The following is a 55857-nucleotide window of genomic DNA, read 5'->3' as shown; positions in this document are numbered from 1 at the left end:
GGATACTGCCCTACATTGCAGATCACTTTCATATCAGTGTGTCAAAAGCCGCGTGGCTGGTGAGTCTCTTTGCACTTACTGTATCAATATCCGGTCCAACTATGCCGTTACTATTTTCGGGAATCAACCGTAAGAAAGCGATGTTGCTTGTGCTTGGTATTTTCGTTTTAGGTAACATTATCTCTATCTTTACGTCTAACTTTGCTGTTGCCATAATTGCGCGTGTGATTCCAGCTATCTTTCATCCAATTTATTTTTCAGCAGCTTTTACAATGGCTGCGAACTCAGTCAGCAAGGAAGACGCTCCAAAAGCTGTTTCCAAAGTCTTTATTGGCGTATCTGCAGGTATGGTGCTTGGTGTACCAATTGCAAATTTTCTTGCAAGCACAGTTTCGTTTCAACTATCAATGGCATTTTTTGCTGTTATTAACGCTATAGTATTTATTGCTACGTGGGCACTTTTCCCTTCTATGCCTGTTAAAGAAAGACTTTCCTACGGAGCGCAGCTCAGCATATTAAAAAACCCCGTTACTTGGCTTTCTATTATGGCCGTCCTTTTACTGAATTCAGCAGTATTTGGGGTTTACAGCTATCTTGCTGAGTATCTTAAAAGCGTTACGAACATCTCTGGAAAATTAATTAGCTTCATGTTGATTCTATTCGGTGTGGCAAACATTATTGGAAACATTATCGCAGGGAAGTTACTTACGAAAAATGCGCTTAAAACTGTAGTCGTCTTCCCTTTCGCATTGGGAGTTGTTTACATCATTTTATTCTTCACCGGACAGTTCACTTGGCCGATGGCTATCATGACTTTAGTTTGGGGAATATTCGCTGGTATAGGAACGAATATTAATCAATATTGGATTTCATCAGCAGCTCCAGAAGCTCCTGATTTTGCAAACGGACTATTTTTATCATCCGTTAACTTAGGAACAACGATTGGTACAGCTGTAGGTGGACTATTTATAACAGGAATGGGTACACAATACGTCGTACTGGTGGGGATCTTTTCATTAGTATTGAGCGCAGTATTTATTTTACCAAGAAGTTACATGGAGCGTCCCATAAGTCAGCTTTCAAAATAAGACATCAAGGCAACTTTCTTTCGGGATCCCTAGTAGGATCCCTTTGTTTTCTTTTCTTACATCTATGAAAAGCAGAAATCTATTATAGTCAATGATTATAGATTAATAAATAAAAATGGAGGATCTGAAATGAAAAAGCACACTAAAGTTGCACTTGTTACCGGAGGAAATCGAGGTATTGGCTATGAACTAGTGAGACAATTGGCGATGGATGGTTTTAAAGTCATTTTGACAAGCCGAAATTCAGAAAGCGGACATAAAGCCGTGCAAAAACTTAAAGACTCTCATCTTGATGTTTCATTTTTGACAATGGATATAAATAATCAAACGAGTATCCGCCAAGCTGCAGCTACAGTAAATGAACAATATGGACGATTAGATGTGTTAATTAATAACGCGGGCATATATTTAGATAAAAATCAAACATTAGTGAATATGGACCCTTCTGTTCTAGAAAAAACGCTGACAACGAATTTCTTCGGTGCTTACCACGTAATCCGTTCATTTATGCCCCTTATGGAACAGCAAGCCTACGGAAGAATTATTAATGTTTCCTCTGAATATGGAGCCATGAGTGAAATGTCTTCTCCACGGGTAGGCGCTTATAAGTTATCTAAGTTTATTTTAAATGGCTTAACACAATTGATGGCTGCTGAAAGCAATAATGATATCAAAATAAACGCGGTCGATCCAGGATGGGTAAGCTCAGATATGGGTGGACCATCAGCTCCAAGAACTCCAGAGCAAGCTGCTCGTTCTATCCTTTGGTTAGCAACGATTGGACCTGAAGGACCTTCTGGAGGCTTTTTTAAAGATGGAAAACAAATAGATTGGTGAACTTTTATAGCGTTAAGGCTATTTCTTATAACATCTTGAATTTATAATAAAAACCCTGCGGATTATTAGGAATAATCCGCAGGGTTTTTGCTTCTAAAATACATACAATCTATTAGTTTATTTTGTTATATTCCTCATCTGTTACTGGTTCCAACCATTCCGGGGTACCTGCAGTGATGGCAATGTGTTCAAACCAGCTGTCTTTTGCAGCACCATGCCAATGTTTTACACCATCATGCGTAACAACAACATCTCCAGCTTTTAAGAATTGTGCAGGTTTTCCTTCTTCTTGGTACCACCCGTTACTAATAGAAGCTGAAATCCACCACGATGAATATGCCAGTTGTTGCGGCATTCAGGTTCAAAGGTTACATTCCCAACTCCAACGTTCACTTTAGGGTCTGCGATTAAGGTTTTAAGATAGCTTTGTCCAACAAAAAATTGTGCATACGCTTCATTTTTTTCACCTGCTGGGAAAATGACGCCATTTTTTACTTCTTCATGTTTTGCCATTTTGATTCCTCCAATAATATCATTCATAGTTGTATCTCTCGGCTCATTCATTGCTATAAAAATTCCTCATTCTTTAGCCGTTTATTTTAATTTCCCGCCAAATACCGGGAAGTAGCTGTGCTCACCATAATCCTGAATAGGTTCTACATTTTTCAAAATTTCCATATCTGCATCGCTGATCACAAAATCAAGCTCTGCATTGTTTTTCATATGATTTGGTTTTGGAGTCTTAGGAATAACTGCAAGGCCAAGCTGGATATCATAGCGCAGGCAAAGCTGAGCAACAGACACTCCGTATTTATCAGCTATTACCTTCACTTCTTCATTACCAAGAACTGCACCGTGCGCAATTGGTGAATATGCTTCTACTAGGATGCCATTCTTCTGACAGAACTCAATTAACTCCAAAGGTGTATTGCTCACATGTGCCAATATTTGATTGACCATAGGCTTGATTTCACAGCCAGAAAAAATATTCTCTATATCATCCTGAAGGAAGTTAGAAAGACCGATTGCCTTTACCTTCCCTGCTTTATAAGCATCCTCCATTGCTTTCCATGCCTCTTTGTTTTCTTCAAAGTAGCGTTTCTCTTCTCTAAACTCCGTCCAAGGCTGCGGACTGTGGATAATGAGAAGATCAATGTAATCTAGCCCCATCTTTGTTAAAGACTCATCAATGGACTCCGTAACTTCCTCATAAGTCTTTGCTTCTGCTGCAACCTTTGTTGTAATGAACAGTTCTTCTCTTGCAACACCGCATGAACGGATTCCTTCGCCTATACCAGTTTCATTCATATAAGCTTGAGCCGTATCAATATGGCGATACCCGCTAGATACCGCATCACGCACTGCCTGCGCTGCCTGTTCGTCATCAAGCAGCCAAGTACCAAGGCCTAATAGCGGAACTTCTACACCGTTTGATAACTTATACGTTTCGTTAAACATGTTTTTTATCTCCTTTGAATTGTTTATTTTTCTATACTTTAAAAGCATCTATCTGCCTGTTAAAAATAAATCAATATTGATTGATTAATCAACATCTGTCTATAATTATAAAAACAAATAAGATCCTTTCAATCGTTAATTGAAGGCGATTCGTTGATTACTCAACAAATCAAGAGCTATTGTTGAATATCTTTTAAAAAAAGTGAGGTTTTTAAAGTGGCGAAAGTGGATAGAAGAATACTCAAAAGCCAAGAAGCTATAAAAAACGCAGTGACTGAGTTAATGACCCAAAAACGCTTTGATGACATTACCATTCAGGACATTGCTGACAAAGCAAACGTTAACCGTGGAACTATTTATCTTCACTATATGGATAAATATGATTTATTAGATAAAATGATTGAAGAGCATATGAACAACCTCGAAAATCTGTGTCATTCGGCTGCTGATATGACGTTTCAAGAAGGAAATTACGTTTGGTTTGAGTATTTCGAACGTCACCACCTATTCTTTTCAACCATGTTAGAAAGTAAAGGCGCTCATTATTTTCGAAGTCGCTTTCTCGAGTTAGTCATCCAAGAGTATGGTCCTGAAGTTGATACAACTCAAGGAGAAAATGAAGGGTTGCGTAAAGAGGTGGTTATTCAATTCTTTGCCTCAGCTGTTGTAGGGACAGTAGAATGGTGGTTCAAAAACGGCATGCACGTTCCCACCGATGTAATAGCTGAGCAAACCGGCATATTGTTAGATCGGAATTTAGAATAATTTAATCCGTTTTACACGTACGCATAAATGAAAATTCCCGCGAAGTGTAAAAGTAGTAGAAGCTTTCTTATTATAAGGTCATGTTAGTAAGCTGAGTTAGAGACGGTATGACTTGCAGTCAGATAAAGGGATCATCTCCACATAAAAGAACAGCACTAAACCTGCTGAGTATCCATAGGTTTAGTGCTGCTCAAATCTTTTGTTTTTTGAAACGGATATTGACTTTTACAGAAGGAATCATTTCTATTGGGAACAACTTTGTATTTTCTAGTTACTTTATAAACAATGTTTAGCTAATAAAAACTAATCCAACTTTTTTATAATTTTTGCCGGGTTCCCTCCCACTGCTACATTATCTGGAACATCTTTTATTACAACAGATCCGGAAGCGATTACAGCATTATGTCCAATTGTAACTCCTGGATTGATGACGGCTCGTCCTCCAATCCATACATTATCTCCAATTGTGACGGGCTTGGTATATTCAACTTCTGTAATTCGCTGTTCTGCATTCACAGGATGAGTATTCGTATAAATATGTACACCCGGTGCCATCATGCAATTCTTCCCTATCGTAATCCGTCCCCCATCTAAAAGTGTGCAGTCAAAGTTCGCATAAAAATTTTCTCCTACGTGGATATTGTAACCGTAGTCGCATCGAAAGTTAGATTCAAGGTAGAGAAGTTCTCCTGTTGAGCCAAATAGTTGTTTTAGTAGCTCCGTACGCTTTTCATAATCCGTCTCATCTGTACCGTTAAATGAACGAACAAGCCGTCTTGCATCTTCCCTGTCTTTTACTAATTCTTGGTCTGCTGGAAAATACAGCTCGCCATCCACCATTTTTTCTTTTTCAGTTTTCATTGATTCATTCTCCATTCTTGTTATCAAATTCCCTACTAAGTTGAATTCGTTTACATTTTATCATGATAGTAAATATAAAAATAAGACGTTTATAGATTGGGGTCAATAGCTCGAACACAAGAAAGCTAAGAAACCACGCTGCTTTTTTACCACGGGGACAGCTACTAAATTACTTTGTATATGTTTCCTTAATAATCGAAACAGACACTGCTCCCGTAACAAGTAAAATACCTGAGATTAAAATCATGCCTGGCATAGAAGATCCGATTATTGGGAACAAAGCAAAACTCAAGCAAGAAGCTATAATTTGCGGTAAACAAATACTTCCATTAAATAATCCTAGATATGTTCCCATATTCTTTCCTGACAGGGCGTTGGTAAGCATCGTGAACGGAAACGTCATCATAGCAGCCCAAGCGATGCCAATTAAAATAAATGAAGCAATCAGCGCCCACTGATTATGAATAAAGAAGACAGATCCAAAACCGATACCACCTAGCAGTAAACTAAAAGCATACGCTGGCTTACGTTTGTTGTTGGCTACGCGTGACAAAACTAGTGACCAAATGACTGCGGCAACCGACTGTACAGCTGATAAAATACCGAACCAGTTGCCAGCTGCTTGATAGCCTGAGCTAGACGGCTGATTCGTATACCAAACGTTCTCAGCGACTGCACCCGTGCCGTACGTCCATAAATATTGAAAGCCCATCCAGCAGAAAAATTGAACAAGCGTGACCGTCCAAAAAACCTTTGGAGCGTTACGAAGGAGTTTAAAAACGTTTACATTTTCTTTTGTAGCTTCGTCTGCAATACCGTGGTATGCTGCAAATTCTGCAGGTGAATATTCTTTTACCTTAAGTATTGTAAATAAACTACAAATAATTAACACAACGGCCCCAACATAAAATGAAATAACCACTGATTGCGGTACTACTCCTTTTGGTGCACTATTTGACACACCTAATACCGTTAATACAAAAGGGAAAATACAGGCTAGCACAGCACCGCTGTTTGATAGAAAACTTTGAATAGAATAGGCAAAACCTTTTTGCTCTTCATTGACCATGTCTCCAACCATCATCTTAAATGGCTGCATAGCTACATTTGATGATACGTCCATAAACAAAATAGTGATAGCTCCAAAAGTCATGGCAGCCACCGCACTAAAACCAAAACTGCCGGCATTTGGCAGCAAACACATAACAATTACGGCTACAATTGCGCCAATCAGTAGATAGGGTATACGACGACCAAGCCTTGGCATCCAGGTACGATCTGAAAAATAACCAACTAAGGGCTGAACTACTAAACCAGCCAATGGCGGTAAAATAAAGAAAAAGCCTAATGTAGTTGGATCAGCACCGATTGTTTGAAATATGCGTCCCATATTTGAACTCTGTAATGAGAATGCCATTTGTACACCTAAAAATCCAAAACTAATTAACCATATGGTACTGATTCGTAGATAAGGTAAGTTTGGCTGAACCCTTTTTTCACTGATTTCAACGATTTTTTCTTCTAACATAACTGCCTCCTATGATTTAATTAACAGTCGCACAAAGATAGAGTTCTGATGTAAAGTGCTACAACATATGTTGTGAACGTTTTCAAAACAATGATGAATACTGTAAATGCTAGTGTCTTTGGCTGGCTGTTTCCTATTTTGCTAGATTACCTCAGGAATACGGCATAATAGTCCTGGTCTAAAAATGCTGTTTGAGTATGTAAAAATTCCACTATCTGCTCACCCGTAAGCTGCTGACTATCGCTTATACCTTCTTAAAAGATTTATAAAATCTAATCATTAAAAACATGAGAATACTTTTATTTGAACATTATATAATAAACTAATAATTTAATGCAATCGTTTGCACAAATATTTTCAGGTATTTAAAGGCGATTAAATCTTGTAACACTATGCGTATATGCTCATTACTGTCGTTTTAATATTTCTAAGTGAAAGAAGGTTTTAATCTTGAAACCTTATAAAAAACCCAAAGAATATACGTATTCCTTGGGCTTGACTGTCCGTAATTTACTTAATGTTCTTTCTCAGCAATCTAATGAGAGTGCTTACTAATCTGCCTATAAATTAAAGCGATTAATTGCACTGTAAAAATTATTAGTTATTATAAAGTTATAAATACGATTAAGGACTTCTTAATAGGTATCTGGTTCCTAATTAGCAGTATTTTATTCTTCTATGATTCCTCAAAAAATATAGGGGTTTAGTTATTTATTCTCGAGAGCGTGCAGCTGCTCATTCGTCCAACGGTTAAATTAGTGCATGATTTTCACTTAAGCAAATATTTAAAGGCAGGTTATCGTAATAAATAATCTTCTATATAAAAATTTTCCTATGAATTCTATATATTAAATATATTACTCTAGGTCTAACCCTTTTTCATTCAATTTATGAGAAGTCACAGCAATTACAAACTTTCCATCATCCAAATCTTTTTTATGTGAAGTTAGCTCCTCTGTGGGAATACCTAAATTTGTTGCACGGTCTTCTTCATTTGAGTAGTTTTGGACCACAAAAAATTTCTTTAATTTATCTAAAAAAGAATCCGGCTGGGCCCCTCCAGTCATATCTTCATGAGTAACTTCATCTTGGTTAACAGCAGATAGCTTATCCACGTTTACATTCGTTCTATAAGCTAGATTGCCCGCTGCGGTCTCTTGATTAGTTAGAACTGTAATTTCATTATCCTCATAACCTATCATTCTTAATTTCTCAATTCTAGTTAATGTTTCTTCCGGCGACTCGTATACACCTATAATACTTTTACTCATAGAGCTTTCCTCCTTCATTAAGATCTTTTCTCCTTACTTTTTATGTACCCGCTATTCTACCCTTCTTAACAATAGATCCATAGTTAATTTATTTAATCCCATATCCTAGGTCGATCAACCTCCTTGATTCTTAAATACTGTAAGAGTTGTCCAGCGTGTACGGATTCATGATAGCCTATCCACATCAACATATCTCATAAAGAACGAATATAACCAACATCTGAACGGTCTATCTGAATATTAGTTAAATCTTCTTCAGAAAAAGTAGTAATCATGTCTAAAAATTGTTGGTGGTATGATGCTGCAAACTTCAATTCATCCTTTATAGATTGTAAGGGTCTTTTTTCAAAAGGAGAATCAAATTCCCTTAAGCTGCCCAAATTTTTGATAGCTAGATGATAATAGTATTCTGACTCCAAGACATGGCGAACCATTTCTATGCATGTCATAGCTTTTTTATCTGGCTTCCAATCAAATTTATTACCAGGAATTGCTCGTCAAACCTTTATACTTCTTCTTCTAATCTCTTTTATATTTAATACTATTGTGTCTGTTCCATTCATTTCCATACCTCCTCTTATCATCATTTTACATGATTTTCCCAAAACAAAGAGGTGAATTTTCAACTAAACTTATTTCAAATATTCATGATTCTTATGCTGAGTATAATAAATTCCATACTTTAGGATTCGTATCTTCAATTATTTTATGTAAAAAATCCCATAAACGCTTAGTAACAAGCTGTAAACCATTGGTTAACACGAGAGATATAAGGCATAATCACTGGACATGTACAAATTCAACAAAGAAAAAAAGCTAGCATAAAGCTAACTTTTTTAAGTTAGAGATAAAGGCAGGCTAATAATTAGCAACCGCCGAATCCTCCCCAACAAGCACAGCCGATAATGATTAATAAGATAAACAGCACGATAATTAAAGCAAAACCACTGCCGCCGCCGTAACCGCAGCCGCCGCCGTAACCATAGCCACAACCTCCGCCATAACCGCCAAAGAACATAAACTTCACCTCCTTCTCGTTCATACATTTAGCATATGATGAAAAACGAAATTTGCTCCACGAAGTGGATAGACTACGTTTTATATCACTGTAAATAAAAAAATAATAACCTTTTAGTTTCTTTTACATACAATGAAGCATCCTCAGATCCCATATATGAGTTTTACTCCCTATGCAATAGATTGTTTGAATTCCGCCCATTCAGTTCTATTGCGTATAAAAGCACCCCCTGCACAACCTAGAATAAAAAAGTCTTTCTCCAATTAGAGAAAGACTTTTTTTATTGTTATTAATAGCCAAATCCGCGGCCGTAACAGCTGCATCCAATAATGACAAGAAGAATAAACAGAACAACTAATAAAGCAAAACCAGAACCAGCTCCACCATAACTAGACATACAAACACCTCTTTTCGTGGTATTTAACTAAAGGAAAAAACTTTAAATATACATGGGTTAAGGTATTATATGTAGACATAGCTCATATCGATTGTATTTTGCTCTAAAATAGGCTACTTTGTTTAACGATAGCTAGATATCATCAATTTCACATAGTAAAAACCCTTCATTGTTAACATGAAGGGGCTTTTTTGGCTATCAGCACCAAGGACGAGGTCTAGGAGGACAGCTTGGAGCACAAAAATGTTGATGCGTTTCCTGACATACAACGGATTCTGTATGCGGGAATGAGTGCATATACTTATAATTTTTTTGATAAACATTTGTAGTATGACTCGGATGCACCACTGGTACAAACACATCTTGACCAGTAAAAGATGTATTTTGTTTAACTGGGTCATACTGAGCAGGCATGGCTTGAGGAGGCAATTGACCACAAGGTTTAGCTTGAGAATAACCGCAGTTACCTTGCTGATGATACATAGCCCCTTGATAACCACCGTAATTAGAGTGCTGATAAGGATAGTTGTTTCTCATATTAAAAACCTTCTCCTTTCTGTTAGTAGACTCCTATTACTGTATGTAAAACAACCATGAAATGGTTGGACAAATACCTAAAAAAAGACCCTAATTGTTAAGGGTCTTCTTTGCTAAGAGAAAAAGAAATGTGTATCCTTAGTAACATAGCTATGATACTAAGAAATAGAAGGTTTTTTTCATGTCCATTATTCCTCAAGATTAACATCCATCGCTGCGTTATCAATATTATTTAAAATGGTTTTGTTTTTATCGTCTAATTCATTACGTAAAAGTGAATTACGCGTCGCTTCGTATAAATCGTAGCTTCTTTCATCAACTGGAGAATTATGATCTTCACATATCATTTTTTCTGGTTTCTTGGATTGATCTTCCATATTAGTCACCTCCTCTGTATATTATGATTAGAAAAAACATAAGAACTTTATCTGACTACTGTTGAGTAAGGTTTAATCAACGGTTAGCTGTTCTTGTATACTGTGTTTACATATGAGCTAATATTAGGTAGATACAACCGTTTCTTGAGCGTGCTTTTGGATGATTTCTGGAACTTCCAGCAGTGAATGAACGGTTATCAATTTACCTTTTGGCGCAATATCAATTTTAACTTGGTTATAGCTCCACTCCAGTTCAGAAGGCACGTGAATCGCATGTATTCCAGCTTCTACTGCCGGTCTTATATCGGTTTTTAATGAATTTCCAATCATCCAAGTCTTTTTGGGGTCGTACTTAATTTGGTTTAGGATTTCTTTTAACGCAGGTGTATCTTTATGTTCAGAAATGAACACCCTTTTTTCAAAGTATTTAGCTAGCTCTAGCTGCACAATTTTTCTCCCTTGATTTTCCTCGTCTCCACCTGTGTGCAAGTAGAGGTTATGACCTTGTTCTTTAAGCTTATCTAATACTTCATACATATTTGGCAAAGGCTCTATCGGTACTTCAAATACACTTTGACCAATTTTTTTGACTCTTTCGACTCTATCTTCATGGATATCTTGATGATTTTGTTCACTAAAAAATAAATAAGTAGCTACTAATGATTCTGGAAAACGAGAAGAATGAAGTCCGTACTTTTCGATGCTTTTTAAATCTATCTCTAACTGCTTTTGTTTTATTTCTTCCTTAGTCAGATTCTCAAACCATTCCTGCAATTGAGCCACAAAAGCATTTATAGTGTCTCTAAAATATTTATTACAGTGGACAAGCGTATCGTCTAAATTAAAAAGTAAGGTTTGCTTCTGCATTTCGTTAAATCCTTTCTACAATGGATATACAGACAGTATATATGAAAAAACACTAACCACTTTTATTACCTATCCGCACCTAAAACCAAGGTGAATTTTCCAATACGTTAGGCACAAGCAATTGATTACTATACTGAAATGAGAATATTTAGTGGAAAGACCCTTCTAGCGTATAAACTAGAAAGATCTTTTATAAGGTAAAACGCTGCAGTATATTCCTGCTAATAAATATAACGCTCAAAATGTTCCCTATTCATATTTGTTTTGAACGTAGAGGTACTCAGTCCTGAACGATTTATTAGTGGTTGGCTGCCTTCGTCTTCTTTAGGTATATTCATTTCAAGACCTTGTATAGTGAAAGGATCATACATATACGTTGTTCGTTCAGTTTCTGTATGCGACATTAACTTCACCTCTATTAATAGTCCTCATTTTTTAAATCATGTTAACTTGTTTAAAGCAGGTTCTCTAATAAAAACATCTGCGTTTCATAGGTCTTTTCGCTAAAAAAGATACGCCGTTTTTGACTTTTTTTATTAAGTTGTAATTTCTTGTGGCTCTTCGCCTTCAAGGTCAGTAAAGAAATTTTCTAAGGTTTCCCTCGGGTCAAGAGCACGCCCATCTTCTTCGACAATACGGTTAAGCGTAGGATCATTATTGCTATCTTTATTTTTATAGTTGTTATAATCAACTCTTTCTGCAATTCCTGAATTATCAACGCCTTTAAAGTCTTTCTTTGGCATAAAAACACCTCCTAGCCCTATTGTTTGAAAATTTGAAGATAAAATAAGTGGAAGGTTAAGTTATATTTTTATTTCCCGAGAATTAAATAGATACTTGTTGCTAAGAGACATGTACAACATGCTTAATTGTTTTACGAAATGGAGAAACTAAAACGTCAAAGCTTAATTTACAGAGGAGGAATACAAGTGGAAGGAAATCGAAGCACAAGACAGTTTCAGGATGATTTAAAGCAGTATCAAATGCCAGATTCAGTAAAGCAACAAAAATCTGGACCTTATCGAGTCGGATTTGAATCAAACACTGGAATTGAAAAAATACAGAATCAGCAAGAAGGAAGAGAAAATAAATAAGCTTGATCACTTTATACTTTTACATGACGAGGAGGGCATCCCATGGATCAACAAAAAATGTTAGCAAATGAATTAAGTAACATGCTTACAGAAAATAAGCTGCCGATTACAATTGAAGAAGATATCCATGAAATTTGCAGAGGTTTACAATCAGGTGAAATCAGCGTGAATGATTTGAAGGAAAAAGATCCTTTTGTTGTACATGCAGTTCAAGAAGCAATGGATAGAATAACTAAACACAGTTCTTAAAATAGCTATAAAAAGCAATCATTTTTATTAAGCAAAAGACTAACTCTTTAAAGGGTTAGTCTTTTGTTATTCAACTGGTATACACATGAATATGAAAAAAGAATGACAAACGAGTTGTCATTCTCTCTCCTACACATGGCAAGCGTTTAGTTTTTAGTCACAAGGAAATGAAACATCTAATTCCACTTTTTACAGTGTCGGTTGTTTCTAAAAATTAGTATGTCATCCTAATAAGGAAATATACATCCATTATTTACCACGAATACATTTCTTCCACAATAGGAAACTTAAGAAAAACAAGGAGGTGACACAACATGGCAAACAACAACAGCAGCAACAACAATGAATTATTAGTATACGGTGCTGAACAAGCAATCGATCAAATGAAATATGAAATCGCTAGCGAATTTGGTGTAAACCTTGGTGCTGATACAACTGCACGTGCAAACGGATCAGTAGGTGGCGAAATCACAAAACGTCTTGTACAAATGGCTGAACAACAACTTGGCGGCGGACGTTTCTAATACAATTTTATAATTGATGGCTGAAGGAAGAATGGATCTCCATTCTTCCTTTTTGTACGAATAAAAAGGAAGGAGAGATTATATGCAGCAAAATCAATCAGCTAAAGAAAAGGCGGATTTCACTGAGAAACCAGCAGCTTCTGCCACAAATGCACAAAAAGTAAAACAAGAAATCCACAAAGACGTAAGTGAAGGACAAGGTGCCATGACTTCTCGAGAAGCAGGCGCAATGCGCGATTAAAAATCAACTTGAGCGATTTTTAATCATCGATTCTTTGTATAAAACCCTAAAAAAGTACCTCGATTAACTGAGGTACTTTTAGCACTCTACTCTATTTCGGCGCGGGAGCTGCTTTGACTCCAGGTGTTTTTCATGGGGTACATGCTCTTGAAAAACAAAGACAAACAGTGCAATTCCCAATATATAAAAGTCGAGCCTGTCTTGTCCAACTTAAAAATAATTAGTTTGTGTTTTGTCCCCCGCCATTCAGCCCTTCTTTTATGTACGCGTTAACCTGACTATTTGAAAGCAATCCAATATGTCCAATGCCATAAAGTTGAATATTTCTTGCTCCTTGCAGCCTAGAGAGACTATTAGCAACAATTTGATCATTTATGCTGTAGATCGACGTATAAAGAATTTTTTGATTGAGATCTGTACCTGGGAGTGCTGTTGAAGAAACCAAGCCATTCGCTCCTCCTAACGTCACAACATTTTCAATCTTATTCCCTCCTCCTAGATATTTAACATAGTACAGCGTGTTTGCTCCGCCCATACTATGAGCAACAATATCTACCTTTTTAGCTCCCGTCTCTTTCAACACTTGATCAATGTATCGAGCAAGCTGAGGTCCATTATTCAAATTGTTGCCTGTCTTATCTATAAAATCAATAGCATAAAGATCATTGCGATCCCACCCTTGAGCGATTAAATAGTTTTTGATAGCAATAAAGTTATAGGACGCACCGCTGATTCCATGAACAAGAACAACCGGATTGTGATTTGCTTCAGCTTTAGCATTCGAAGGCTGAATTTCTAATGCAGATACAACCAGGGATAAAGCAAGAATTAATGCGACAAACTTTTTCTTCATTTCTTTTCTCCTCCTCAAAATATGTAAGTAACAACATCTATAGATTATATATAAAAATCCTTATATGGTAAACTTATACTTATAAGGGATTTAAAGTTATATTCATTTGTTATCTATGAGTATTTTTATGACAAAAATCATCACCTAAGCTTTTCTGTAAAAAATAAGGAGGCGAAGAAAGTTGTATTGGATTTATCTATGTTTGGCTATTCTTTTTGAAGTTGCTGGAACTACGACCATGAAATTATCAGAAGGTTTTACTAAAGTTATGCCAAGTGTATTGCTTATACTTTTTTACATTTGTAGTTTATACTTTTTGACATTAACGTTAAAAAGTATAGAAGTTTCAATTGCTTACGCTATTTGGTCAGGTATGGGGATTATAATTATTACGCTAATTGGATTTATGTACTTCAATGAAAGTGTAAGTCTGCTAAAGATCGTCGCTATAGCTCTCATCATTATCGGTGTAGTGACATTAAATATGACCGGAGAAAAAGAAGCTAATGCCAGTAAATCCACTTTGGAAGAACACATTAAATAAAAAGATAAAATATTTAAAACCTTTTTCTCAGGACTACAAGCCATTGCGTATTGGGCATTTATTAAGGATTTCGATTTAACATGGTGGACTTTTAATTTATACTTGATGATTTACCCTCTATTCTTTATAAAACTATTTATAAAAGATAGCAGTAATCAAAAAAAGCACTTTTCCATGTAATAAAGATATTAATGTACATATAAAAAGAACAGATCCCCTTAAGGGGATCTGTTCTTCAAGTTAATCTAGTTGCATAAGTTATTGTAATTTCTCTCTTGTACGTTGCTTGGCTACTATCTTTATCCAATTCTTATTAGCCTTTAAAAATCAGTGGGGAAACGCCCTTTCTTAAGTTCCATTTATTTAAGGTACTCAATTCAATTTCTTGATTTGCAAAAAAACAAATACCTGTTGCATTGTCTCCAGGATAGATTCTGCTCGTCATCACTTTCTCGCCTTCATTAACAAAAACTTCAATGGACGATTTATCAACAAACAGATGAAGATGTAAGTGATTATTATTTAATCGAACAGGTGCTTTTCTGATTCCCCCATCTCCTTCACCTGATTTATCACGATTAAAAATAAACAAACTTTCCAGCCTATCATAAGTTAAAAGAGTTTCTTGGTGAGTGTCATGATCTGTTCTCAATTTTATTCCGAACTGTGAAGCAGCTTTTGCGTTAATTTTTACTTCAAGTTCGTAACAATCACCTGAAATACCTGCAAGTTCTTGTTCTCCGTTAACTGTAATATTTTCATACTGTACGTGATGTTGACGAAGCTGTTTAAGCTCCTGAATTGGTTTACTAATTATATTCCCTCGTTTAGTAGAAAGCTCACGCGGAATAGTCATTGCTCCCGCCCAATTATGTTTTTGTTCAGGCATGCTGCTTTCCCACATAGCCATCCACGCTACCATAATGCGTCTGCCATGTTCATCTTCTGTTGTTTGAGGAGCATAAAAATCAAACCCGTAGTCCAAAAGCTGAAAGTCTTCGTGTTGAAGCAGCCCTGTTTTATAGTCCAATTTCCCTTTTACATATCCAGCTTGATGTAAGTTATGGTAGAGATCCCCTTCTGATTTCATTCCTTGAGGTGACATGACAAGCACGTCTTGTCCATCAAGACTAAAAAGATCTGGACACTCCCACATAAAACCAAGATTTCCTTGGCTTTTGGCCATTACATTCATAAACTCCCAATTCAACAGATCTCTTGAACAATACAAAAGAACTTGCCCTTCATGATCCTTTGTACGTGATCCAAGAACACAATAATAATAGTCGTCCTTCTTCCATACTTTTGGGTCTCTAAAATGATGAGGATGAATATCTCCTTCAGGCACTGAATTAATCACTGGGTTTTGAGGCACTTTATTAAAATGAACGCCGTCTTCGCTCACAACAAGACATTGAACCTGTCTTAAGTCCGTATCATAGTTATCTCCTGTCCACACATTCCCTGTGTACATTGCATAAAGCTTTCCGTCTTTTTCAACTGCACTTCCTGAAAAACATCCATCTTGATCATATTCCTCACTTGGAGCAAGAGCGATAGGTAGGTGTTCCCAGTAAGTAAGATCCTTACTTTTTATATGCCCCCAATACATTGGCCCCCACTCGGGAGAGTAAGGATGATGTTGATAAAACAAATGATACTCACCTTTATAAAAGCTGAATCCGTTTGGGTCATTCATCCAGAATGCTGGTGTAGACACATGGTATTGCAGTCGCCAATGATTCTGATCAACAGACTCCTGCTCGTTTACCACAGATTTTATTGCCTTTGAGATTTTTGCTTGATGTTGATTTCTTAATGTTTTCAAAAATTTCACCCTGCCTTTCTACACGTAAATGAGTTAATTGTGATAAAAAGAGATTAAAATGATGAATCGATTTCACAAACAATGGACTCATAAGGTCGCAATTTTATTTGATTTAGGTGTAATTCTAAATGATCATAGTTCGATAAAATAACATTGTTTATATTAAAATCTAAGCTTAGAGTTAACTCTTTATTATCAAAGTTAGCAATCACCGCTATTTTTTTATCGTTCCACTCTCTCGTGTAGGCCATGATTTGCAGGCTATCTTTAAACATGTCTTCGTATTTACCAAAAGCAATCACATCTGAATATGGACTGCTTTTTCTTAAACTAATTAACTTTTTATAGAAATAAAATAAAGAATTACGATCTTTTAAAGCATTCTCGACGTTAATAGAAGAGTAATTAGAATTTATCTCTAGCCACGGTGTACCTTGGCTAAATCCTGCATATTCAGAATGATTCCACTGCATAGGCGTTCGAGAATTATCACGACTGCGTCTCCAAATCGCTGCTAATGCTTCCTCTTTTGAAAATCCTTCTTTTAGCGCAGAGTGATATTGATCAATTGAAGCTAAGTCATTGTAATGCTCGATTGATGGATACTCTACATTTGTCATTCCAATTTCTTGCCCTTGATAGATAAATGGCGTCCCTTTTAATAAAAAATAGACGGTAGCTAACATTTTAGCTGAAATAGGTCCTATATCTTCTGGTTTAATAAATTTGTTTAAAGAACGAGGCTGGTCATGGTTTTCTAAATAAAGCGCTCCCCACCCTGTGTTGTTATAGAACGTTTGACTATCAGAAATGGCTTTTTTGAAATCAAGTAGATTCCAATTATACGGTTCATACCATTTCCCTTCTTTTCCTACGTCTAAATCCACATGATCAAATTCAAAAAGCATACTAAAATGTCCGTCTTCTCCTGCATAAATAGGCAGTTCTTTGTGTGATACCCCAGGTGCTTCTGCCACCGTTAAGATATCGTGTGAAGTAAAAGCTTCTTTACTTAGTTCACTTAAAAATTCATGGATGCCTTGTTGATTGGTTTCAATTACATTCATTCCATCATGCGAATCAGCGAAGTCCTGTCGTTTTTTTATAAACGTAATGGCGTCTACTCTAAAGCCGCTAATTCCTTTATCTAACCACCATGTGACCATTTTATAAACGGCATGTCGAAGATCAGGATTTTCCCAATTAAGATCAGGCTGTTTTTTAGAAAATGCATGAAGATAATACTGTCCAGTTTGCTCATCATACTCCCAGCACGAACCGCCAAAAATAGATTTCCAATTGTTAGGAGGAGTCCCGTCTTCTTTTCCATTTCTCCAAATATACCAATCTCTTTTAGGATGATTTACATCACTTTTTGATTCTAGGAACCATTGATGCTCATCCGAAGTATGGTTAACGACTAAGTCCATGATAATCTTTATCTCTCTTTTTTTAGCTTCATGGATTAGTAGATCCATATCTTCCATAGAGCCAAATTCCTCTGCAATGGCTTGATAATCAGAGATATCATATCCGTTATCATCCATTGGTGATTGATAAACTGGACTTAGCCAAATAACGTCGATACCTAACTCTTTTAAGTAATCTAATTTTTGAATAACTCCTTTTAAGTCACCAATTCCATCTCCATTCGAATCATAAAAACTTTTCGGATAAATTTGATATACAACTGCTTCTTTCCACCACTGTCCCTTCGTTATTGTAGCGCTTTCTTCATTCTTTCTTTCACTTAGTTGAACCATTTCTTATCAGCTCCTATATATTTATATTAAAATTATGTACTTATTCTTCGTTTTATATGGTATCGATACCATATAAAATTAAAAAAATATATACTCTTAAAAATCTGATTTAACCTTTCTCCTTTAAGATGAATTCATTGTATTACATCATGGGAACGGTTTCAATAACTTTTCTGAAAATTTCTCAAAAAAGGTGAGAACGAATAACTTCAGCTCTCACCTTCATTTGCGATTTCCTATTACGTTGAGCTTCGAACCACCAGCTCGATTGGGAGTTCAAACGTTTCCACCTTTACTTCAGAATCATTCAACATATCAATAAGAGTTTCCATTGCTTTAATCCCCATCTGATCAATAGGTTGTCGTATAGTTGTTAGCTTCGGATCTAACATTTGTGCAAGAGGTTGATCATCAAAGCCAATAATCGCCAAATCATTAGGTATTTTTAGACCACACTCTTTGGCTTCAATCATCATTCCCCCGGCAATTTCATCACTTCCTGTAAATATAGCCGTTGGGCGATCCTCCATTGACAGGATTTTTTTAACTACTTGTTTTCCGTCTTCAATACTATGCTGGTTAACAAAAATCCACTTTGGATCTGGCTCGATTCCTGCCTCTTGAAGTGCTTTTTGATACCCTTGATTACGGTCCTTGTCCTTACCTTCCTCAGCGAACAATCCACCTGTACAGTACCCGATTTTCCGGTGGCCTTTTTCAAGTAAATGCTTTACCCCTATATATGCACCCTTGTATTGATCTAATCGAACAATTGGAACACTTGCGTTGTTCACATATTCATTACATAACAAAATAGGACCGTATTCAGTAAACGATTCTATGATACTCCAGTCATTTTCAATAGAGGTCATAATAATTCCGTCAACCTGCTTTGTTTTTAATAAATTTAAAAAGGCCAATTCTTTCTCTTTATCTTCATTACTTTGAAAAATTAATACATGATAGCCATTTTTATAAGCAACTTGTTCAATTGAATCGACTAAATAAGAGAAAAATGGATTTACGATTCTTGGTACAATGACACCAATTGTAGTCGTTACCTGCCCTCTTAATTTTCTTGCTGAAGGGTTCGGGGTATAGTTAAGCTCTTTCATTGCTTTTAGCACCAGATTTTTTTTCTCTTCTGAAACATATGAATGATTGTTTATAACACGGGAAACGGTTGTTTTTGATAACCCCGATAATTTTGCTACGTCATATATGGTAGGCATTTATTTATCACTCCATCACTAACTGAAATCAGTTTCATACTTATTTTAATTTTACGTTAAAAAAGAGCCAAAATGCAATGAATGAATTCGTTTTCATCTCTATATCATCTGTTCAATAAGAATACGAGCAAAATCGCTTTGACTCTTTAAAACAGGACCTTTTTATATAGATTAATAAACCGGCACATTTAAAAGTGTTTATCTCATAAGAGAGAAACCAGTACCACACTAAAAAAACACATTATATTTAAAATACCCTTTATTTAAAGGGTATTTTTTTAATTATTTTCTTATTGACATATGAAATCGGTACCATATATAATACAATCAAATCGAAAACGCTTTCTAAATAAAAGTTAGATACATAAACAGCAAAGGGGATTTAAATATGCAAAACAATAAACTTTACTGGAAGCTAAGCAGTTTCTTTTTCTTGTTCTTCTTATCTATTGCCTCTATTTTCACTTTTTTTGCTATCTGGTTAGGACAAAGCCTTGACCTTTCCGGAGCACAAACAGGTATTGTTTTTTCTGTAAACGCTATCTTTACTATGCTTTTTCAACCTCTTTATGGCTATATCTCTGATAAATTGGGCTTACGAAAGAATTTATTGTATTTCATTTCAATTTTAGTTATTTTATCTGGACCGTTTCTAATTTTCATCTATCAACCACTTTTAAACTGGAACTTTTGGATAGGAGCCCTGACAGGCGGATCTTATCTTGCCATCACTTTTTTAGCTGGTATCTCAGCCATCGAGTCATATATCGAAAAAGTTGGCAGAAAGTATGAGTTTGAATTCGGTCGTGCAAGACTTTGGGGCTCAATAGGTGCTGCCGTTGCAGCCGCTATTGGAGGGCGAATGCTTAATATTAACCCTGATATCAACTTTTGGATTGCATCGGGATCGGGCGTTCTCTTATTACTTGTTATTTTCCTTACAAAAGTAGAAGTATCCACCATTGAAGAAAAAAAGGCAAAGTCCCTTTCCATTCAAGATTTGGGCAGTTTATTTAAACGAAAAGATTTCTGGATTTTTATGATTTTCATGCTCGGAACGGGCTGTATTTATAATGTGTTTGACCAGCAGTTTCCTGTATACTACGCCTCTTTATTCCCAACAGAACAATTAGGCAACCAAATATTTGGTTACTTAAATGCAGGTCAGGTCTTTTTAGAATCCGGTATGCTGTTAGTTGCTCCGTTGATTGTCCGTAAAGTCGGTCCTAAAGGAGGTTTAATTTTAGCTGGAATCATTATGATTTTGCGCGTGGTAGGTTCAGGGCTAGTATCCGATCCATACAGCATTTCATTTATCAAGCTTCTTAACGCACCGGAGTTTGCCATTATCATCGTTTCTGTATTTAAATATCTGGCTACACATTTTGATACAAAATTCTCTTCCATCTTATATTTAGTTGGATATCAATTCGCAATGCAGCTAGGAGCGGTTATACTCTCCCCTATTGTAGGAAACCTATACGATTCCATCGGCTTTCGTCACACATACTTAATCATGGGGGTTATCGTGACTGTCTTTACTCTATTTGGTGCATTTCTTTTAAGAAACAAGAATCAAACATCTAAAGGTAGTAACGATTCAAAACTTACTGCTTAGAATCAGGAAAAATATAATAATTAGTCTTAAAACTTCAAAAATATCTTTTAAGCTGTTCCTATTACTGTTCCTATTAATTGTAATTCTCATAATTTTGAAAGCCTTTGTTAATTATAGCAAAGGCTTCTTTTTGGTGAGTTTCTTCTAGTTAACGTTATATATTGTTAACTAGAAGTATATAGTAGATATATCCTAAAAAACTACCGCTCCTGAACAGTAGCTCTTTCTCTTTATACGTAAATATTTTAAAACACCTTCAGTAGCATGCTCGGAGGATAAAACATTAATTTATTAAGAACGTTTTTCTAATCATCTAACCTTTTACGGTCGTCTGCTTGGGGAGGCTGTTCCATCCACTGATTATCAATCATATCTTTCCCAATACGGCTATAAATCCACAGGCTATCCAAGGCCGCCTTTTCACAGTGTGCTGAAATATCGGCTCTCATACTTGCAATAAGAGCTGCGTTATAATAAGTGACTGCTACACCAAAAAAGAAACCCGTTTGAAGAAGCATAAGCCGATCTGAAAAAGGAGAAATATTGGAATTTGTAACCTCTGTTTCGCATGATTTAGGCAGATGAAGATTGTCTTTGGTTAATAAGGATGAAAACACATCAATGTGTTTGTTTTTTACTTGCAGGCTTTTTTCTAATAATGCTCGTACGTTTTGATTTTTTGAAACTTGTGAAAAACCAAGGATCATCGCTTTGGCAATAAATGTTTTGTTTAAATTAAAATAAGCATGTCCACTTTCTATTGTATTTATCGGTCTTTGTTTACCGAACACATCCGTTACATAGTGGTAATGTTCAATCATTTCCACCTTGTTCGATGTTATGTAAGTAGGTGGTTGCTGATAAAGTTTTTTTGAAATAAGAAGATCCTTAGATTTTTTATAAATCTCCATTGCATCAAGGTTGCACTGATAATAAAAATCTACAATGTCTGGGCGTATGGAAGTCGTAAAAGATAGGCTCATTTCATTATGTCCATGTGTGCTCATCATATAAAGGGATTTAAGACACAAAACGTCCGTAAATAGAGGAGGAGCTTCTAAATTTACGTCTTTTTCTGTAAATCCGTTAGGAATAGGAAACTTCTCTTTTTTAAATAATGCTTTTAACGTATCTATATGATTAAGCGAATATTGAAGAGCTTCCTGAAAAAGATTATGTATTTCTGAATCTTGGATTGTATGAAGCATATATTTATTTACACATACAGATAATGTTTCACGGATATAGTGTGCCCATAAATTTGCAATTTCAGGAGATGTTAATCGATTCTTTTTTTGCAATTTTCTGTTCCTCCGGATCAAAGGCATTTTTTCTTAGCTTCCCCTCCTTTTAAGCTTTCATACTAGTTAGCTTTCCTCCTAATATTTCCGCTAAAAAAGAAAAAGCTACTCAAATGAGCAGCCTTTAAAAACACATACTTAAGGAAAAATATTGAATAAATCAAGATTAATTATTGTTTTGTTTATATTCTGCATCAAATGAGTTTTCACCGGCATGAACAGACAGCAAGGTATCAGCATAGCCAACCAGCCTGTTGACCAGCTCATCTGCAATTGCATAAACCAGAGGATGGATTTCTGCTCTAAATAGTGCTGGATCATCTAAAATGACTGTAGTGTTAATAAACACATCTCTATTTCCATAAAGGTTATAATGAATCATTGCCTTTCCTGCAGCTCCACCTGTTCTTGGATCTTCATAACCTGGAAGAAACACGTACCATTCTTCTGCTGTAGCAGACCGGAAATTTTTCGTAAAGGTCATTCCGTTGATCACTTTTTCAATCTGCATTTTTTGTTCCAAATGAGCTGCATCTACAATTTTCTTCTTCATAACGCACTCCTCATCACATTAGCGGAATTATTCGTCAGTAGGCGTAGCCTCTACAGCGATTTGATAAGCATCTAAAATGGGGTCACGTTCCTCAGGATCGGTCAATCCAACAAGATATTGTTCACCCTTTTCATCTTCAATGGTTATAAGATCTCTTTCCCTACTCCTCACTTCTCGTTCACCTCCACTAAAAATCTTCCCGGTTACTTTATCCGTTCTTCTCTGCTTCTATAATTGTATAAAATGAAATTCAATAGCCACGGCTAATATGGAGTTTCGTTATGGATATAAGTTATTTATTCGTCTATTGGAGAGTGAAACTTTAAGAAATGATTAAAAAAATGTTTTTACGATATCGTGTTGTGAATGACATTCATGGCAATAACAATTAATTTCTAAAGCATCTTCTGTGAGAGTATGTATAGTTTCTTTTCTGCACTTGTTACAGTATTCTTTTTTCTGACGTGTCTTTGACAATATAACCTCTTCCTCTCTTGCATTTTTAATTTTATGTTTAGTATAAAAATAACTATTGATACGGTATTTAAAGAGGATTGCAATAGCGATTGCAATCCTCTTCTCACATGGCAACTTTTAGATAACAAGGAAATGAAACATCTAATCCCACTTTTTACAGTGTCAATTGTTTCTAAAAATTAGTATGTCACCCTGATAAGGAAATAAACACCCATAATTTACCATGTATATACTTCTTGGCCCCTAGGAAACTTAAGAAAAACAAGGAGGTGACACAACATGGCAAACAACAAAAGCAGCAACAACAACGAATTATTAGTATATGGTGCTGAACAAGCAATCGATCAAATGAAATATGAAATCGCTAGCGAATTTGGTGTAAACCTTGGTGCTGATACAACTGCACGTGCAAACGGATCAGTAGGTGGCGAAATCACAAAACGTCTTGTACAAATGGCTGAGCAACAACTTGGCGGCGGACGTTTCTAAGACAACTTTATAAAGTGATGGCTGAAGGAAGAGTGGATACCCACTCTTCTTTTTATTATGGACATTTTCTATTTATCATCACAAGTAGAAAGCCACATAAAGCATGACAAAACAAAAAAACTGCCAAAGAAGGCAGCTCTCTGTATAACAAGGGTATTGTGACTGATGCCCTTATAGGTATCTTGAATAGTATACGTAAAATAGTGGATTGTATTCACTGATAAAATTCCTTTTTATATCTAGAAGAATAATAAAACATCATATGGAAACGTTAAGTATGTGCATAGTAAGAAAGGTGGCACATTATTATGAGTATGTTAAGGAGGATAACAATGGGTATTTTAAGTGGAAATCCTACAGATGAACCGATGCATTACGGTGAAGTGTTTGGAACATGGTCGTTTCTTTCTGCTTCAAAAGGATTAGTAGCGGGTTATCAAACGTTTCTAAATCATGTAGGCGACAAGGATCTACATAAGTTGGTACAAGAAACGATTGAACAATGTCAGCAGGAAATGAAAGGTGTAGAAAAGCTATTAAAAGAAAATGGAGTGGCTTTACCTCCAACTCCGCCTGAACGTCCAGAAGCTTGTTTAGATGATATTCCAGTAGGTGCACGTGTTCAAGACCCCGAAGTTGCTGCGGCTATTTCACTGGATATAGCTGCTGGTCTAGTTGCTTGCAGTCAACTGATTGGTCAATCTATTCGTGAAGATATTGCAGCAATGTTCGGTCAAATTCACATGCAAAAAGTAGCCCTTGGTGGAAAGTTTTTGCGACTTAACAAAGAAAAAGGCTGGTTAGTTCCACCACCTCTTCACAAGTCAAAAAACACGGATTGTTAATCATAAAATTCGTATAAAACGTGAAGATTTCACATTAAGTAAATCATACAATATGCTATGAGAAGGAACTACTGATTCATTCCACACTAGTAGTTCTTTCTCATAATGAATAAAGAGCAACAATGAGCGCAAACTACTCAAGATGCAGTAGAGCATTAGCAATATAATAACATCTATATTTCAACGACTAGGAAAACTACTGCATAGGAGCAGTAGTTTTTTTCCTTTTTATTGTGTTGTATAGAATATAGAAAGGCAGTGGACATATGTACGTTTATAAGCAGGACCAAATTAATTCTGGAATACATGATAGTCTTTTAAGAGAAACTACTAACAATATACAAAAAGATACTTCGAGTATGATTAAGGAGATAAAACCAATTGAATAATAAATTTGAAAAACGCTTTTTGAGGGTTTTATTTATTTTAACTCTATTAGGTTTACCTTTTTTATTTAGAAAGCCTCCCGTGAAAGACTCAATATTGACTTTTCTTCTTAATGGGTACACCAACGGGATAGTTGACAGATTTGTTGTTACTCATAAGCTGATTAAATATCCTGTACGCTATTTTCGAAAAGAGTTTAAGATACATGTTTTATTTGACTTTTTGCTATATCCAACTGTCTCCGTTATCATCAACAAACTAACAAAAAACGATAAACCCTTAGTTATCATATATAAAATTATTTTATTCATCTTTCCAATATTTTTGATCGAACTTTGGGCAGAAAGAAACACAAATTTAATTAGATGGAGAAGACCTTGGAAATGGTATCATACTTTACTTAGTCTTACAGTCAAATCAGTATTAAACAGGTTAATGATTGGAGCTATAAGAGTATTAGATGAAAAAGTAGAAAAGAGTTCTTGATTAATGAAATAAAAAGTATCTTTTTTCCGAATCCATAGGAGATCGTAAATGAATAATTATAAAAATGACAATACTGCAAGACGCTACATTGCTCATGTCAGTATATTTGGAACGACTCAAATCCATTTAAGAAACCCCTATATTATCGCTTGGTGGTCAGCAGCTTTTCCAGGGTTTGGGCACCTACTACTGTCTAAATACCTTCGGGGCTTTGTGTTATTTGTATGGGAAGTGGTCATAAATATTAAATCTCATGTAAATTTAGCTATGATTTATTCTTTTCAAGGAAACATTGATATGGCCAAAGAAGTGCTTAATACAAGATGGCTTCTTATTTATATTCCCGTTTATATTTTTTCTATATGGGATAGTTACCGAACAACAGTTGATTTAAATAAAATATACGTGTTAGCTGAACGAGAAAACCATCGGTTCAACACCTTTAGTATGGGTGCCATGGAAATAAACTATTTAGATAAGCGGAATCCCATCTTATCCGTTGTTTGGTCCTTGCTGATGCCAGGCCTAGGACAACTCTATATTCATCGCATTATTGGTGCTTTCTTTGTTATCATCTGGGCAGTCGTTTTCTTTTATTATTCTCACCTGCTTGAAGGGGTTTCTCTTCTATTTTTAGGAGAAATAAAACAGGCTACTTCCGTTTTAAATAAAGAATGGCTATTATTTTTCCCTTCCCTATATGGTTTTGCTACCTTCGACTCCTATATAAATACGGTTGAGAATAATAAACTTGCTGAAAGAGTTCAGAAAAACTTCTTTGAGAAAACGTATCAACATCCAAGCTTTTGTATTGCGAAAGGAAAAAAGGTGGAGTGAAAACATGCAGGTCTTTTCTACATTTGAATACTCCAGTTACATAGAATTAGCTGTTTCAGAGCTAGAAAAAAAAGGGATAAAGAAAGAAGATATATTTATTGTCCCCCTTAATAATCGAACGGAAGATCGCCGGATTTTTGACAGCCTTCATCGAGCCGATGGAGTTTCTCTTATTGATTTAGGAATGGCTCTAGCCACAGCTTTTTCAGTCATCGGCGCAAGCATTGGGTTTAAACTAAGCTGGGGGCCCATCTACTGGGGACTAATTGGTGCTTTTATTGGATTTACCTTAGGACTAGGAATTAAACTATTTATGTTTAAAGTGATCAGGAAAAATCAACGGCTTTTACGCGGCAAACATTCGGAAGTCATACTCATTGTGGATTGTCGTACGGTGGACGCCGGAGTGGTTGAACAAACTTTGTGGAAAAACTTGGCCTTAGGTGTTTCAAAAGTCAGATCTGATAGCTTATAAAAATAAGTCATCACTGTACAATGTAATAGCAAGATGCAGGATGAATAAATTACTATTCAGGATTGGAAATAACTTTCTTAACGCATTGAGGGGGTTTTTCTGTTTTTAAGCTGTATATTCTTTAATTAGCATAATGTCATTTATTAGAACCAAAAAAGCTTTTAAAAAGAGCTTTTTTGATTCTAACATATGTTAAATGCCATTCTACCATCCTTTTTGATTTCTTAATGTGGTAATTTGAGCAATATGATGCTTTCCATGCCAAGCGTAAGTGGCTATTAATTGCTCAATCGTCACTTCCCCGTTTTCAGGGTGGTGGATCGTTTTCTTTAAACTTATTTCATCAAGTGAGTTTAACACTTTATGAAGACGCTTATGTAAAGCAGCAAAAAGTTGAATAGAAACTCCTATCGGTAAATCATTATCAGGCAGATTTGACCAAGCCACTTCATCATAGGCCTTAATAGTAGGTGCTTGCTCTGTTAAACCTACTTTAAAACGAGTATAGGCATTCATATGTGAGTCAGCTAAATGATGGACAACTTGACTTAATGTCCAGCCTCCTTCTCGGTAAGACGTGGCTAATTGTTCTTTTGTCAGCCCTTCTACAGCATCAGCTAATTGCTTTGGGGCATCTGCAATGTCATGAATCCACCCTTGAATATCTTCTTTCTGAATATTTTCTTTCACGGTAAATTTACCAATAGGATATTGATTAAACATATTTTGTCCTCTCTTTCTATTTTTATTACTATCTATTATAGCAACTTTAAATTGTAAATAAATTTAAATATTCAGAATTAAATACAGATGAAAAATTATAATCTATAAATATGCTGTGTACTTTCAGTTACTATCATTTACATTCTCCGCAGTACAAAGACCTGCCTTTGCTATAATTCATGATAATTTCCTCTTAAATTAGGCCGCTTTTAATTAAAACAATAAACATATTGATAAACTTTCCGTAAAATTAGGTTGAGGTGAGTACTTTGAGCAGTGATTATAAAAGCTATTTCTACAAAAATTTCTTTTTAATATATTTTATTACCATGTCGTTATTTATTATCGTTGATATTATAGAATCAGGAAGAATTACACTTTTTTCTTTTGGAGACAGGTGGAATTTCATCTTGGATCAAATTGGCTTTTGTTTAATTGCTATCGGCTTTTTTAGCGCATTCATTGCAAACTTATTATGGAAAATAAAAAGAGTTAAATAAATACGTCATAGCCCCCCACAAATAAAAGAGGACCTTCAGCTATTGGAAGGTCTTTTTTGGAGATTTGCTTTAAGCGCTTGTAATCTTGATTGAGAATCATTGGTTTGTCCAATTACTTTTTCTACGATGTATTGATATCCATATAAAACAACGGCTAAAACCGTAGTCATCCCCCAGTACATGCTTGGCGACATCTTTTTCATTTTAAATGTGACGATGGCATTAGAATCCAATCTTCAAAAAAAGAAGCATCTAGCCTTTAAAGACTAAATGCTTCCTCTCCTTTACACCTTATAGATTTCATTAGACGACAGCCAGTCAACGAATTGATGATACGGATAATAGGTAGTCCCTTTCAACTCTATTTTTGGAGCTCCGGGATATTTTGTTAACAGCTCTTCAATTTCACCTTTACTTAAGTGAAAGTGATAGTGTAGATCTTTTTCTTTAATTAAATAAGGATATTTTGATTTTCTTTGAGGTTTGCTGAAATTCTTTAAACCATCGCTTATAAAATAACCAAGGGCAGCCAATCCTAACGCTAACCAAAAAAAGTTCATTTCCAAAGTAGGATACCCCCAAACATTCTCATAAAATAAATTTGAGACCTTACTCTATAAGATCTCTACAGATGAGCCAGCTTTTCATCAGCTATAAACTTCATAAGTATACCTGCACCTGACACATTTAATACGATGCTGCTACCTAAAATAACACCATATAATAACCCAGCTATATGTAATGTTAAAGCTAAAACCAAAAAGACTGTTCCTGTACCGACTAAAAGTAATCCCAAGCTTCGATTGTTCATCTATTTCACCACCAAAAAAGTAAATATAGTTATATTTTAACATAATTATATTTATTTTACTGATTAAAGAGTCTTTCTATTTATATGCTGTATACAACATATAAAGCTAGTCACTCTAGTACTGAAAAAGAAGGAGAAGCTAAGCCGCGTTAGTTTCCCCCTCTTTTTGTATCTCCAGTTTTCATTAAGAACCCTGCGGATGTAATACAGGCAGCAGATAAAAGTAACCCTGTTAATCCCTGTTTTAAAACGAACCCAAATATTGTGATAGAAAATGATCCTAAAAAGAACATCAATTTAACTAAAACATTTCTATTGCTCATTTATATAATCATCTCAATTCTATATACAAATAATATATAAAGTTACTGGCGTTGTTCTCTTTGCCCAGCAATCCAAGCTAACGCTAAAATAGAAACAGTTACAGCTACTGCAGTCAACATAACTATATTCACCTCTTCTTCCTTAACATAAAATCTCATACTCTATATTAAGCTTTATTATTTAAATACTGAGTAAGTAAATGAACTGCACCGTCTTGTTTTTTCTCTATTGCAATCTCTAACGGCGTTTTACCATCATCTTTTGCATCTTGATATCTGCACCTTTTTCTATAAGAAGTTTAATCATATTTTTATCTCCTAGCAGCGAGGCCTCATGAAGACTAGTCCATCCGCCGCTTTGTTTTGCATTTACATCTGCGCCTTTTGTAAGCTACAAGTCTACAGCTTGAATTTGCTTATTTGCTACTGCTGCATGAAGAGGCATGTTATCATTCGGGTTTTTAGCTTTAGCATGAATATCCGCCCTCAATGACAACAATAACTTGGCGCTATCCGCTTGCCCAAAATAACAAGCTAAAGGTAAAGGCGTCCATCCATCTGAATTAAAAGCGTTAAGTAAAGATGGCTCTTTATTTTATAACGCTTTTATCTCTTCACTTTTTCCATTTACCGCAGCATTTGTTATTTGATCAATATATTCCATTTTATCATAGGTTAGTGAATGAACACGACATACAAACTTAGGTATATAAGTAAGAAGGACGATAAGGAATACGATGATAAAATTAAGTATTATAGTTCCTTTAGTTAAGAATGGAAAGTTGATATGAAAATACCTAATAGCGAAGAGTTAGACTTCCAATGGTATGACATAAAGGTTCTTTATAAGTACTTAATAGTGGATAAACCTAAAGAAGAAAATTTAGCTAATGTCTTATCTCGGCACTATCCAGAAGTTATGGAAAATGAAACAGAGCAGCTACGAAAAAACTTCCTTTTAAGGAATAGAGATTTTAATTGAAGATTCACACTAGATATAAAGATAGAAGATATACATCCTCTCTAGAAACAACAAATAAGGAGCCTTAAATAAGGCTCCTTGTTTGTTCTCTATTTACCTTTTGCTTTTTAAAAGTAACGCTCAATCACACTATTACTTACACTGCATCCGGCATTACATATAAATTGGATGGGATAATTTTGTTTTCTAAAATTAAGTATGGATGGCACTTCATTAAAGCAAGTTTAAGAACTTCCGGTACTCTCTCTTCATCATACGCGCATACTAAATGTAATCCGCCTTTATTTACTAATTTGTCAGCTTCATTTTCAAACTCTTCTAAAATAGGTATAATTCCTTCTTGCTGTCCCCATTCGACATGAGCCCATATTTGAAAAGCCGTATTGTTTTTATAAAAAGGATCTAAGTGTTTAGAGAGATGTTCAAAAATGATGGCAGGCTGAAAGCTTCCACTTGAACAGTAATAATCAAAATTATTAATGGTATGTATATATGCTAGTTGGTCTTTAGTCAGAATTCCCTCTAATTTTTTAAAAATCAGCGGAATTAGTCTTTCACTTTCGATAACTAACGTATGTCTTTCTTGTTCAATCCCCGAAACAATATAAGACACAAGATTATCTAAGTAACTTCTCATATCGTCAATATTGTAGTAAATATGAACGCTTTCATTATTCTGTATTAATTGAGCAAACTGATTTTTCAAGTGTGTACGCTCCCTTATATAAAATCAACCTAAATTTTAAGACTCTTAAAATAGTGAATTATCTATTCATTAGAACAATTTTACGCTTTGCATTCTTGTCTGTCAAAACTAGATGTTCCCCGCTTTGTTTTAGGGTGTACAGCTGGTTTTTAGAATCGTGTATCTATATTGATTGCAAACGAGATAACAGTTGTGCCAGTTATTCTGGCGTCTTGGCTAAAGGACACTGTACCCTTTTAAAATACGATTAAAACTTAATAAGAAATAATTTGCAGAAGTAAGTTTTCTTACCTCTTCATTAAATAAATTCTTATGCAGCATTTCTTTATTTTGTATAGAAGACTAGTCACTATAAAACACAAAGAAAAAACGCCACTTGCTTTAATAAGTGGCGCCTTTTCTTTTAAAATATTTGAGTAAAGGCTACAATTAAAATCGTAATCCCGCTTATTAGCGTTCCGTATTGACTCAATGTAAATTTCCCAATTTGCACATTTGCGGCTTTTTGCCCCACCATTACCCCTAGCCATACTGTGATAAAACTGCCAAATGCTGATGTAAGCGAAATAGCTAAAGGTGACAATCCAAGCAAACCTGCTCCTAAACCATTTGTAAGTGCGTTAGCTGAAAGTGCTACACCTAAAACACTGCTTTCTATCCATCCAATAGAGCGTACTTTTCCTTGCTCCCTACTATCTAATTCATCAATTCCGTTATTTCTTTGGGAGCTGACTAATAAAATAATCCGAATCCCAATTAGCGTTAATAATACGACGGCTACAATAACATGGAAAACTCCTGGTAAGATGGTTGAAATCCACTTGCCAAACGTAATTCCCACCATGCTAAAGAGGAAACAAATAGCTGCTATTAGTAAATTAGAAAGCCATTTTATCCTTACCTTTCGAACTCCGTATGATATTCCTACACCAAAGTTATCTATACTTGATGACAGTGCAAAACCTAAAATAAATAACCATTCCATTTTGTATTCTCCTTTTAATGATTCTCCTTTTAATGATAATGTTGAGGAAATTTGCTTACTTGTTGCATATATTGTTGATAAACCTTCAATAAAATGATTACTGCACGTTGAAAAATATAAAGAGGTGAATCGCGATGTCTAAGATCCAACATGACCAAAGCCTTGGTTTGTTATTACGGTCTTTATTAAAGAAAAATGCTTTATCTATGCGGAAGCTTAGTTCACTTACGGGGATTGATACGGCAACTATTTCACGGATTATAAACGGAAAGCAGCAAGCAAATCTACATCATTTAAAACAATTTGCGCGCTATTTAAATACTCCGCTTGAAGCATTGATTGACCCTGCTGGAGCTGCTTCAAACAATACAGAAAATGAAGTAGAAACAGGCATTCATTACTCCATTGATAAAATTCAAGAAATACTTAAATCTTTTAATACAGTGGATACAAACTTTACGATTGAGCGTGTAGAACAAGAACTAACTAAATATAAGCAATATGCACAGACGGATGAAGGACACAGCATGATTTGTAATAACTTTCAAACCAAAATAGAGCAAGTAGGCAGTGTTGGTACTTTCATTGATCAACTAAAGCAAATGTATCTTGAATACTGTAGCGAAAAAACCTCAGCTGCCAGGCGCCCTATTTTGGGAAGTGCGCTATTGTATTTTATTTTGCCTACCGATATTATCCCAGACTATGTCTTTCCAATCGGCTATTTAGACGATGCAATAGCTGTACAACTAGTGATGAATCAACTTAAGGAATAAAAACTGATTTTTATCAAGCGAGCTGAACGCGGCATGCCGCTATTTATTGTGAAAACAGAACTTTTTCTGAACCATGGCGATGAGCAGGTAAATATTCTATTGCTTTCTTTAATTTAGATAATTCTTTTAGCACAATCTTTTTAATGATTTTTTCTTTTTCAGATGGCTTGCATGACTCCTTGCATGACTCCTTGCATGACTCCTTGCATGACTCATGGTTACATCTATGTGCACACATACCTAAAGGGATTTTTTCTCCTACAAATGGATCTATATAGACTCCATTTTCAAATAACTTACTCTTAATAAGATTTTCATTTTGCAATCTGCAGCAAGTAACGCAATAGTACATTCGTTTTCCACTCTCTTTCTCATATTTGATTTTGAAACATCTTATGAGAACTCATCAACAGAAGTGCTTGTTCCTATATTAAAAGTTGAAAAAATCTCAACAGGCGTTGATGAATACTCAACACACATCACTTACAAACATATAGTTTAATAATGACATCATAAAGAGTGTCATACATTGAGGAGGGAATGCGGTGAAAACAAGAGGTATTATTAACGCTATAATCGGTATTTAGTTTGTTATTGCCCCGTGGATGCTTGGTTTTTCATACGATGCAGGAGCTACTTCAGCAAGTATTGTATTTGGAATTCTCCAAGTCATCACATCTCTTTTAGGAGCGAATAAACCAGGATGGAATTCATGGCAAAACTGGATTTCCCTTATTAGCGGATTGTGGTTTGTTCTTTTTCCTTTTATTTATTCATTAACAGATGGCGCGCTTTGGTCTATCATCATACTCGGGTTAATGACCGTACTATTTAGTTTATGGAGCTTGAATTCTAAAGCAAAACTAAAAGCTATAAGTTAAAGAGCGAATAATATTCCACTATTCATCTAAACTATTGAAGATCCAGCAACACGTGGGCCTATGTGAGAAATAATTTTTGTAGCAGAAAAAACTCCCTATTTCCATAGGGAGCTTTTTCTGGTTTGCAAGAATTGATGATTAATTTTATCTTCACCTTTTTTAACATATCCTTATAATACGCTTCATCCTCAAGATATCCAATACTTCCACTTAGTAAATGATCTACTGTCTCAATTCCCGTAAAATCAAATCTTCCATAATTATTAATGATAAAACTTTGAATCATTAAAAAAGAGCTTTGAATTATAATTCAAAGCCTTTTTTTAATAAGAAGATACGTAATACCAGTTCTTATGTACTTTTTCTATCTGTTTAAAGTCCCCATCAAAATCGGTTTTTAAAGGTTTATTATCGTTTGGATCATATACAAATCCTGAAAAATTGTCTAACATTCCGCGATATGTAAAGAAAAGAATAGATTTCTCTTTTCCTTTTGTTTCTACTGCGATGTCACCTCCGCCTTTAGACAATTGAGTATACTCTTTAGGTAATTGAATAAGTGATGGATTATCAGATACATTAGGTTTAATCACACCATTTTCTACTTTAGCTGTAATTTCTTCTCGTTTATTCTGATGGATTTTAAAGTTCAGATCTAAATTGACTTGATCAAAGGGAAAGAAAAACCATAATCCCATAGTAATGAGCTGAATAACAAAAGGCTGCCACTTTCTATTTTTAAAAAGCTGGATCAATGTCCATACAGTTATGATGATAAAGAAGGCATATACGAATAGCCAAACAGGTAACATTAAAAACTCCGTTATCATATCAACTAGATCCCATTGGAACAATAACACTAAAATAACTAACAAACTACTAATTAACGATAAAAACAATAATGGACTGCGTTTCACACATCTTCCTCTTCCTGAAATAATTCTTTTTTAGCCTTAATTATATATTAAAATTCCTATAAAAACTTATGTATACTTCATACATTTTCAGTTTACATAATACCTCTTTCCAGTACACATCAAAAAAGAACCCTTGGCGCACATGGAGGTTGAGATAGGATGTCGTTCTTTTTTATGCAGTTCTTTATATACCCTTGATCTAACAATATTTCATTTCAATAGGAATGAAGAACTCCTGTATAAAAAGCAACCCTTTTATATACCCGTTAAAGCACATCCAAAGTAGTATTTACATTTAAAAACATGTTAAAATCTAGTAGTCATTTATACTCGAGTACGTATAAATGAACCCTTACAAAAAGCAGCCTCGCTTGCCAATGCCGAGGCTGCTTTTTCTTATTTTTTAAGGACTTTTGTCTTAAAAATGGACGTATGTCCTGCGAACAAATACTTAGATATTACATATGATACTATATCTTCTAAGTGAAGGAGGTATGCTACTACAGAAAATTTAGTTAGCTATATTAGAGATTTAGGCTTTCCAATTACCCTGTCTTTTTACTTACTTGTTCGCATTGAAAACAAATTAGATCGAATTACAGAACTTCTTCAAATTCTTATTGAAAAAAAGGACAAGCAATAAGCAAGTTACTTTATTTATATCCAAAGCGAACTTGCTCCTTCTTTTTCAAGATGCAGCACGGCCACTTCTGCTCCGTTATCATATCCCTGCTCTCCTCCTGGAAGAACAATCAGCGCATTTGCTGCAGCTAATGACGAAATAGCTCCTGACTTATCCATGCCAACAGGCGTTACTAAGAGCCTTCCGCCTTCGTCTGTAATTTCTCCTCGTACCATTCTTGTGAATGCATTAGGCTCTTTAAAACGGCCGTTTAATACCGCTTTTGTTTTATGTAAATGAGGCCGTGGTGAATGTAAAAAGCTGCGAACAATTGGACGAACAAATAGTTCGAATCCGACGTAGCAAGCAGATGGGTTTCCTGATAATCCAAACAGCAGCTGTCCGTTTCGTTCTGCGACTGTTGTGACGCTTCCCGGTCGCATCGCAATTTTGTTAAAGAGTACATTTGCGCCAAGCTTTTCATAGATAGCCGGCAAATAATCATAGTCCCCAACGGATACCCCGCCGGTTGTCAGTAAAATATCCACTTCTTCAAGCGCTTTTTCTACCGCTTCATAGCAGCGGTCAAAATCATCTTCAAGCTTCCCTAAACATTTCGGAATTCCCCCGCTTCTTACGATTTGCGCAAGAGCCATATAGGAGTTGCTGTTACGGATTTTCCCTGGTTCTAACGGTTCATTTACATCAAGCAGTTCGCTTCCCGTTGTTAACACGCCCACCACTGGCTGCTTCACCACGGCTACATCCGCATAGCCAAACGTAGCTAAAAAAGCGGTGACGCCTGGATTAATGCGCGTTCCTTTGGAAACAAGCACGTCTCCTTTTTTTGTTTCTTCTCCTTTTAACGCAATGTGTTCCCACTTTGAAGCTGACCTGCTTAACGCCATATACGTTTTGCCTTCTTTTTCATACGACTTCGTTACTTCAAGCATTACAACTGCATCACATGAATGAGGCACTTGCGCTCCTGTCATAATACGTACCGCTTGAAACGGCTTTACTTCTTCTTCAAACACAGAGCCGGCACCGATTTCACTTACAACTTCGAACTCCACAGGATGTTCACTTGAGACTTCTACGCAGTCTTGCGCTCGAACCGCAAAGCCGTCATAAAGCGATTTATTAAAATGAGGCACGTTTTGATCAGCGACAATATCTTCTCCTAAATAGCGTCCGTAGCTTTCAGTGATCGATACGCGTTCGATGCTGCCTTTTTTTTTATATGTCATGACTTTTTCAATTGCTTCAGGAATTGAAATAGGTGTTCTGCTTTCTAACATACATTCTTCACTTCCTTTATGTCTGTTCACTTTTTGCGCTATGGTGTAAAATCATAGCATATCTTACTATTTCTATCATACAACAAAATTTACTGAAAAAGGATGAAAACACCGATGTCTTCTTTTACACATTTTAATGATCAAGGCCGTGCCAACATGGTCGATATTAGCGAAAAATCTATCACTCGCCGCGTTGCAACCGCTCGTTCAAGCATACTGGTTAACAAAGAAATTCATGAAGCCATTGTAGAACATAAAATTGGAAAAGGTGACGTACTTGCTGTTGCACAAGTAGCGGGAATCATGGCAGCAAAACGTACGTCTGACATTATTCCGATGTGTCACCCCCTTCTATTAAAAGGCGTAAACCTTTCATTTGACTGGGATACAAGCAATAATCAGTACCGTTTATTAATAGAAGCAACGGTTAAAACGGAAGGCTCAACAGGCGTTGAAATGGAAGCTTTAACTGCCGCTTCTGCTTGCGCTCTAACTGTTTATGATATGTGCAAAGCCATTGATAAAGGAATGATTATTGGCGAAACGTATTTACTTGAAAAATCAGGCGGCAAAAACGGTGACTATAAGCGCACCGAAGCGTAAAGGAGGTACATAATGAGCGTACACGAACATAAATCTAAAGCAACTCAGCCCGTTCGCTGCAAAGTCATTACGGTATCAGACACACGTACAAAAGAAACCGATAAAAGCGGTGCGCTGATGATCCAGCTTCTGAAAGAACACGACATGCAGATCGCTTCCTATGAAATTGTAAAAGACGACCAAACGTCTATTCAACAAGCCATACTTGCTGGCTGCAGTGATGAGAACATTGACGTTGTTCTCACAAACGGCGGGACGGGCATCACAAAACGAGACGTCACCATTGAAGCCGTTCAAGCGCTGATTCATAAAGAAATCGTTGGGTTTGGCGAGCTGTTTCGCATGCTGAGCTACACCGAAGACATTGGCAGCGCGGCGATTATGAGCCGGGCAATTGCCGGGACGATTAACGAAAAAGCCGTTTTTTCTACACCAGGATCAAGCGCTGCGGTTCGTCTAGCGATGACCAAGCTGATTTTGCCTGAACTTCGCCATGTTGTGTGGGAATTAAACCGCCAGCGCTGACAAAATGCCTATGCGCGCGCATAGGCATTTTCATTAATCATAGTCTTTATGTACCCACTCATCTTCTGGAATACCTAAATCTTCTCCAGAAAAACGTTCTTCTTTAAACGGATCTCCTCTAAGATGAAAGCCGTTTTGCTCCCAAAAGCCAGGACGATTTTCATCAATGGCTTCAAAGCCTCGAAGCCATTTAACACTTTTCCAAAAGTACAAATGCGGAACAACCAATCGCAGCGGATATCCATGCTTAGCTGTAAGCGGCTCTCCGTTAAAAGAATGAGCAAGAAGAATATCGTCTCTCAGTAAATCTTTTACTTCAATGTTTGACGTATAGTCATTATCTCCATGCAGCATGATGTATTTACTTTTTAACTCCACGCCAACTGCCTTCAAAAAGTCTGTAAACAGCACGCCCGTAAATTGATTATCAAGCCTTGTCCATCTCGTTACGCAGTGGATATCACACTTCACCGTTGTTTGCGGCATATTCAATATATCTTGGTACGAAAGCGTCACTTCTTTATCTACCAATCCAAACACGCGAAGCGTCCACTCCTCTAAGTTATACTCCGGCACGTCCCCTTCATGTAAAATCGGAAATCGCTCCGTTACTACCTGACCCGGAGGCACTCGTCCTTCGTACTTTGGATCAATTTCTGGTGTTTTCATTCGTTTGATACGGTCTGCTTTGTTCAAAAATATCACCTCGTTGTTTCTTCTACATAAAAAGCCCTTCCTTAAATAAATAAGGAAGAGCTTCGTTTCAGCTTCTTCCTTATCTCTAAGAGCAGCGCACTCTTAAGGATTTGGCACCATTCTGTCATAGACAGCGGTTGCCGGGTTTCACAGGGCCAGTCCCTCCACCTCTCTTGATAAGGAAACAAATTGTATTTGTTTTATGTAATAAAGTCAGTATTAAGCTTTTTGTCATAATTGTCAATATTATTTTTCTTTTCCGCACAAAAAAACTTTAAAAACAGATAGAGGTATAAGATTTTAGTCTACTAAAATACTATGTCAAGTCTTCACCCTTCTCCATCAATCATCGTATACTTCCTGGCAAAGCGCTTGTAGTAAATTTGCTCATCTTCTTGTCCATCGTTAAAAACAAGTCGGTTATGATCAATATCTTTCTCTTTTAACACATAGCCTTTTTCATTCATCAGTTGAATATATTCATCTAAATGTCCTTTTTTCACCATATAGTAAAGAACATTATCTGAATCCGTAGTCTTTGCTACATCTTGACTTCCCACTTCTAACTTAAATACAGCTGTTGCTGTTTGAACGGGACGATAATCTCCAAACACTCTTTCCCAATTTAATAGCAATAGCGCGCCGGAAATTATTATACATCCTCCAGCCGCCACGGTTAGTACAAATCGTTTTGACACACCTTTCTCTCCTTTATATTTTTTTCTTCTATTTAATACAGCAGATTGCCCTAAACTTGTTTTGACGCCAAGCCCTAGATACACAGCAACACCTAAAGCTATTGAAATACAAGACGTGCTAATCGCAAGTGAAGATGCAGACAGCTTATTTTCTAGAAAATAGTGAGAAGCATAATTGCCAATAAGCACAGCGGCTGACATCACACTTACTAATAAAACAGGCGTCAACGCGGCTTTTCCCAGTGATTGAACTCGGTAAGAAATGGATTTTTCAATTAAATAAAAGTTATAGATAACCGATACACCATATCCTCCGTACGTCGCGACAACAGGTCCAATTTCTTTTAAGCTTGAAACCAACAGTACGTTTAATACTATCTTCACAACAATACCTAAGCCCAAGCCAAAAATTAATTTCTTTTGCTGATTAATTCCTTGAAGAATCGCGGCTGTTACGGTGAAAAGAGCAAATAGAATCGCAGCAGGCGCATACCATTGTAAAACAACTCCACCGATTTCATGACTGTTTTTCGCTCCAAAGATCATCATATATACCGGCTTACCCAATAAACAAAGCCCCACCGCAGCAGGAAGAGTAAAAAACAACAACAGCTGCAGCGTTTTTGTAATCTTTCCTTTTACTTCTCGTAAATTTCCTTGCACAAAAGAAGATGTAATACCCGGAATCAGCGACATGCTGAAGGCAGTCGCTAGCGATACCGGCACCATCACTAAAATTTGCGCTAATCCAATGACAGAGTTGATTGTTTCGGCTTTAGCTTGTCCATACCCTATTGATTGAAAAAGCATGTTAATCGTAAACGTATCAATATTTTGATAGATTGGAATAGCTAAACCAACTAATACAAACGGAACGGCGTACGTCACAAGCTCTTTGAACATTGAAGAGAACGAAATGGATTTATTATTCTTTCCGCTATTCACTTCCTTCATAATCAGCCGCTTGCGTTTTAGATAAGTCGAACCGAGAATCCCTATACCTCCTAAGCCTCCAATAAACGCTCCAAACGTACCGATTCCAACAGCTTTTGTAATCGTGCTATGAAAGAGATGAATAACAGCATATGCTCCTGCTAAAATAAACAGCACACGCACTATTTGTTCAATAATTGTACTTAGCGCGGATGGTCCCATGGACTGGTTACCTTGAAAGTAGCCTCGTAATAGACTCATAGGCGGGATAATAATTAAAGCAAAGCTCACCATTCGAATCACGTATACCACGTCTTTTTGACTATTTCCTGAGGAATCTTTTCCGTTAATCACTAGCTCAGCAAGCCACGGCGCCATGGTATAAAGCGCTAAAAAGCCTACTATGCCCGTTATCGTCATTAATACAAGTCCTGCTTTTAATAGATCTTGTCCCGCACGGTAGTTTCCAAGACCGTTATATTTCGATACATATTTCGAAACAGCAAGCGGAAGACCCATTGTCGATAAGCTTAGCATCAATGTATATGGACCGTATGCATACTTATAAAGTGCATAACCTGACGTTCCCACTAAGGCTGTGAAAGGAATAATATAAATAAAGCCTAAAATCTTTGTTAACAAAGAAGACGCTGTTAATAAAAGCGTACCTCTCATCAAATTTTTTTCCATACATCAAAACTCCAGAAATAGATATTTTATTTTTAACAAATACTTGATATATTGTATCATACTTACAATTATTATCCAGTTTTTTATAAAGCATTAGAATCTTCTCTATATTACGTCTTTTACCTAATAAAGGAATACAAACCAATCTTTTCACCTATGAGAAATGAATCGTTTTTTGCTTTTTACTTTACCTGACGTTTATATTCTAAAAGACGTGTTACATTATATATATCAGTTACCAACTCAACTAAGACTCCTTGACTATTCTGGCCTACCTGCTCTTTTAGGTAGACTGAGGTTGCTAAATCAATATAAATAAAGGAGGAAAAAATCATGAAAATGAAACAACGACTATCAAAAGCGGCGGCCGCTGCAACGATTACAGGCATTGCTGCGTTTGGATTTGCTCCTGTCTCTCATCTTGATACACCAGCACACGCAGCTACATCTCAAGAAACAAGCAGTCAAAGTCAAACAGCTGTAAAAAATATTAACGAAATTTATAATGCCGCAGTAAAAGGTGAAGTGCCGCGCTTAACAGCAGACTTTAAAATTGGCAAAACCCTGCGTCAAGACGTTCGTGATCAGTTCGGTCCGCCGCCTGAAGGTTCATCAAATAACTTTGACTACTATCATGCGGAAATGGGTCACCCTGGATACGCATTTGGCTATGACAAAAATAACGTCATCAACGAAATTCGCTATTTTGGTACAAATGTAGAGCGTCAAACAAATTTAGGGTCCATCACGCAAGCTAACTTAAAGAAAGAATTAGGTCAGCCAAACTTTACAAACAAAGTAAAAGGTGATGCTACGACTCAAACGAGATACACGTATCACGCTGGCGCCTATGATCTTGAATTTATTTTTGATGATGCAAAAACATTAAATCACGTAAATTTAGTTACAAAACCTTAATTCATAGAAGAAGTAGCAGACAGCCTGCTACTTTTTTTCACGAAATAAAACCAATGCTGAATCAGCTACGTGCTCATACCCAATCTCCATATAAATCTTGTTAGACGTGGGGTTTGTCATATCCGTGTACAGACTTGTTGTTTGAAATCCTTTGTCTAGCATAAGCTGAGAAAGCGTGGATACACAGCTTGAGGCATAGCCTTTTTTACGTTCTTTTTGAGGTGTGTATACAAAGTTAATTGTAATGTTATGGACCGTTGGACGCGTAGCATTGGCAATCGACACATACTTCCCGTTTGCTTCCCATAAAAATAGCCGTTCTGCTTTAATAAAAGCTTCTCCTGTTTTGGCAGCTTGTTCTTTCGATACAGGCTCTCCAATGCCCCCCATAAACTCCCAAATCCATTCTGTCACGAGCGGAAGATGCTCCAACTTTGCTTTTACCAGCATTCCTTCAGCTTCCGCAGCTTTTTTTACTTTGTCTAACCGGTAAATACGCTGATCCATTTTTAAAGAAGCTTCTTGATTTTTTAGCGCTGCTAGTTTTTGAGAAAGATATAAAACCGTTTGTCTTTCTCCAACTAAGCCCGGTACCGCGATTTCTTGTAACAGCTCTGCCGCTTCGCTTAGTTCACCCTCCGTTAGCTGCTGTATTTGAGACAGAATAATTTGCTTAGGATGAGTTTGCAGTAACACAAGCGCAGCACGGCCGTCTTTTGAAATAACACCCATAAAATTTGGTTTGCTGTTTTCATGTAAACTGTATAAAATGCCAAGCGCTAAGTTATGAAGAACTTCATTTTTCGCTAAAAGCGGCTCTACTTGGTTTTTAAATTCCTGTACTTCGCTGTATCTATGTAACTGAATCATTTTCTTACTATCTCCGCAAATGCTCTTACCGGAAACGTTCCGGCTCCTTTTATTTTAGGAGGCACGGCGTAAAATAAAAAGGACTCCGTTAGTTGATCTAAGCGACATAAGTGCTCAGCAATCACAATGTCCGCTCCTAACAGCAGCGTATGAGCTGGTCTTGCTTTTCCTTTTGTATCGTCAATATTCATTGAATCAATTCCGACAAGAGCGGGCTGTTGAGCCACTAAATAAGCCGCCGCGCTTTCTGTTAAGTATGGATGATTTTCTAAATAATCGTCTGTATTCCAGTAGCGATCCCATCTCGTATGAATTAATACCGCTTTGCCTTTAACGTCTATATGCTGAAAATGAGATTCATCAATAGCCGTTAAAGTCGGGTCGACTGAAACTACTATTCCTTCCAGTCCGGCTGTTTTATCAATAGCCGTTTGAGATAAATCCGCTCCGTCTTTGTATCTATGAAACGGCACGTCAATATACGTACCTGTATTTGTAACCATTTCAATTTTACCGATTTGAAATTCAGTGCCTGGTTCATACAGCTTTCTAGACTCTTCTCGGCTTAAATAGTCACAAATGATCGGTGCCGGCAAGCCTTTATGTGTAATAACTCCGGCTTCAATGACGTGGCTTAAATCAATATACGTTCTTTTTTTCATACTCCCACCCACTTTTTCAATATTCAGTAAAAATAGTCTAACATAAAAAAGCTCTTCCTAGTTTCCTAGAAAGAGCTTTTTTTAAAGAACATTATTAACTTGATAAACATACATCGTACGTATGCTTTGTATAAACAAATCCTTCAAAAATAAGACGGGCTGTACGCACTACTTTGATTCCGTTAACCTGTCCATTTTTTAAATCCACACTAGTTTCCATAATTCCCATTGGATGAGCAAGTCGAACGGTATCACCTTTTAATTGAACCATTTCTGATGGAAGCGTGCCTTTTGTATAAATAGCCGCTGTTGTACATATTGCTCCTGTAATAGCAAGCGTTTGATGCGGTTTTTGCATCGACATCATGCGAATTAATACGTCCATTTCAGAAGCCGCCTTGTCTCTTCCAGTCCCGTCGCGGTGGTCCAGTGGAGGAGCAATAATCGTCATTTTGGGAACGGCTGGTGATAGTTTAGTTGCTTTGTCTTGAGATGCCAGCCCCGCTTTTTCCGCCGCAATGGATCGAATTTCTTCAAATAGCTTCAGCTGTTTGTCCGTGTATTCATGGGGAAGTTCTGTTCCTTTTAGACCAATATCCGCTGCTTTAACAAATACAAGCGGATTTCCTACATCAACAATTGATGCTTTTACTGTCCCGATGGACGTTTGCAGCAGATCAATCGCATTTCCCGTTGGCAGCAGTTTTCCGGTAACGGCGCCTTCTCCATTTTCAAACGAAAGATAAATAGGTGAACCTGTACCCGGTACTCCAGGAATCATACATGATCCTTCTGTTTTCACTTTTCCGTTTTCTACTTCTACTTCCGCTACGATTACTTTTTTAGTATTTGTATTATAGATCCGCACTTTAGTCACCGGTTCCACAGCTTGTACAAGTCCTTGTTCAATGGCATAAGGTCCCACTGCTGAGGAGATATTACCGCAGTTTCCTTTAAAATCAACGAGAGATTCGCTGATGCTGACCTGCGCAAACGTATAATCTACGTCGGCTTCTTCTAAATCTGATTTTTTAATAATCGCAATTTTACTTGTCAGCGAATTGGCTCCGCCTAACCCGTCAATTTGACGTTGATCCGGACTTCCCATTATATCTAGCAAAAACGGTTCCCAATCCGATTTGTTCACAGGCATTTCTTCATGATTGATAAAGACCCCTTTACTCGTTCCACCTCTCATAACCGTTACAGGAATACGCGTCATCTTAATCACCTTTCTCCCCTACTAACAAACGCCGAGGCGTTCATCAAACCATTTTATTTTTTTACTATTTAGAACCGGTTCATTTGCCATTTATCGTATAATAGAGGTGGTCATAAGTAAAATACATAAAATTTATTGTCTTTTTAAAAATTTTTTTATAATCTAAATACAAGGGGGAATTGGGATGGATCAAAAAGATTGGATACTAATTAAAACGCTTCACGAAGAAAAGAACATTACACGAACGGCTGAAAGGCTCTACGTATCACAGCCTTCTTTAAGCTACCGCCTTAAAAATCTTGAAGAAGAATTTGGCGTAACGCTTTTTTTCAAAACGAAAAAAGGAATTGAGTTTACATCTGAAGGTGAGCATCTTGTTCGCTATGCGGAAGATATGTGGAAGCAGCTGCAAGAAACAAAAGACAGCATGCGTAATATGAGCGAAACCGTTACGGGAACGCTTCGCCTAGGGGTATCGAGTAACTTTGCGCAGCATAAACTCCCAAAAATTTTAAAACAGTTTTCTCTTCATTATCCAAATGTACAGTTCAGCGTAAATACAGGGTGGAGTACGCAAGTTATGAATCTATTAGACTCTTCGCGTGTTCATGTTGGTATTTTGCGAGGCAATTACCCGTGGAACGGAGAAAAATCACTGCTGACAAAAGAACGGCTTTGCTTAATTTCAAAAAAAGAAATTGCGATCGATGACTTGCCGAACCTGCCTTATATTAACTATAAAACCGATACGTCGCTAAAAGATCTCATTCAAGACTGGTGGCATGACAAGTTTTCAGAGCCTCCGTTTGTGGCAATGGAAGTTGACCGGCAAGAAACAGCCAAAGAAATGGTTAAAAATGATTTAGGCTTTGCGATTTTACCTGAAATTTGCCTTCACTCCAGCGACAACTTATATACATACGGACTTTCATACCGAGATGAATCACCTTTGCTTCGAAACACCTGGCTCATGTATGATCCTTCTTATTTGAATCTAGCGGTCGTGAAAGCATTTATTGACTTTTTAAAGCTAAGTGAAAAATAAAGCAAAAGCTAAAAGTTTGCGTCTTGGAAGAATCTCTCTTTTAGACCAAGCTTTTTTCTAGACTACCATTATAAAAATTTTTTATGAACTTTCTAAAAAAACCTATATTTCCTTTATTTTTAAAAATGTACTAACATGAAAACAAGAAACATCAGCGGGAGTAAAGAGCGGCTTTAAAAATTCTTAATAATCAAACTACGGATCATACATGGGGATGAGAGATGTTAGTCACGTTTTTTTACTCTAAAAGTAAACGCTTTCAAAGAAAAGAGGGAAAATAAAGGAGGTTGTTTGAATGCTAGCACTACTAGGTTTTACAATGATTATTGTCTTTACGTATCTCATTATGTCAAAAAGGATGTCTCCTATCGTCGCTTTAATGGTCATTCCACTTCTTTTTGCCGTGATTGGAGGATTTGGCAAAGGTGTCGGAGACATGATGCTAGAAGGGTTAAAACAAGTAGCTCCATCAGCTGCGATGCTGCTGTTCGCCATCTTATACTTCGGGGTTATGATTGATGCTGGCCTGTTTGATCCATTAATTAAGCAGCTGTTAAAAATCGTGAAAGGCGATCCACTCAAAATCGTCATCGGAACCGCTCTTCTATCGCTTTTAGTTGCACTAGACGGAGACGGTACAACCACTTATATGATTACGGTTTCTGCTCTTCTTCCACTTTATAAACGCCTGAATATGAGCCCGTTAGTATTAACGACGGTTGCGATGCTTTCTCTTAGTATTATGAGCAGCATGACGCCTTGGGGAGGTCCGGCTACTCGTGCGATTGTTGCCCTTCATCTCGATGCATCAGAGTTCTTTATTCCACTTCTTCCAACGTTAATTGGCGGAGCTTTGTGGGTTGTTTTTACAGGCTATATTCTTGGAAAAAAAGAGCGCAGACGACTTGGTGCTATTGATATCGAGCAGTTTGAATTAAAAAGCTCGCTTGCTTTTGCTGAAGACGCGTCTTTAACTTCTCAAGAAGATATTACACAGCCTAAAAAAATCTGGATTAACTTAGCTTTAACCGTTGCACTTATGGTCGTATTAGTTTCTGGTATTTGGTCCGTTTCTGTTTTATTTATGATTGGTTTTGCGCTTGCTCTTATGATTAACTATCCAAAACTTGAGGATCAAAAAGAACGTTTAATGGCTCATGCAGGCAACGCGTTAACCGTTGCAGCCCTTGTGTTTGCAGCCGGTATTTTTACAGGAATACTATCCGGCACTAAAATGGTTGACGAAATGGCAAGCCTGTTAATTCATTTAGTTCCTGATTCACTCGGTTCGTTTTTACCGACAATCGTTGCTTTAACAAGCATGCCGTTTACATTTGTGATGAGTAATGACGCTTATTACTTCGGTGTTTTACCAATATTCGCTGAAACTGCTGCTTCTTACGGAATTGATCCGATGGAAATTGCGCGGGCTTCAGTACTCGGACAACCTGTTCATCTGTTAAGTCCACTCGTGGCCTCTACTTTCTTACTTGTAGGTATGGTAGGTGTTGATCTTGGTGAACATCAGCGCTTTGCATTTAAATGGGCCGTTTTAACGTCTCTTGTTCTCATTGTCCTTGCTATTGTAACAGGCGCACTTACGCTATTATAATAGGGAATAAAAGCTGCTATAGCTTTTTATTAATAAATTCTAAATGATAGGTGGAGGTACTTCTAAAATGTATGTGATTACGTGTTATGTCGGAAAAGGCGAAATGAAAATGTACGAGTTTGATAGTAAAGAAGAAGCGCTCTCTCAGCTCAAAAAGCTGAAAGGCTGCAGTATTCTTTCGGAAGTTGTTTACTTTAATGATTCATCGGTTATTCCGATAGCTATTTAATTATGCACCACTCAACCCTATAGGTACAAATTTGATAAGCTTCCTTTCGCTCAAAAGGAAGCTTCTTTTTTTATGTTCTTCTCAAGCTCCGTCCCTTTTCTCTCATCAACGTTTTGTTACGTCTGGTTCGTTTTGTTTCCTTGCTTCAATCATATGAATAATTCGATTAGTATGTGGAGTTAACCCTGTACATTTTTGATAGAAGGCTCCGTCTACAACAAGCAGCTCTTCATCCATCCCGCAAAACTTGCAGCGAAGCTCTTGTGGTCCCCTGTAGGATGTGTGATAGACGCTATCATTAAAGATGGTGTAAAAAGTATCTCTTTGTTGGGCATCGTAAAAGCCATATTGCTGGTTATCGTCGTCGCGGTAGTTAACACCATAGTTCCGTTCAAATTCTTCTTGAGTAAATCCATCCTGCAAAAGTTCATTTTGTACTAGTTCTCTTAAACAACCTTCTATTTCTTCGTAGTTAAATGAACAATTATGTGCGTAAACATCTAGTTCTTCAGTGCTGTTCTCTTTTACCATCAGCTCACTGCCGCAAATCTTACAGGGGTGTTTAGGATGCTGTTGATCAAAGTAAGAGAGCGTTTGTACCTTTTCCACTTCTATTTCATCGCTCACCTTTTTAAATTTAATCATCACGTTTTCTGTTTGACTAACGTTTTCGTTATACAATATCACTTCATATTCATCTATATTCTTTCCGTTTTCTGTTCGACTCAAATGCTCCATTACTTCATATGAAGAAATAGTAAAAAACTCGTTAAAATTCACCACTAACATGCATCCTTCCAAAAAATTTACGTTCTCTATGTACCTGCTCTATACTACCATTTTTTCAAAGGCTCGCACCACTAAACGAACTTGTTTTAGATTCACGCATGTATAGCAGTTCACTATAACTCCCAAATATCCGATCAGCTAGCTATTTCACATTTACATCAAATAAATAAGTTGCCTTTCCATGAGGCCATTTACCTGATACTTCATAAAGATAGTAACCACTGTTTGAAGACACTTCAATACGATTATTCTTTATCGTAATTTTTTCTTTTTGATTGTTTTGGTTCAGTTGATAGACAGTAAGTTTTGGATTGTTTTTTAGTAGAATTTTAACTTTGGTATCTTTCTCTAGCGTAAGGTCATCAAATTCTTTAGCAACCTCTTTTGGTGAGTAAGAATCCGTTTTGGTTATGTGCGCACCATCGTCACCGTTCCATTCATATTCTCCTACTCGCATTTCATACTCTTTGTCATTAACCACAATGCTTCCCGACACTGGAACTTGTTCATCATTAGGTGTAGATACATTTACCTTTTCTTGGTTGCAACCAACTAGCAAGAAAAATAATAACGATGTAATAGCTACTTTGTTCATACTTACCCTCCTTTTCAGACTGGATCTTCTCCTCGGCTTGTTTTTCATCATAAATACACAATAACAAAAATAACCATAAGAGAAACCATTAAAAATCATCACAATTATGATTTACCTCAATCTATTTGTTTACAATGTCCTAAGGATACACGTTTGCTATCTGGCATACATAACACTAACTCTTTTATAAGGAGGATTTCATGAATACGTATATAATCATCAGCATTAGCGTTGTTGCCAGCGCATTTTTATTTCGGAAATATCGAAAGCAAGTCGTTGAAATATATACAATCAGTGAATTTATTCACGCTAAAAACGGAGCGGTCGCTACAAGTTCCACGTGGCTTGAAAAGTTTTTTAAAGAACCTTATGCTACCGGAACCAACTATGAAAAAACCGAGGATGACGTTAGCGAGGATGGAGATGGGGATGGCGGAGAATAAATAAAAGAAAAAACCTGTTGTGACAACAGGTTTTTCTTATTAATCATCGCTTCCTAAAATACCGAAAAAGCGAAGCAAGTTGATGAATAGATTAATAAAGTCTAAATAAAGAGATAGTGCCAGCAGTGGAACAAGCTCTTCTGTGATTTCACCGTGCTTCATTTTGTTAAAATCATACAGCACGTAAAGCGAAAACACGATGGTTCCAATCACTGAGAATGCCATGAGTCCAGGCGTTGTTAAGGGACTAAACAGCGAGAAAATGCTGATGCACACTAGTGCTAACAACGCTACTAATAAAAAGCTGCCTAAAAACCCTAAATCTTTTTTCGTTTTTGCTCCAATCACGCCCATCACCGTAAAAATAACGAATGTGCTTCCAAATGCATAAAGAACAACTTGCGCCCCCGCTACTGATGCATAGTAGCTAACAATCGGAAACAGCGTGATGCCTGATATAAATGAAAACGCATATGTAAAACCGTATCCTACGCTTTTTTTCTTTCGTAACATGAATGCCGCAACCAGCATCACAAGTTCAGCAATCGCTAAAGGAAGAAAATAAGCCGGCGGCACATATTGACCTACGTATAAGCCAACTGTTGAAATAAACAACGAAAAAATAAATGTGACTAATACTTTTTGAAACAGAGACCGCTGCTCTACTCCAATCACTTCTTGCATGTGTAAAACCTTCTTTCTAAAATCTGTTATATTTTATATAATACCTACCTTTTAAAGAAAAATAAAGATAATACTAAGGCCTTTTTTCTTATTTCTATAGAAAACAAGCATAGACGCTGCCGTCTATGCTTCCTTGGTGTCTCTTTATTTTGGCCACAGAATACCGTCAATAATTCCGTAAGTCTTTGCTTCTTCAGCACTCATAAAATAATCTCGTTCCGTATCGTTTGCCACTTTTTCAACCGGCTGTCCCGTTCGTGTTGATATGATTTCATTAATATGATGCTTCAATTTTAAAATCCGCCGAGCGCTAATTTCAATTTCAGTCGCCTGCCCTCTAGCCCCTCCTAGCGGCTGATGAATCATAACTTCACTGTTCGGAAGTGCATAGCGCTTTCCTTTTGCTCCTGCTAGGAGAAGCAGTGCGCCAAAAGAAGCGGCCATGCCCGTGCAAATCGTTTGAACATCCGGCTCGATGTACTGCATCGTATCATAAATCGCAAACCCTGCTGAAGTCGAACCTCCGGGGCTGTTAATATAAAGTGAAATATCTTTTTTAGGATCATCTGCCGCAAGAAACAGGAGCTGCGCGACTACGCTGTTGGCAATATGATCATTGATTTCATCACCAATTAAAATAATCCGGTCTTTTAACAGCCTCGAATAAATATCATACGAACGTTCACCCCGGTTACTTTGTTCAATTACATATGGAATTGTACTCATATATATCCTCCTTATCACACGTAATATTGCTATGCAGCCATGCAGAGAGTGCACGTCGGAGTATACGTTGGTTTTTGAATGACGCTTTTTAAGGAAGGCAAAGCATGAATCAAAAGTGCTGGATCCTGCGCTTCTAGCGTCTTATAAAAAAGCTCTGACAGCTCTTTTCGTTCTTTTTCATCCCAAAAAGAATCCGTGGAAAACGGCTCACCGTCTTTTTCTAACCGCTGCTTGGCACGATGCAAATTGCTTTTTACCGCTGTTTCTGACGTTTGTAAAATAGAAGCGATTTCTTTCACCTGATAGCGGAATCCTTCTTTTAAGAAAAAGATAACAGCTTGCTTTGGTGTAAACTGACTAAGCAGCAGCTCGACCGAGTGCCCCTTACTATCAAACGTATGCTTATCGGCTTGCTGTTCCAAGCCTTTTTCTTCGGCTATTACTTCACGCTTTCGTTTTCTCAGCAGATCAATCCAGTGGTGATACGCAATTTTATTTAACAGCGCGGAAGACAGCTTGTGCCCTTCACCTTTATATCGCTGAGCTTTTAAATACGTTTCTTGGGCAATATCGTCTCCGTCCCACACATTTTTTGCTAAAAAACGGCAGTACTGCTGCAATTTTGGGTAATGCTCGTTCCAGCAGGCATCGTCAAAGCTTTCTGTTTGTGTTTTGATTTTTTTTGAATGTGACATGATTTTCACTCCTTTTGCACTCTCTATTTACTAAACGATTAAAGGAAGTTCAAAAGATACGGGGAATCAAACTTTTTTACATATTATACGCTTAAGCAGCCATTTTTTGTATTATAATGAAGATACTTTTATCTGAGGGGTCTAAAATAATATGCGAAGAAGACGATTATATGGCAAGAAGAAAACGAACAAACGTCACTATAAAGACTTAACCTGTAAATACCCTCAGCCCGCTTTGCTTATGAGCTATACAAGTGAAGCTCCTTTTTACTATTATGACGCGTCAGACGACGAAAGACAAAACGACTTTGAACTATATCCAGAGATTTGTATCATGAATCAAGAACATTTTTTCGTAAGAGGCTGTGTTGAAATTCCTATTCTTAATGAAGAAGAATTTTTCACTTGGAACATATGGGTTTCTTTAAGCGAAGAAAATTTTCATCGAATGATCAATTTATGGGAAAGTGACAAAAGAGAAAATGAACCGCCTTATTTCGGATGGTTTTCAGTTTCAATTCCAGGCTATCCCGAAACGTTAAATTTGAAAACAAATGTGCATACACGCTCTGTTGGAACACGGCCGCTCATCGAGTTAGAGCCAACCGATCACCCTTTAGCCGTTGAGCAGCGGGAAGGGATAACGCTAGAGAGAATCAAAGACATACAAAAACAATTGACTACCTATTAAAAACCAAGACAGCCCCAGACTGTCTTGGTTTTCCCCCTTTATGGCATGCGCTTTGCTCCGTAGTATTTAGGCGCCCAGTAGCTGTCTACTTTATAGTTTGTAATTTTTACGCCTTCAGATGTGGATACGTGAACGACATAGTCATTTCCAATATAGATAGATGGAATAAGTGAACTTCCTTCAAAAAAGACGAGATCTCCTGGCTTCAAGTCAGATTTTGAAATACTTTCTCCTTTTTCCCACTGCTGACTCGCATAGCGCGGAATGTCTTTTCCAGCTGCTTCTTTGTAAATGTATTGAACAAAACCAGCCGTATCAAAGCCTGTAGAAGGGCTTGTCCCACCTTGTGCATAAGGTACTTCTCCTACATATTTAAGAGATTCCGTCACAAATGGATTGTCTTTTGACAGCGATAAGTCATCGTAGCGCCTTGCTCCGGCGTACTTAGATGTCCAGTAGCTGCTCGTCAGGTAGTCAACCGTCACATTTTCACTGCGCTTGGCGTGAATAAACTGATTGCCGCCTGCGTAGATGCCGACGTGTGAAATCCCTTCACGATACGTATCTTTAAAAAAGATAACGTCGCCTGGCTTTAAATCTTCGCGGGCAACTTCTTCGCCAACTTGCCACTGCTGATCGGTTGATCGCGGCAAATAGACATCGGATGCATGCTGAAATACATACGCAACAAATGCGGAGCAGTCAAAACCGTCCGTTGGCGACTCACCTCCAAATACATATGGTGTGCCGAGATGTTTTAGCGCTTCTGCAATCACTTCATTATCTTGTGCAATTTCCGGTGCTCCCGTAATGCGCTTTGCTTTGACGAAATGCGATGACCAATAGGCACTGCTTGAAATGTTTTTCACCACGACTTTTCCGTCTGAAGAAGATGCATAAATCATTTCATCGTCTCCGATATAAATGGCGGCTACGTTCACTTCACCGTTTTCATTGGTGTCAAAAAACAATACATCGCCTGCCTGCAGCTCACTTTTGTCAACATCTGTTCCAAGCTCTGATTGTTCTTTCACAGAACGAGGAAGCGTTGTATCAAGTGCTTGCTTGAACACATATTGAACAAATCCAGAGCTGTCAAACCCGTCGCTTAGCGTTTCGCCTCCGGACGTATAGTCGGCTCCTTCATATGTTTTGGCTTTTTCGGCAATCATGCTTTCATCTGTGGCAGCCTGTACTTGTACAGCTTTTTCAGCAGGAAAAGCGCCTTCATAAAAAGTGGCAAGACTAAGTCCTAACGCTGTGACCATAAGAGGTTTCATTACTTTCATGTTTGTTCTCCTTTGTTTTTTATTTCATCCAAGAAGTTTTATATGTAATATGTAAATGGTTCCCCTGTTAAAGTATGGTGCAGATGGATAGGAATTGGCTAGTACCTTTTGACTTAAATATGCTTCCCTTCCAAAGTCCTGTAAAAAATCCATAAAAAAGCTCGGCGCATATTACGCCGAGCTTTTTTATTTCATGCCCACCTGGATATTTGCTGCTTTTTGTTTTTGACGTAAATTTGCAATCCACTTGTAGTAAAGTGTAATCAAAAGAACAAAAATACCAAGCGCAAAGTACAGTTTTGAATAGCCTAAAGCACCTGCTGCAATTCCTAATACAAATGAACCGACTGCAATGCCGCTATCATAAAACGTAAAGAACGTGGCAGTTGCATATGCGCTTCGGTGAGCAGGCGCCGCTTGAATCGCAAGCGTTTGGAAGCTAGGAAGCAACGTTCCGTAGCCCAGTCCTACTAATGCGCCTGAAAACAGCAGCATCCAAGAAGAATGTGTAAAGCCTAAGCTAAATAGACCCATCGCAAAAACAATACACGATGGAATAATCACAATGTTTGGTCCAGATTTATCAAATAATCTTCCTGTAAACGGTCGTGAAATCAGCATCGCAGCTGCGAATACGACAAAGAAAAAGCTTGCTGTTTTAATCAATCCAAGCGACTGTGCGTACACAGAAATAAAAGAAATAATACTTGCATACGAAAAAGAAACGAGAATACCTACAGATGAAATCGGCATGGATTTCTTTTCAAACAAATCGCTCAGTGAAAATGATTTCTTTACTGATGGAGCAGCGTTTTCTTGAAGATTTTTGACCATCATTCCGCACAGCCAGCCAACGAGCATAATCACGCCAAATACAAGGAAAATAATGTTGTATGCCATGTATTGATGAAGCGTTAATGCTAAAAACGGCCCTGCAACAACGGCTAAGTTCATTGACATTCCGAAGTAGCCAAGTCCTTCTCCTCGTCGTTTAGCGGGAACTAAATCCGCTGCAATCGCTCCGGTGACGGTTGTTGCTAAGCTGAATGAAATTCCTTGAAAGAAGCGCAGTAATAAAAGCACGTTAAAATCGTGGATGAACATATATAAGAAGGAAGAAAGCGCAAAAATGAGGGTACTAAATACAAGCGTTTTTTTCTTTCCAATGTTTTCAATGACTTTCCCTGAAAATGGTCTAACAATAATCGCAGATAATAAAAAGATGGTAACAACAAGCCCTGCCTGCGTACTCGTGCCTTCTAAGGCATCTAATACATAAATCGGCAGCAGCGTTAGCAATGCATAAAACACAACAAAAATAAAAAAGTTGGTAATCGCAATGCTGATAAAGCTTTTAGTCCAGATTGGCTCCTGCTGGTTCGTCATTCATTTCACCCTTTTCTGTAGATTTACAAATTTTCTTTAATAACGAAATAAGCTGATCTTGTTCGCTGTCGGATAAAGCAATTAGCAAATTTTCTTCTAAACGTTCAATTTCTTGCTGAATTTCCGGAAGCTTTTTCTTCGCTTGAGGAGATAAATAAACGATGCGCTCTCGTTTATCACTGCCTGCTTTTCGAACGATCCATCCGCTTTTTTCAAGCCTTGTTAACGTGCGGGTAACCGTTGGTGCTTCGACATTTAAATACTGCCAAATCTCCGTTTGTGTCATCGAGCCGAATCGCTTTAAACAAAATAAAATTGAATACTGTGAGCTGTATAGCCCGTACGCTTTTAACACTTCATTTACTTCTTTAATAGACAATCTCGACTTTTGATGAAGCTCATGAAACACCAAGTTATTCACTTTTCTCACCTCACCTTTTAATTTATTTACCTAGGTAAATAATTGTTCTTTTATTAGTATATGTGCTGCTAGTCAATGTGTAAAGGCGGCCAAAAAGAGCTAAAATCAACTATTTTCTCTCTTTTTCTACTAATGATTTACGCTTTCGCTTCTGTTTTCTTATTCTTTCGCATCACGAAACTTTTTGTATATATTTACATGCACCTGCAAACTCTGTTAAAGAAGACGAAACAATATGCAGGAGGCTGGTATATGTTTTCACTGCGCGGCGATGCTCATAAAGTCTACCTTAAACTAAAAAAAGCAGCTCATCAAAACCAAAACGCAGAAGAAATTGATGAATTAGCGGAAATGGAAGAAATCCGGCAGCTTTACCTTACGCTCGACAGCGCTACTTTGCGAAGAGTTTATTACCGAATGACCAAAGAAAAAAACGGGTCCGGCGTGATCCCTATCCTTGTTTCTGCCTTGCCTTGGCTCTTTTTTTTATTTTCGCAGCGGCTGCAGCAATTTTTATTTAAAGACGGCAGCTGGCTTTGGATTATTTTTGTCGTGCTGTACGTTTTTATGCTCATTCCAAGCGTGTTTCTTCATTTTCGTGAACAATCGTGGGCTTCTGTTCATATTGAAATTATTCAAGACATTTTAAAAGACCGTGAAAAAGAGCCGAAACCCCTTTGAGGTCCGGCTGTTTTTTATTCACTTAGCTTATTCATCGTCTTTGGAATGAAGTGATAGAATAAAAATTTACCAAAAAGAAGCAGCAAATAAATTATGATGAATTGAAAAACAATAAATACATGATGCCTATGCGCCCAAGCAAGCATATGCATCGTAGAATAAGCCAATACAGCAATTAACAGTAAAAAACATATTGCGTATAGAAGACGCTTAGCCCAAGAAGTAGCTTTTATTTTCTTATTAATAAGCCTGCGGTGCTGAATTCCCTGTAAGCATACGTAACTAATTAGCACAAATGCAAGCGTCTCTCGCCTTACGAAAAAAAGAACAAGTCCGATTCCTACAATCATCCACGTTAGCTTGGCGTGATGCTTGTCTAGAAAGAAAAGCATAAGATCCTCCTTCAAATTGAAACTGCTACCATTTT

The 55857-nt window shown here is 36.9% G+C and carries 68 protein-coding genes, 4 pseudogenes and 1 riboswitch (1 of these 73 running past the window's edge); of the genes and pseudogenes, 28 read left to right on the top strand and 44 right to left on the bottom strand.

The features are described 5' to 3' along the window. Together SB717_RS18640 and SB717_RS18635 are read left to right on the top strand one after the other, a co-directional pair. A protein-coding gene (locus tag SB717_RS18640) for an MFS transporter (protein ID WP_410904425.1) crosses the window boundary here: on the top strand, window positions 1-1088 show its 3' portion. Its footprint begins 82 nt before the window's first position; the window shows 1088 of its 1170 coding nt (coding positions 83-1170); the start codon falls outside the window, past its left edge; it ends in the stop codon at window positions 1086-1088. 129 nt (window positions 1089-1217) lie between these two features. Then, window positions 1218-1925 (top strand): SDR family oxidoreductase, encoded by a 708-nt coding sequence (locus SB717_RS18635; RefSeq protein ID WP_410904424.1) that lies wholly within the window; start codon window positions 1218-1220, stop codon window positions 1923-1925. Window positions 1926-2037: 112 nt separating this feature from the next. Here the strand turns inward: SB717_RS18635 and SB717_RS18630 are convergent. Further along, window positions 2038-2438 (bottom strand): annotated as a pseudogene (locus SB717_RS18630) (cupin domain-containing protein). A gap of 81 nt (window positions 2439-2519) precedes the next feature. Beyond that, window positions 2520-3383: an aldo/keto reductase gene (locus tag SB717_RS18625; RefSeq protein WP_410904423.1), complete on the bottom strand. Its 864-nt coding sequence runs from the start codon at window positions 3381-3383 to the stop codon at window positions 2520-2522. A 216-nt stretch (window positions 3384-3599) separates the two neighbouring features. Here SB717_RS18625 and SB717_RS18620 point away from each other — a divergent pair, with 216 nt between their 5' ends. Beyond that, window positions 3600-4148: a TetR/AcrR family transcriptional regulator gene (locus SB717_RS18620; protein WP_410904422.1), complete on the top strand. Its 549-nt coding sequence runs from the start codon at window positions 3600-3602 to the stop codon at window positions 4146-4148. A gap of 303 nt (window positions 4149-4451) precedes the next feature. On the opposite strand, the gene SB717_RS18615 is transcribed toward SB717_RS18620, so the two are convergent. Both SB717_RS18615 and SB717_RS18610 read right to left on the bottom strand, forming a co-directional pair. After that, window positions 4452-5009 carry a sugar O-acetyltransferase gene (locus SB717_RS18615; protein ID WP_410904421.1) on the bottom strand — a complete coding sequence of 186 codons (558 nt, stop codon included), beginning with the start codon at window positions 5007-5009 and terminating at the stop codon, window positions 4452-4454. A 169-nt stretch (window positions 5010-5178) separates the two neighbouring features. Continuing rightward, window positions 5179-6537 carry an SLC45 family MFS transporter gene (locus tag SB717_RS18610; RefSeq protein WP_410904420.1) on the bottom strand — a complete coding sequence of 453 codons (1359 nt, stop codon included), beginning with the start codon at window positions 6535-6537 and terminating at the stop codon, window positions 5179-5181. A gap of 566 nt (window positions 6538-7103) precedes the next feature. Between SB717_RS18610 and SB717_RS18605 the strand changes: the two genes are divergently transcribed. Further along, the gene (locus tag SB717_RS18605; RefSeq protein WP_318842029.1) at window positions 7104-7244 is read left to right on the top strand and encodes a YrhK family protein; all 141 of its coding nucleotides are present in this window, start codon (window positions 7104-7106) and stop codon (window positions 7242-7244) included. A gap of 150 nt (window positions 7245-7394) precedes the next feature. Here SB717_RS18605 and SB717_RS18600 read toward each other — a convergent pair whose 3' ends face one another. From SB717_RS18600 to SB717_RS18560, 9 genes and pseudogenes are all read right to left on the bottom strand, one after another. Then, entirely contained in the window at window positions 7395-7808 is a 414-nt protein-coding gene (locus SB717_RS18600) for a general stress protein (RefSeq protein WP_264135013.1), read from the bottom strand. Window positions 7809-7900: 92 nt separating this feature from the next. Continuing rightward, window positions 7901-8371: pseudogene (locus tag SB717_RS18595) on the bottom strand (DinB family protein). 302 nt (window positions 8372-8673) lie between these two features. Beyond that, window positions 8674-8826, bottom strand: a complete 153-nt coding sequence (locus SB717_RS18590; RefSeq protein WP_013058439.1) for a YjcZ family sporulation protein — start codon at window positions 8824-8826, stop codon at window positions 8674-8676. Between the two features lie 289 nt (window positions 8827-9115). Further along, window positions 9116-9223 (bottom strand): YjcZ family sporulation protein, encoded by a 108-nt coding sequence (locus SB717_RS18585; RefSeq protein WP_016766356.1) that lies wholly within the window; start codon window positions 9221-9223, stop codon window positions 9116-9118. A 198-nt stretch (window positions 9224-9421) separates the two neighbouring features. Next, on the bottom strand, window positions 9422-9760 hold the full coding sequence (locus SB717_RS18580; RefSeq protein ID WP_410904419.1) for a CotD family spore coat protein: 339 nt from the start codon (window positions 9758-9760) through the stop codon (window positions 9422-9424). Window positions 9761-9948: 188 nt separating this feature from the next. Then, a complete protein-coding gene (locus tag SB717_RS18575) occupies window positions 9949-10137 on the bottom strand; it encodes a hypothetical protein (protein ID WP_074676725.1) in 189 nt (62 codons plus the stop codon). A gap of 123 nt (window positions 10138-10260) precedes the next feature. After that, window positions 10261-11004 (bottom strand): HAD family hydrolase, encoded by a 744-nt coding sequence (locus SB717_RS18570; protein ID WP_074676727.1) that lies wholly within the window; start codon window positions 11002-11004, stop codon window positions 10261-10263. A 221-nt stretch (window positions 11005-11225) separates the two neighbouring features. Beyond that, window positions 11226-11408, bottom strand: a complete 183-nt coding sequence (locus tag SB717_RS18565) for a hypothetical protein (protein WP_013058442.1) — start codon at window positions 11406-11408, stop codon at window positions 11226-11228. Window positions 11409-11540: 132 nt separating this feature from the next. Beyond that, on the bottom strand, window positions 11541-11747 hold the full coding sequence (locus SB717_RS18560; RefSeq protein WP_013058443.1) for a hypothetical protein: 207 nt from the start codon (window positions 11745-11747) through the stop codon (window positions 11541-11543). A 186-nt stretch (window positions 11748-11933) separates the two neighbouring features. On the opposite strand from SB717_RS18560, the gene SB717_RS18555 reads away from it, so the two are divergent. The 4 genes from SB717_RS18555 to SB717_RS18540 all read left to right on the top strand — a co-directional run bounded on the left by SB717_RS18555 (window position 11934) and on the right by SB717_RS18540 (window position 13112). Then, complete coding sequence (locus SB717_RS18555) at window positions 11934-12098, top strand: hypothetical protein (RefSeq protein WP_410904418.1); 165 nt, start codon at window positions 11934-11936, stop codon at window positions 12096-12098. A gap of 42 nt (window positions 12099-12140) precedes the next feature. Next, window positions 12141-12347: a hypothetical protein gene (locus SB717_RS18550; protein WP_045293578.1), complete on the top strand. Its 207-nt coding sequence runs from the start codon at window positions 12141-12143 to the stop codon at window positions 12345-12347. Between the two features lie 314 nt (window positions 12348-12661). Then, complete coding sequence (locus SB717_RS18545) at window positions 12662-12871, top strand: alpha/beta-type small acid-soluble spore protein (RefSeq protein WP_013084442.1); 210 nt, start codon at window positions 12662-12664, stop codon at window positions 12869-12871. 82 nt (window positions 12872-12953) lie between these two features. After that, a complete protein-coding gene (locus SB717_RS18540) occupies window positions 12954-13112 on the top strand; it encodes a hypothetical protein (protein ID WP_176547846.1) in 159 nt (52 codons plus the stop codon). A gap of 220 nt (window positions 13113-13332) precedes the next feature. Here the strand turns inward: SB717_RS18540 and SB717_RS18535 are convergent, their stop codons facing one another. Next, the gene (locus SB717_RS18535; protein WP_410904417.1) at window positions 13333-13965 is read right to left on the bottom strand and encodes an esterase/lipase family protein; all 633 of its coding nucleotides are present in this window, start codon (window positions 13963-13965) and stop codon (window positions 13333-13335) included. Between the two features lie 181 nt (window positions 13966-14146). On the opposite strand from SB717_RS18535, the gene SB717_RS18530 reads away from it, so the two are divergent. Then, entirely contained in the window at window positions 14147-14509 is a 363-nt protein-coding gene (locus tag SB717_RS18530; RefSeq protein WP_074676731.1) for a DMT family transporter, read from the top strand. 18 nt (window positions 14510-14527) lie between these two features. Further along, window positions 14528-14689 (top strand): annotated as a pseudogene (locus tag SB717_RS18525) (DUF5360 family protein); the annotation flags it as partial. 133 nt (window positions 14690-14822) lie between these two features. Here SB717_RS18525 and SB717_RS18520 read toward each other — a convergent pair. The 3 genes from SB717_RS18520 to SB717_RS18510 form a co-directional block, all read right to left on the bottom strand. Then, window positions 14823-16337, bottom strand: a complete 1515-nt coding sequence (locus SB717_RS18520) for a glycoside hydrolase family 32 protein (RefSeq protein ID WP_410904416.1) — start codon at window positions 16335-16337, stop codon at window positions 14823-14825. A 53-nt stretch (window positions 16338-16390) separates the two neighbouring features. Next, entirely contained in the window at window positions 16391-18100 is a 1710-nt protein-coding gene (locus SB717_RS18515; protein WP_410904415.1) for an alpha-glucosidase, read from the bottom strand. 239 nt (window positions 18101-18339) lie between these two features. Next, on the bottom strand, window positions 18340-19332 hold the full coding sequence (locus SB717_RS18510) for a LacI family DNA-binding transcriptional regulator (protein ID WP_074676735.1): 993 nt from the start codon (window positions 19330-19332) through the stop codon (window positions 18340-18342). A 388-nt stretch (window positions 19333-19720) separates the two neighbouring features. Here SB717_RS18510 and SB717_RS18505 point away from each other — a divergent pair, with 388 nt between their 5' ends. After that, on the top strand, window positions 19721-20950 hold the full coding sequence (locus SB717_RS18505) for an MFS transporter (RefSeq protein ID WP_410904414.1): 1230 nt from the start codon (window positions 19721-19723) through the stop codon (window positions 20948-20950). A gap of 305 nt (window positions 20951-21255) precedes the next feature. Here SB717_RS18505 and SB717_RS18500 read toward each other — a convergent pair whose 3' ends face one another. The 3 genes from SB717_RS18500 to SB717_RS18490 all read right to left on the bottom strand — a co-directional run bounded on the left by SB717_RS18500 (window position 21256) and on the right by SB717_RS18490 (window position 22975). After that, on the bottom strand, window positions 21256-22251 hold the full coding sequence (locus SB717_RS18500; RefSeq protein WP_410904413.1) for a DUF3231 family protein: 996 nt from the start codon (window positions 22249-22251) through the stop codon (window positions 21256-21258). Window positions 22252-22417: 166 nt separating this feature from the next. After that, window positions 22418-22804: a hypothetical protein gene (locus SB717_RS18495; RefSeq protein ID WP_074676741.1), complete on the bottom strand. Its 387-nt coding sequence runs from the start codon at window positions 22802-22804 to the stop codon at window positions 22418-22420. Between the two features lie 27 nt (window positions 22805-22831). Further along, complete coding sequence (locus SB717_RS18490) at window positions 22832-22975, bottom strand: hypothetical protein (RefSeq protein ID WP_312035952.1); 144 nt, start codon at window positions 22973-22975, stop codon at window positions 22832-22834. Between the two features lie 585 nt (window positions 22976-23560). Here SB717_RS18490 and SB717_RS18485 point away from each other — a divergent pair. The 5 genes from SB717_RS18485 (at window position 23561) to SB717_RS18465 (ending at window position 26800) form a co-directional block, all read left to right on the top strand. Beyond that, the gene (locus tag SB717_RS18485) at window positions 23561-23770 is read left to right on the top strand and encodes an alpha/beta-type small acid-soluble spore protein (RefSeq protein WP_013084404.1); all 210 of its coding nucleotides are present in this window, start codon (window positions 23561-23563) and stop codon (window positions 23768-23770) included. Between the two features lie 332 nt (window positions 23771-24102). After that, entirely contained in the window at window positions 24103-24615 is a 513-nt protein-coding gene (locus SB717_RS18480; RefSeq protein ID WP_013058453.1) for a DUF3231 family protein, read from the top strand. Between the two features lie 381 nt (window positions 24616-24996). Continuing rightward, window positions 24997-25488, top strand: a complete 492-nt coding sequence (locus SB717_RS18475; protein ID WP_074676745.1) for a CBO0543 family protein — start codon at window positions 24997-24999, stop codon at window positions 25486-25488. Window positions 25489-25536: 48 nt separating this feature from the next. Beyond that, window positions 25537-26325, top strand: coding sequence for a hypothetical protein (locus SB717_RS18470; protein ID WP_410904412.1), 789 nt, complete (start codon window positions 25537-25539; stop codon window positions 26323-26325). A gap of 4 nt (window positions 26326-26329) precedes the next feature. Continuing rightward, a complete protein-coding gene (locus SB717_RS18465) occupies window positions 26330-26800 on the top strand; it encodes a hypothetical protein (RefSeq protein WP_074676749.1) in 471 nt (156 codons plus the stop codon). Window positions 26801-27004: 204 nt separating this feature from the next. Here SB717_RS18465 and SB717_RS18460 read toward each other — a convergent pair whose 3' ends face one another. The 7 genes and pseudogenes from SB717_RS18460 to SB717_RS18430 form a co-directional block, all read right to left on the bottom strand. Further along, the gene (locus SB717_RS18460) at window positions 27005-27523 is read right to left on the bottom strand and encodes a YfiT family bacillithiol transferase (protein ID WP_410904410.1); all 519 of its coding nucleotides are present in this window, start codon (window positions 27521-27523) and stop codon (window positions 27005-27007) included. Window positions 27524-28058: 535 nt separating this feature from the next. Next, the gene (locus SB717_RS18455) at window positions 28059-28193 is read right to left on the bottom strand and encodes a hypothetical protein (RefSeq protein WP_312035953.1); all 135 of its coding nucleotides are present in this window, start codon (window positions 28191-28193) and stop codon (window positions 28059-28061) included. Between the two features lie 114 nt (window positions 28194-28307). After that, complete coding sequence (locus tag SB717_RS18450; protein WP_410904409.1) at window positions 28308-28589, bottom strand: DNA-binding protein; 282 nt, start codon at window positions 28587-28589, stop codon at window positions 28308-28310. A 59-nt stretch (window positions 28590-28648) separates the two neighbouring features. Further along, entirely contained in the window at window positions 28649-28834 is a 186-nt protein-coding gene (locus SB717_RS18445; protein ID WP_074676757.1) for a hypothetical protein, read from the bottom strand. Window positions 28835-29324: 490 nt separating this feature from the next. Next, window positions 29325-29821 (bottom strand): annotated as a pseudogene (locus tag SB717_RS18440) (ankyrin repeat domain-containing protein). 454 nt (window positions 29822-30275) lie between these two features. Then, the gene (locus tag SB717_RS18435) at window positions 30276-30845 is read right to left on the bottom strand and encodes an MEDS domain-containing protein (RefSeq protein WP_410904408.1); all 570 of its coding nucleotides are present in this window, start codon (window positions 30843-30845) and stop codon (window positions 30276-30278) included. A 403-nt stretch (window positions 30846-31248) separates the two neighbouring features. Beyond that, entirely contained in the window at window positions 31249-31881 is a 633-nt protein-coding gene (locus SB717_RS18430) for a manganese efflux pump (RefSeq protein ID WP_410904489.1), read from the bottom strand. An 83-nt stretch (window positions 31882-31964) separates the two neighbouring features. Here SB717_RS18430 and SB717_RS18425 point away from each other — a divergent pair, with 83 nt between their 5' ends. Further along, a complete protein-coding gene (locus SB717_RS18425; RefSeq protein WP_074676763.1) occupies window positions 31965-32606 on the top strand; it encodes a DUF1232 domain-containing protein in 642 nt (213 codons plus the stop codon). Window positions 32607-32649: 43 nt separating this feature from the next. Here the strand turns inward: SB717_RS18425 and SB717_RS18420 are convergent, their stop codons facing one another. Next, on the bottom strand, window positions 32650-32958 hold the full coding sequence (locus tag SB717_RS18420; protein WP_410904407.1) for a DUF3973 domain-containing protein: 309 nt from the start codon (window positions 32956-32958) through the stop codon (window positions 32650-32652). A gap of 241 nt (window positions 32959-33199) precedes the next feature. Here SB717_RS18420 and SB717_RS18415 point away from each other — a divergent pair, with 241 nt between their 5' ends. Beyond that, window positions 33200-33487 carry an SPW repeat domain-containing protein gene (locus SB717_RS18415; RefSeq protein ID WP_410904488.1) on the top strand — a complete coding sequence of 96 codons (288 nt, stop codon included), beginning with the start codon at window positions 33200-33202 and terminating at the stop codon, window positions 33485-33487. Between the two features lie 323 nt (window positions 33488-33810). Here the strand turns inward: SB717_RS18415 and SB717_RS18410 are convergent, their stop codons facing one another. After that, window positions 33811-34404: a hypothetical protein gene (locus tag SB717_RS18410; protein ID WP_410904406.1), complete on the bottom strand. Its 594-nt coding sequence runs from the start codon at window positions 34402-34404 to the stop codon at window positions 33811-33813. A gap of 523 nt (window positions 34405-34927) precedes the next feature. On the opposite strand from SB717_RS18410, the gene SB717_RS18405 reads away from it, so the two are divergent. Continuing rightward, the gene (locus SB717_RS18405) at window positions 34928-35047 is read left to right on the top strand and encodes a YvrJ family protein (RefSeq protein ID WP_410904487.1); all 120 of its coding nucleotides are present in this window, start codon (window positions 34928-34930) and stop codon (window positions 35045-35047) included. 14 nt (window positions 35048-35061) lie between these two features. On the opposite strand, the gene SB717_RS18400 is transcribed toward SB717_RS18405, so the two are convergent. After that, a complete protein-coding gene (locus SB717_RS18400; protein WP_410904405.1) occupies window positions 35062-36327 on the bottom strand; it encodes a molybdopterin molybdotransferase MoeA in 1266 nt (421 codons plus the stop codon). Window positions 36328-36441: 114 nt separating this feature from the next. On the opposite strand from SB717_RS18400, the gene moaC reads away from it, so the two are divergent. Then, on the top strand, window positions 36442-36930 hold the full coding sequence (moaC, locus tag SB717_RS18395) for a cyclic pyranopterin monophosphate synthase MoaC (RefSeq protein ID WP_045293624.1): 489 nt from the start codon (window positions 36442-36444) through the stop codon (window positions 36928-36930). Between the two features lie 12 nt (window positions 36931-36942). Further along, on the top strand, window positions 36943-37455 hold the full coding sequence (locus tag SB717_RS18390) for a MogA/MoaB family molybdenum cofactor biosynthesis protein (protein WP_410904404.1): 513 nt from the start codon (window positions 36943-36945) through the stop codon (window positions 37453-37455). A gap of 33 nt (window positions 37456-37488) precedes the next feature. Here the strand turns inward: SB717_RS18390 and SB717_RS18385 are convergent, their stop codons facing one another. Beyond that, on the bottom strand, window positions 37489-38151 hold the full coding sequence (locus SB717_RS18385) for a sulfite oxidase-like oxidoreductase (protein WP_410904403.1): 663 nt from the start codon (window positions 38149-38151) through the stop codon (window positions 37489-37491). Between the two features lie 76 nt (window positions 38152-38227). Then, window positions 38228-38334: riboswitch (SAM riboswitch) on the bottom strand. A gap of 146 nt (window positions 38335-38480) precedes the next feature. Next, window positions 38481-40472 (bottom strand): putative polysaccharide biosynthesis protein, encoded by a 1992-nt coding sequence (locus SB717_RS18380; RefSeq protein WP_410904402.1) that lies wholly within the window; start codon window positions 40470-40472, stop codon window positions 38481-38483. Between the two features lie 333 nt (window positions 40473-40805). On the opposite strand from SB717_RS18380, the gene SB717_RS18375 reads away from it, so the two are divergent. Further along, window positions 40806-41390, top strand: coding sequence for a YjgB family protein (locus SB717_RS18375; RefSeq protein WP_410904401.1), 585 nt, complete (start codon window positions 40806-40808; stop codon window positions 41388-41390). A gap of 27 nt (window positions 41391-41417) precedes the next feature. Here the strand turns inward: SB717_RS18375 and SB717_RS18370 are convergent, their stop codons facing one another. The 3 genes from SB717_RS18370 to SB717_RS18360 all read right to left on the bottom strand — a co-directional run bounded on the left by SB717_RS18370 (window position 41418) and on the right by SB717_RS18360 (window position 44144). Next, a complete protein-coding gene (locus tag SB717_RS18370) occupies window positions 41418-42260 on the bottom strand; it encodes a GNAT family N-acetyltransferase (protein WP_410904400.1) in 843 nt (280 codons plus the stop codon). Next, complete coding sequence (locus SB717_RS18365; RefSeq protein WP_410904399.1) at window positions 42257-42922, bottom strand: cyclase family protein; 666 nt, start codon at window positions 42920-42922, stop codon at window positions 42257-42259. The genes SB717_RS18370 and SB717_RS18365 overlap by 4 nt, the downstream gene beginning before the upstream one ends. A 94-nt stretch (window positions 42923-43016) precedes the next feature. Continuing rightward, complete coding sequence (locus SB717_RS18360) at window positions 43017-44144, bottom strand: 2-methylaconitate cis-trans isomerase PrpF family protein (protein ID WP_410904486.1); 1128 nt, start codon at window positions 44142-44144, stop codon at window positions 43017-43019. Window positions 44145-44328: 184 nt separating this feature from the next. Between SB717_RS18360 and SB717_RS18355 the strand changes: the two genes are divergently transcribed. The 3 genes from SB717_RS18355 (at window position 44329) to SB717_RS18345 (ending at window position 47030) form a co-directional block, all read left to right on the top strand. Continuing rightward, window positions 44329-45189, top strand: coding sequence for a LysR family transcriptional regulator (locus tag SB717_RS18355; protein ID WP_071271746.1), 861 nt, complete (start codon window positions 44329-44331; stop codon window positions 45187-45189). Between the two features lie 295 nt (window positions 45190-45484). Then, on the top strand, window positions 45485-46801 hold the full coding sequence (locus SB717_RS18350) for a CitMHS family transporter (protein WP_410904397.1): 1317 nt from the start codon (window positions 45485-45487) through the stop codon (window positions 46799-46801). A gap of 67 nt (window positions 46802-46868) precedes the next feature. Then, on the top strand, window positions 46869-47030 hold the full coding sequence (locus tag SB717_RS18345) for a hypothetical protein (protein ID WP_164796205.1): 162 nt from the start codon (window positions 46869-46871) through the stop codon (window positions 47028-47030). A 105-nt stretch (window positions 47031-47135) separates the two neighbouring features. On the opposite strand, the gene SB717_RS18340 is transcribed toward SB717_RS18345, so the two are convergent. Beyond that, window positions 47136-47813 carry a hypothetical protein gene (locus SB717_RS18340; RefSeq protein ID WP_410904396.1) on the bottom strand — a complete coding sequence of 226 codons (678 nt, stop codon included), beginning with the start codon at window positions 47811-47813 and terminating at the stop codon, window positions 47136-47138. 148 nt (window positions 47814-47961) lie between these two features. Beyond that, complete coding sequence (locus tag SB717_RS18335) at window positions 47962-48414, bottom strand: hypothetical protein (RefSeq protein ID WP_098621057.1); 453 nt, start codon at window positions 48412-48414, stop codon at window positions 47962-47964. A 200-nt stretch (window positions 48415-48614) separates the two neighbouring features. Between SB717_RS18335 and SB717_RS18330 the strand changes: the two genes are divergently transcribed. Continuing rightward, window positions 48615-48857, top strand: a complete 243-nt coding sequence (locus tag SB717_RS18330; protein ID WP_410904395.1) for a hypothetical protein — start codon at window positions 48615-48617, stop codon at window positions 48855-48857. Between the two features lie 39 nt (window positions 48858-48896). Here the strand turns inward: SB717_RS18330 and SB717_RS18325 are convergent, their stop codons facing one another. The 3 genes from SB717_RS18325 to SB717_RS18315 all read right to left on the bottom strand — a co-directional run bounded on the left by SB717_RS18325 (window position 48897) and on the right by SB717_RS18315 (window position 50962). After that, window positions 48897-49541: a Bax inhibitor-1/YccA family protein gene (locus tag SB717_RS18325; RefSeq protein WP_028409806.1), complete on the bottom strand. Its 645-nt coding sequence runs from the start codon at window positions 49539-49541 to the stop codon at window positions 48897-48899. 144 nt (window positions 49542-49685) lie between these two features. Then, on the bottom strand, window positions 49686-50267 hold the full coding sequence (gene clpP / locus SB717_RS18320) for an ATP-dependent Clp endopeptidase proteolytic subunit ClpP (RefSeq protein WP_410904394.1): 582 nt from the start codon (window positions 50265-50267) through the stop codon (window positions 49686-49688). Window positions 50268-50296: 29 nt separating this feature from the next. After that, window positions 50297-50962: a sigma-70 family RNA polymerase sigma factor gene (locus SB717_RS18315; protein WP_410904393.1), complete on the bottom strand. Its 666-nt coding sequence runs from the start codon at window positions 50960-50962 to the stop codon at window positions 50297-50299. 151 nt (window positions 50963-51113) lie between these two features. On the opposite strand from SB717_RS18315, the gene SB717_RS18310 reads away from it, so the two are divergent. Next, window positions 51114-51653, top strand: coding sequence for a DUF2199 domain-containing protein (locus SB717_RS18310; protein WP_081350889.1), 540 nt, complete (start codon window positions 51114-51116; stop codon window positions 51651-51653). Window positions 51654-51691: 38 nt separating this feature from the next. Here SB717_RS18310 and SB717_RS18305 read toward each other — a convergent pair whose 3' ends face one another. The 3 genes from SB717_RS18305 to SB717_RS18295 form a co-directional block, all read right to left on the bottom strand. After that, window positions 51692-52942, bottom strand: coding sequence for a C40 family peptidase (locus SB717_RS18305; RefSeq protein WP_410904392.1), 1251 nt, complete (start codon window positions 52940-52942; stop codon window positions 51692-51694). Window positions 52943-53128: 186 nt separating this feature from the next. Next, complete coding sequence (locus SB717_RS18300) at window positions 53129-54328, bottom strand: MFS transporter (protein ID WP_410904391.1); 1200 nt, start codon at window positions 54326-54328, stop codon at window positions 53129-53131. Beyond that, a complete protein-coding gene (locus tag SB717_RS18295) occupies window positions 54297-54749 on the bottom strand; it encodes a MarR family winged helix-turn-helix transcriptional regulator (RefSeq protein ID WP_013058498.1) in 453 nt (150 codons plus the stop codon). Before SB717_RS18295 ends, SB717_RS18300 begins: the two co-directional genes overlap by 32 nt. 252 nt (window positions 54750-55001) lie before the next feature. Between SB717_RS18295 and SB717_RS18290 the strand changes: the two genes are divergently transcribed. After that, the gene (locus tag SB717_RS18290; protein ID WP_410904390.1) at window positions 55002-55430 is read left to right on the top strand and encodes a hypothetical protein; all 429 of its coding nucleotides are present in this window, start codon (window positions 55002-55004) and stop codon (window positions 55428-55430) included. Window positions 55431-55444: 14 nt separating this feature from the next. Here SB717_RS18290 and SB717_RS18285 read toward each other — a convergent pair whose 3' ends face one another. Next, window positions 55445-55822 (bottom strand): hypothetical protein, encoded by a 378-nt coding sequence (locus SB717_RS18285; protein ID WP_410904389.1) that lies wholly within the window; start codon window positions 55820-55822, stop codon window positions 55445-55447. Between the last annotated feature and the right edge of the window lie 35 nt (window positions 55823-55857).

Source organism: Priestia sp. SIMBA_032 (assembly GCF_046535215.1).
Taxonomy (GTDB): domain Bacteria; phylum Bacillota; class Bacilli; order Bacillales; family Bacillaceae_H; genus Priestia; species Priestia aryabhattai.
This window is presented reverse-complemented; position numbering and strand designations above follow the sequence as displayed.

Excerpts from the sequence above, each read along its gene's own strand:
- SB717_RS18635 (WP_410904424.1), top strand. The coding sequence starts at position 1,218 with ATGAAAAAGCACACTAAAGTTGCACTTGTTACCGGAGGAAATCGAGGT.
- SB717_RS18625 (WP_410904423.1), bottom strand. The coding sequence starts at position 3,383 with ATGTTTAACGAAACGTATAAGTTATCAAACGGTGTAGAAGTTCCGCTA.
- SB717_RS18615 (WP_410904421.1), bottom strand. The coding sequence starts at position 5,009 with ATGAAAACTGAAAAAGAAAAAATGGTGGATGGCGAGCTGTATTTTCCA.
- SB717_RS18610 (WP_410904420.1), bottom strand. The coding sequence starts at position 6,537 with ATGTTAGAAGAAAAAATCGTTGAAATCAGTGAAAAAAGGGTTCAGCCA.
- SB717_RS18600 (WP_264135013.1), bottom strand. The coding sequence starts at position 7,808 with ATGAGTAAAAGTATTATAGGTGTATACGAGTCGCCGGAAGAAACATTA.
- SB717_RS18590 (WP_013058439.1), bottom strand. The coding sequence starts at position 8,826 with ATGTTCTTTGGCGGTTATGGCGGAGGTTGTGGCTATGGTTACGGCGGC.
- SB717_RS18585 (WP_016766356.1), bottom strand. The coding sequence starts at position 9,223 with ATGTCTAGTTATGGTGGAGCTGGTTCTGGTTTTGCTTTATTAGTTGTT.
- SB717_RS18580 (WP_410904419.1), bottom strand. The coding sequence starts at position 9,760 with ATGAGAAACAACTATCCTTATCAGCACTCTAATTACGGTGGTTATCAA.
- SB717_RS18575 (WP_074676725.1), bottom strand. The coding sequence starts at position 10,137 with ATGGAAGATCAATCCAAGAAACCAGAAAAAATGATATGTGAAGATCAT.
- SB717_RS18570 (WP_074676727.1), bottom strand. The coding sequence starts at position 11,004 with ATGCAGAAGCAAACCTTACTTTTTAATTTAGACGATACGCTTGTCCAC.
- SB717_RS18565 (WP_013058442.1), bottom strand. The coding sequence starts at position 11,408 with ATGTCGCATACAGAAACTGAACGAACAACGTATATGTATGATCCTTTC.
- SB717_RS18560 (WP_013058443.1), bottom strand. The coding sequence starts at position 11,747 with ATGCCAAAGAAAGACTTTAAAGGCGTTGATAATTCAGGAATTGCAGAA.
- SB717_RS18550 (WP_045293578.1), top strand. The coding sequence starts at position 12,141 with ATGGATCAACAAAAAATGTTAGCAAATGAATTAAGTAACATGCTTACA.
- SB717_RS18545 (WP_013084442.1), top strand. The coding sequence starts at position 12,662 with ATGGCAAACAACAACAGCAGCAACAACAATGAATTATTAGTATACGGT.
- SB717_RS18540 (WP_176547846.1), top strand. The coding sequence starts at position 12,954 with ATGCAGCAAAATCAATCAGCTAAAGAAAAGGCGGATTTCACTGAGAAA.
- SB717_RS18535 (WP_410904417.1), bottom strand. The coding sequence starts at position 13,965 with ATGAAGAAAAAGTTTGTCGCATTAATTCTTGCTTTATCCCTGGTTGTA.
- SB717_RS18515 (WP_410904415.1), bottom strand. The coding sequence starts at position 18,100 with ATGGTTCAACTAAGTGAAAGAAAGAATGAAGAAAGCGCTACAATAACG.
- SB717_RS18510 (WP_074676735.1), bottom strand. The coding sequence starts at position 19,332 with ATGCCTACCATATATGACGTAGCAAAATTATCGGGGTTATCAAAAACA.
- SB717_RS18505 (WP_410904414.1), top strand. The coding sequence starts at position 19,721 with ATGCAAAACAATAAACTTTACTGGAAGCTAAGCAGTTTCTTTTTCTTG.
- SB717_RS18495 (WP_074676741.1), bottom strand. The coding sequence starts at position 22,804 with ATGAAGAAGAAAATTGTAGATGCAGCTCATTTGGAACAAAAAATGCAG.
- SB717_RS18485 (WP_013084404.1), top strand. The coding sequence starts at position 23,561 with ATGGCAAACAACAAAAGCAGCAACAACAACGAATTATTAGTATATGGT.
- SB717_RS18480 (WP_013058453.1), top strand. The coding sequence starts at position 24,103 with ATGGGTATTTTAAGTGGAAATCCTACAGATGAACCGATGCATTACGGT.
- SB717_RS18470 (WP_410904412.1), top strand. The coding sequence starts at position 25,537 with ATGAATAATTATAAAAATGACAATACTGCAAGACGCTACATTGCTCAT.
- SB717_RS18465 (WP_074676749.1), top strand. The coding sequence starts at position 26,330 with ATGCAGGTCTTTTCTACATTTGAATACTCCAGTTACATAGAATTAGCT.
- SB717_RS18460 (WP_410904410.1), bottom strand. The coding sequence starts at position 27,523 with ATGTTTAATCAATATCCTATTGGTAAATTTACCGTGAAAGAAAATATT.
- SB717_RS18455 (WP_312035953.1), bottom strand. The coding sequence starts at position 28,193 with ATGACTACGGTTTTAGCCGTTGTTTTATATGGATATCAATACATCGTA.
- SB717_RS18445 (WP_074676757.1), bottom strand. The coding sequence starts at position 28,834 with ATGAACAATCGAAGCTTGGGATTACTTTTAGTCGGTACAGGAACAGTC.
- SB717_RS18425 (WP_074676763.1), top strand. The coding sequence starts at position 31,965 with ATGTCTAAGATCCAACATGACCAAAGCCTTGGTTTGTTATTACGGTCT.
- SB717_RS18420 (WP_410904407.1), bottom strand. The coding sequence starts at position 32,958 with ATGTACTATTGCGTTACTTGCTGCAGATTGCAAAATGAAAATCTTATT.
- SB717_RS18400 (WP_410904405.1), bottom strand. The coding sequence starts at position 36,327 with ATGTTAGAAAGCAGAACACCTATTTCAATTCCTGAAGCAATTGAAAAA.
- moaC (WP_045293624.1), top strand. The coding sequence starts at position 36,442 with ATGTCTTCTTTTACACATTTTAATGATCAAGGCCGTGCCAACATGGTC.
- SB717_RS18390 (WP_410904404.1), top strand. The coding sequence starts at position 36,943 with ATGAGCGTACACGAACATAAATCTAAAGCAACTCAGCCCGTTCGCTGC.
- SB717_RS18380 (WP_410904402.1), bottom strand. The coding sequence starts at position 40,472 with ATGGAAAAAAATTTGATGAGAGGTACGCTTTTATTAACAGCGTCTTCT.
- SB717_RS18375 (WP_410904401.1), top strand. The coding sequence starts at position 40,806 with ATGAAAATGAAACAACGACTATCAAAAGCGGCGGCCGCTGCAACGATT.
- SB717_RS18370 (WP_410904400.1), bottom strand. The coding sequence starts at position 42,260 with ATGATTCAGTTACATAGATACAGCGAAGTACAGGAATTTAAAAACCAA.
- SB717_RS18365 (WP_410904399.1), bottom strand. The coding sequence starts at position 42,922 with ATGAAAAAAAGAACGTATATTGATTTAAGCCACGTCATTGAAGCCGGA.
- SB717_RS18360 (WP_410904486.1), bottom strand. The coding sequence starts at position 44,144 with ATGACGCGTATTCCTGTAACGGTTATGAGAGGTGGAACGAGTAAAGGG.
- SB717_RS18355 (WP_071271746.1), top strand. The coding sequence starts at position 44,329 with ATGGATCAAAAAGATTGGATACTAATTAAAACGCTTCACGAAGAAAAG.
- SB717_RS18350 (WP_410904397.1), top strand. The coding sequence starts at position 45,485 with ATGCTAGCACTACTAGGTTTTACAATGATTATTGTCTTTACGTATCTC.
- SB717_RS18345 (WP_164796205.1), top strand. The coding sequence starts at position 46,869 with ATGTATGTGATTACGTGTTATGTCGGAAAAGGCGAAATGAAAATGTAC.
- SB717_RS18335 (WP_098621057.1), bottom strand. The coding sequence starts at position 48,414 with ATGAACAAAGTAGCTATTACATCGTTATTATTTTTCTTGCTAGTTGGT.
- SB717_RS18330 (WP_410904395.1), top strand. The coding sequence starts at position 48,615 with ATGAATACGTATATAATCATCAGCATTAGCGTTGTTGCCAGCGCATTT.
- SB717_RS18325 (WP_028409806.1), bottom strand. The coding sequence starts at position 49,541 with ATGCAAGAAGTGATTGGAGTAGAGCAGCGGTCTCTGTTTCAAAAAGTA.
- clpP (WP_410904394.1), bottom strand. The coding sequence starts at position 50,267 with ATGAGTACAATTCCATATGTAATTGAACAAAGTAACCGGGGTGAACGT.
- SB717_RS18315 (WP_410904393.1), bottom strand. The coding sequence starts at position 50,962 with ATGTCACATTCAAAAAAAATCAAAACACAAACAGAAAGCTTTGACGAT.
- SB717_RS18310 (WP_081350889.1), top strand. The coding sequence starts at position 51,114 with ATGCGAAGAAGACGATTATATGGCAAGAAGAAAACGAACAAACGTCAC.
- SB717_RS18305 (WP_410904392.1), bottom strand. The coding sequence starts at position 52,942 with ATGAAAGTAATGAAACCTCTTATGGTCACAGCGTTAGGACTTAGTCTT.
- SB717_RS18300 (WP_410904391.1), bottom strand. The coding sequence starts at position 54,328 with ATGACGAACCAGCAGGAGCCAATCTGGACTAAAAGCTTTATCAGCATT.
- SB717_RS18290 (WP_410904390.1), top strand. The coding sequence starts at position 55,002 with ATGTTTTCACTGCGCGGCGATGCTCATAAAGTCTACCTTAAACTAAAA.
- SB717_RS18285 (WP_410904389.1), bottom strand. The coding sequence starts at position 55,822 with ATGCTTTTCTTTCTAGACAAGCATCACGCCAAGCTAACGTGGATGATT.